Annotated in this window: 33 protein-coding genes, 4 tRNA genes and 1 pseudogene (1 of these 38 only partly in view); 17 read left to right on the top strand and 21 right to left on the bottom strand. The window is 24.8% G+C overall.

The features are described from left to right. Nucleotides 1–113: 113 nt before the first annotated feature. The 3 genes from atpB to ilvA all read right to left on the bottom strand — a co-directional run bounded on the left by atpB (nt 114) and on the right by ilvA (nt 3533). On the bottom strand, nt 114–932 hold the full coding sequence (gene atpB / locus H7S46_RS01275) for a F0F1 ATP synthase subunit A (RefSeq protein WP_183043021.1): 819 nt from the start codon (nt 930–932) through the stop codon (nt 114–116). A 169-nt stretch (nt 933–1101) separates the two neighbouring features. Next, on the bottom strand, nt 1102–1938 hold the full coding sequence (locus tag H7S46_RS01270) for a ferredoxin--NADP reductase (RefSeq protein ID WP_183043020.1): 837 nt from the start codon (nt 1936–1938) through the stop codon (nt 1102–1104). A 26-nt stretch (nt 1939–1964) separates the two neighbouring features. Next, nucleotides 1965–3533 (bottom strand): threonine ammonia-lyase, biosynthetic, encoded by a 1569-nt coding sequence (ilvA, locus tag H7S46_RS01265; RefSeq protein WP_259645844.1) that lies wholly within the window; start codon nt 3531–3533, stop codon nt 1965–1967. Between the two features lie 93 nt (nt 3534–3626). On the opposite strand from ilvA, the gene H7S46_RS01260 reads away from it, so the two are divergent. Then, nucleotides 3627–4487 (top strand): glycine--tRNA ligase subunit alpha, encoded by an 861-nt coding sequence (locus tag H7S46_RS01260; RefSeq protein ID WP_183043019.1) that lies wholly within the window; start codon nt 3627–3629, stop codon nt 4485–4487. Nucleotides 4488–4494: 7 nt separating this feature from the next. Beyond that, nucleotides 4495–6471 carry a glycine--tRNA ligase subunit beta gene (gene glyS / locus H7S46_RS01255; protein ID WP_183043031.1) on the top strand — a complete coding sequence of 659 codons (1977 nt, stop codon included), beginning with the start codon at nt 4495–4497 and terminating at the stop codon, nt 6469–6471. On the opposite strand, the gene H7S46_RS01250 is transcribed toward glyS, so the two are convergent. The 11 genes from H7S46_RS01250 to H7S46_RS01200 all read right to left on the bottom strand — a co-directional run bounded on the left by H7S46_RS01250 (nt 6431) and on the right by H7S46_RS01200 (nt 26823). Then, nucleotides 6431–6504, bottom strand: a tRNA-Ile gene (locus H7S46_RS01250). The genes glyS and H7S46_RS01250 overlap by 41 nt on opposite strands. A 2055-nt stretch (nt 6505–8559) precedes the next feature. Continuing rightward, nucleotides 8560–10686, bottom strand: a complete 2127-nt coding sequence (gene infB / locus H7S46_RS01245) for a translation initiation factor IF-2 (RefSeq protein ID WP_183043018.1) — start codon at nt 10684–10686, stop codon at nt 8560–8562. Continuing rightward, nucleotides 10667–11983: a transcription termination factor NusA gene (gene nusA, locus H7S46_RS01240; RefSeq protein ID WP_183043017.1), complete on the bottom strand. Its 1317-nt coding sequence runs from the start codon at nt 11981–11983 to the stop codon at nt 10667–10669. Before nusA ends, infB begins: the two co-directional genes overlap by 20 nt. A gap of 6358 nt (nt 11984–18341) precedes the next feature. Further along, a tRNA-Met gene (locus H7S46_RS01235) sits at nt 18342–18415 on the bottom strand. A 21-nt stretch (nt 18416–18436) separates the two neighbouring features. Further along, a tRNA-Leu gene (locus tag H7S46_RS01230) sits at nt 18437–18521 on the bottom strand. 199 nt (nt 18522–18720) lie between these two features. Next, on the bottom strand, nt 18721–20526 hold the full coding sequence (ftsH, locus tag H7S46_RS01225; protein WP_183043016.1) for an ATP-dependent zinc metalloprotease FtsH: 1806 nt from the start codon (nt 20524–20526) through the stop codon (nt 18721–18723). Nucleotides 20527–20578: 52 nt separating this feature from the next. Next, on the bottom strand, nt 20579–21067 hold the full coding sequence (gene greA / locus H7S46_RS01220) for a transcription elongation factor GreA (protein WP_183043015.1): 489 nt from the start codon (nt 21065–21067) through the stop codon (nt 20579–20581). Then, the gene (gene carB, locus H7S46_RS01215; RefSeq protein ID WP_183043014.1) at nt 21067–24288 is read right to left on the bottom strand and encodes a carbamoyl-phosphate synthase large subunit; all 3222 of its coding nucleotides are present in this window, start codon (nt 24286–24288) and stop codon (nt 21067–21069) included. The genes greA and carB overlap by 1 nt, the downstream gene beginning before the upstream one ends. 14 nt (nt 24289–24302) lie before the next feature. Next, nucleotides 24303–25418, bottom strand: coding sequence for a glutamine-hydrolyzing carbamoyl-phosphate synthase small subunit (carA, locus tag H7S46_RS01210; RefSeq protein WP_259645842.1), 1116 nt, complete (start codon nt 25416–25418; stop codon nt 24303–24305). Further along, the gene (dapB, locus tag H7S46_RS01205) at nt 25387–26199 is read right to left on the bottom strand and encodes a 4-hydroxy-tetrahydrodipicolinate reductase (protein ID WP_183043013.1); all 813 of its coding nucleotides are present in this window, start codon (nt 26197–26199) and stop codon (nt 25387–25389) included. Before dapB ends, carA begins: the two co-directional genes overlap by 32 nt. A gap of 42 nt (nt 26200–26241) precedes the next feature. Next, entirely contained in the window at nt 26242–26823 is a 582-nt protein-coding gene (locus tag H7S46_RS01200; protein WP_183043012.1) for a YggT family protein, read from the bottom strand. A 43-nt stretch (nt 26824–26866) separates the two neighbouring features. Here H7S46_RS01200 and tyrS point away from each other — a divergent pair, with 43 nt between their 5' ends. Both tyrS and H7S46_RS01190 read left to right on the top strand, forming a co-directional pair. Then, nucleotides 26867–28081 carry a tyrosine--tRNA ligase gene (tyrS, locus tag H7S46_RS01195; protein ID WP_183043011.1) on the top strand — a complete coding sequence of 405 codons (1215 nt, stop codon included), beginning with the start codon at nt 26867–26869 and terminating at the stop codon, nt 28079–28081. Continuing rightward, nucleotides 28072–28144: transfer RNA gene (locus tag H7S46_RS01190), tRNA-Ala, on the top strand. Before tyrS ends, H7S46_RS01190 begins: the two co-directional genes overlap by 10 nt. On the opposite strand, the gene dapE is transcribed toward H7S46_RS01190, so the two are convergent. Genes dapE through map form a run of 3 tightly spaced genes read right to left on the bottom strand, consistent with a single transcriptional unit; the run spans nt 28118 to nt 31138 of the window. Beyond that, nucleotides 28118–29299 (bottom strand): succinyl-diaminopimelate desuccinylase, encoded by a 1182-nt coding sequence (gene dapE, locus H7S46_RS01185; protein WP_183043010.1) that lies wholly within the window; start codon nt 29297–29299, stop codon nt 28118–28120. The two genes, H7S46_RS01190 and dapE, sit on opposite strands and share 27 nt — an antisense overlap. A 3-nt stretch (nt 29300–29302) precedes the next feature. Then, nucleotides 29303–30343, bottom strand: coding sequence for a tetrahydrodipicolinate N-succinyltransferase N-terminal domain-containing protein (locus H7S46_RS01180; RefSeq protein ID WP_183043009.1), 1041 nt, complete (start codon nt 30341–30343; stop codon nt 29303–29305). 33 nt (nt 30344–30376) lie between these two features. Beyond that, nucleotides 30377–31138, bottom strand: a complete 762-nt coding sequence (map, locus tag H7S46_RS01175) for a type I methionyl aminopeptidase (protein WP_183043008.1) — start codon at nt 31136–31138, stop codon at nt 30377–30379. 81 nt (nt 31139–31219) lie between these two features. Between map and rpsB the strand changes: the two genes are divergently transcribed. From rpsB to metE, 8 genes are all read left to right on the top strand, one after another. Then, a complete protein-coding gene (gene rpsB / locus H7S46_RS01170) occupies nt 31220–31885 on the top strand; it encodes a 30S ribosomal protein S2 (protein ID WP_183043007.1) in 666 nt (221 codons plus the stop codon). A 29-nt stretch (nt 31886–31914) separates the two neighbouring features. After that, on the top strand, nt 31915–32712 hold the full coding sequence (gene tsf, locus H7S46_RS01165; protein WP_183043006.1) for a translation elongation factor Ts: 798 nt from the start codon (nt 31915–31917) through the stop codon (nt 32710–32712). 2425 nt (nt 32713–35137) lie between these two features. Beyond that, nucleotides 35138–37912, top strand: a complete 2775-nt coding sequence (gene dnaE, locus H7S46_RS01160; RefSeq protein WP_259645841.1) for a DNA polymerase III subunit alpha — start codon at nt 35138–35140, stop codon at nt 37910–37912. A 64-nt stretch (nt 37913–37976) separates the two neighbouring features. After that, nucleotides 37977–38732 (top strand): tRNA lysidine(34) synthetase TilS, encoded by a 756-nt coding sequence (gene tilS, locus H7S46_RS01545; RefSeq protein ID WP_259645840.1) that lies wholly within the window; start codon nt 37977–37979, stop codon nt 38730–38732. A gap of 23 nt (nt 38733–38755) precedes the next feature. Beyond that, complete coding sequence (locus H7S46_RS01540) at nt 38756–39244, top strand: hypothetical protein (RefSeq protein WP_259645839.1); 489 nt, start codon at nt 38756–38758, stop codon at nt 39242–39244. Between the two features lie 9 nt (nt 39245–39253). Next, nucleotides 39254–40504 carry a transcription termination factor Rho gene (gene rho / locus H7S46_RS01150; protein ID WP_183043005.1) on the top strand — a complete coding sequence of 417 codons (1251 nt, stop codon included), beginning with the start codon at nt 39254–39256 and terminating at the stop codon, nt 40502–40504. Between the two features lie 20 nt (nt 40505–40524). Beyond that, nucleotides 40525–41610: a 3-deoxy-7-phosphoheptulonate synthase gene (locus H7S46_RS01145; RefSeq protein WP_183043004.1), complete on the top strand. Its 1086-nt coding sequence runs from the start codon at nt 40525–40527 to the stop codon at nt 41608–41610. A 17-nt stretch (nt 41611–41627) separates the two neighbouring features. Then, complete coding sequence (gene metE, locus H7S46_RS01140; protein ID WP_183043003.1) at nt 41628–43916, top strand: 5-methyltetrahydropteroyltriglutamate--homocysteine S-methyltransferase; 2289 nt, start codon at nt 41628–41630, stop codon at nt 43914–43916. 3488 nt (nt 43917–47404) lie between these two features. Here metE and hisE read toward each other — a convergent pair. From hisE to hslV, 3 genes are read right to left on the bottom strand one after another with little or no spacing between them, the layout of a single operon-like run. Continuing rightward, nucleotides 47405–47752, bottom strand: coding sequence for a phosphoribosyl-ATP diphosphatase (gene hisE, locus H7S46_RS01135; RefSeq protein ID WP_183043002.1), 348 nt, complete (start codon nt 47750–47752; stop codon nt 47405–47407). Nucleotides 47753–47781: 29 nt separating this feature from the next. Next, nucleotides 47782–49083 carry an ATP-dependent protease ATPase subunit HslU gene (hslU, locus tag H7S46_RS01130; RefSeq protein WP_183043001.1) on the bottom strand — a complete coding sequence of 434 codons (1302 nt, stop codon included), beginning with the start codon at nt 49081–49083 and terminating at the stop codon, nt 47782–47784. A gap of 24 nt (nt 49084–49107) precedes the next feature. Continuing rightward, nucleotides 49108–49632, bottom strand: a complete 525-nt coding sequence (gene hslV / locus H7S46_RS01125; protein WP_183043000.1) for an ATP-dependent protease subunit HslV — start codon at nt 49630–49632, stop codon at nt 49108–49110. A gap of 109 nt (nt 49633–49741) precedes the next feature. Between hslV and rpmE the strand changes: the two genes are divergently transcribed. Genes rpmE through H7S46_RS01105 form a run of 4 tightly spaced genes read left to right on the top strand, consistent with a single transcriptional unit; the run spans nt 49742 to nt 53191 of the window. Next, on the top strand, nt 49742–49945 hold the full coding sequence (rpmE, locus tag H7S46_RS01120) for a 50S ribosomal protein L31 (protein ID WP_183042999.1): 204 nt from the start codon (nt 49742–49744) through the stop codon (nt 49943–49945). After that, nucleotides 49945–50460: a shikimate kinase gene (locus H7S46_RS01115; protein ID WP_183042998.1), complete on the top strand. Its 516-nt coding sequence runs from the start codon at nt 49945–49947 to the stop codon at nt 50458–50460. The genes rpmE and H7S46_RS01115 overlap by 1 nt, the downstream gene beginning before the upstream one ends. Then, nucleotides 50457–51557 carry a 3-dehydroquinate synthase gene (aroB, locus tag H7S46_RS01110; protein WP_183042997.1) on the top strand — a complete coding sequence of 367 codons (1101 nt, stop codon included), beginning with the start codon at nt 50457–50459 and terminating at the stop codon, nt 51555–51557. The genes H7S46_RS01115 and aroB overlap by 4 nt, the downstream gene beginning before the upstream one ends. Before the next feature lie 8 nt (nt 51558–51565). Further along, a complete protein-coding gene (locus tag H7S46_RS01105; RefSeq protein WP_183042996.1) occupies nt 51566–53191 on the top strand; it encodes an MFS transporter in 1626 nt (541 codons plus the stop codon). Between the two features lie 172 nt (nt 53192–53363). On the opposite strand, the pseudogene H7S46_RS01100 reads toward H7S46_RS01105, so the two are convergent. After that, nucleotides 53364–54827 (bottom strand): annotated as a pseudogene (locus H7S46_RS01100) (Rne/Rng family ribonuclease); the annotation flags it as partial. Nucleotides 54828–54925: 98 nt separating this feature from the next. On the opposite strand from H7S46_RS01100, the gene H7S46_RS01095 reads away from it, so the two are divergent. After that, on the top strand, nt 54926–55639 hold the 5' portion of the coding sequence (locus H7S46_RS01095; protein ID WP_183042994.1) for an RluA family pseudouridine synthase. 237 nt of this gene lie beyond the right edge of the window; 714 of the gene's 951 nt are visible here — the first part of the coding sequence; the start codon lies at nt 54926–54928; its stop codon lies off the right edge, out of view.

Here is a 55639-nt window from a genome sequence, read left to right as displayed (position 1 = left end):
TGAGAGGAGTTAAATTGATATGATGTTGAATGTCATAACGGAAGCATAATGTGTAGTGAGGTGAGTGGTATATTAGTTGATTTTATTTAAAATTACTTGCCATACTTTATTTATTAAACATAGCTTTTATTGAAATAAATTATAGTCAACATCATAAAAATAAAAGATTGTAAAGGTATTATTAAAATATGAAACATTCCCCAAACTAAACTTAATAACCATTGGATCCAAAAAGGTAAAAGATTAATTAAAATAAATATAACTTCTGATGCAAACATATTTCCAAATAAACGCAAAGATAAAGATAAAGGTTCAATTAATAAACTAATAACTTCTAAGATTATATTAAACGGTATTAAAAATATATTATTAAAGGGTTTTGTACAAATTTCTTTCATCAAACCAGTTAAACCTTTATTTTTTATAGCATAAAATAATATTATAAAAAAAACACTTATAGCTATACCTGCTGTTATGTTTATATCTGAGGTTGCTAAAATTTTAATATTTTGATCAATATTAAACAAATACAAAATTATATTAACAAAATCAATAGGTAATAAATCAATAAAATTCATTAATAAAATACAAATAAAAATAACTAATGAAAGTGGTCCTATTAATTCATTCTTATATTTAAAATTATTACTTATTATTTTGTTTATTTTTTCAATGATATATTCTACTGCATTTATTAAACCTTTAGGTACAGTATTATAATTTAATAACAACGAACATTTGTAAAAAACAAATAAAAATAAAAAACCCATTATAAAAGAAACAAATATAGAATCTAAATTTATTGCAAAAACACCCATACTTTTTATCTGTTCTATATTTTGTGCAATAATCCACCCCTTTTTTGGATATAACCCAAAAGTTAAATTTTGTAAATGATGTTTAATATATTTCGTATATAATAAATTGTTCATATTATGTTTTATATTTGTGTTTGTGTTTGTTTATTTATTTCTTTCCAAGTTTAATTTACATTAAGTTAGTTTATATTGGGTTAGTTTGTATTGGCTCTTGTGTATTCCCTTCACTGTTTTATTTTTGATGCTTTTGATACGCCTTACTCCTCTCAATAACATAATGGACTCAGATGATTTGAGTCTGCTCTGATTTTTTTATGAGCTGTTTGGCTCTGCCTCTTTTATTTATTTTAAAAGAATATTCAAGCACAAAATCCTTTTGATTATTTATTCGGGCATTTTTAAAACCTAATTTTGTTAAGTATTCTGTAATTTCTTGTAACATATTTTTATTACCGCATAACATTAGCTTATCATATTTAAAATTAATAAAAGGGAACTTTAAATCGCTAAATACTTTTCCATTAATAAGAAGTTCTGTTATTCTACCTTTAGTTAAATATTTTTCACGAGTAGTTGTAGGGTAATAAATTAAATTGTTTTTTATTTTATTATTTAGATTTTTATTATATCTACTTTTTTTGTTAATAAAATGTTTATATGATAATTCATTTATATAACTTACTCCATGTATTAACACGATTTTGTTAAAACGTTTATATAAAATTGGATCTTGTATTAAACTTATAAATGGAGCTAAACCTGTGCCTGTCGCTAAAAGATATAAAACATTACCATTTTGAATATTATCAAGTATTAAAGTTCCAGTTGCTTTTTTACTTATTACTATATAATCACCAATTTTTATATTTTTTAATAATGATGTAAAGCTGCCTTTTTCTATTGTTATTGAAAAAAATTCAAGATAATTGGAATAATTAGGAGTGACGATAGAATAAGCTCTTATTATTAATTTATAGTATTTATTTTTAATTAAACCAATAATTAAAAATTGACCATTATTAAAACGTAACTTTTTATTTTTTGTAGTATAAAAGCTAAATAATTTATGATTCCAATGAATTACATTTAAAATCTTTTCAATACAAAAAAAGTTTTTCACATTTTCTCCATTAATTTAATTTAGTGTTAGTTTAAAAACATTTTATAAGCAATATTATTGCTTTCTTTCCAAAATCTATAACCTAATTTATCTAAATTGTTTTCTATTTGTTGTATCTTATTTTTATATAATTGAATAGCTATTAAAACCCGACTATAAGCATAACCATAATTTCTGTAATGAAATAAAGAAATATTAAAAACTTCAGGTAAACTATTTAAAAATTTTATTAAGGCTCCTGACTTTTCTGGGAATTCAAAACAATATAATTCTTCTTTGTAATTCTTTTTATTTGCAAATAGCTTAAATTTTCCTCCAATTAAGTGACGAATATGTAATTTGATTAATTCATTAGAACTCATATCTCTAACTAAAAAATTAGCCTTACGAATGTTATTAATTACGTTTTTTTTATCTTCAGTGCCTGGTATTATTTTTAAACCGATTAATATATTTGCTTTTTTTTTATTAAAAAACCGATAATTTAATTCTGTAAACCTTTTATTTTTACCTATTAAATTACATAAAACTTTTAAACTTCCAATAGATTCAGGTATTTTAATAGCTAATATTAATTCTTTGTTTTCACCTAAAGCTGTTCTATGTGCTATGTATTGTAATTTGTCAAAATTAATATTTGCTCCAGTATTTACACAAATTAAATTTTTGTTTGTAATATTTTGTTTTATTATATATTTTTTTAAACCAGCTAAAGATAAAGCGCCTGATACTTCTGCTAAAGCTCTTGTATTTTCAAATATATCTTTTACTGCGCAACACATTTCATCTATATTAACAGTTATAATATCATCTACATCTATAAAACTTTTTAATAAGGCAAAAGGTTTGTTTCCAACCCTCGAAACTGCGACTCCTTCAGCAAACATATCTATAGTATTTAAAGTAATTGGATAACCATATTTGATTGCTTCTTTTAAGCAAGCAGAATCTTCTGGCTCTACACCAATTATTTTTATTTTAGGCCTTAAATATTTAAGATATGCTGTTATTCCTGCAATTAACCCACCACCCCCAACAGGAACAAAAATTGCATATATTGTATTTTTATATTGTTTTAAAATTTCCATAGCTAAAGTCCCTTGACCCGCAATTACTTCTGCATTATCAAAAGGAGGTATGTAAGTATAACCATAATTATTAACTAAATTTAATGCATATTTTAAAGAAGAATTGAAATTATCACCTTTTATTAAAACTTCAGAACCTATAGATTGCACGGATAAAACCTTAATCTCAGGGGTAATTTTGGGCATAATTATAATTGATTTAATACCTAATTTTTTAGCAGCCAACGCAACTCCTTGAGCATGATTTCCAGCTGAAGCTGTAATTACACATTGAATTTGTTTATTTTGCAATAAATTTCTCATGCAATTGTAAGCACCTCTAATTTTAAAAGAAAAGATTTGTTGTAAATCTTCACGTTTTATAAATATATTATTTTTTAAAAAGTTAGAAAGTAAAGGTGTAAAAGATAAAGGTGTTACTTTAGCAACTTCATATACTGTTGCTTTAAGTATTTTTTTTACATAATTTTCTAATATCAAATGAGAATTATATTTTATGTGTTTCATATTTCTATATATTTTTATATGTTATGTTGATTTTATGATAAAAAAATGATTCAATTATTATTCTAAATCAAATAAACATCTTTAACAATTATAATGAAAATAAAGAATAATACTATTGAGTATTTAATAGTAATGTTACAAACATTTTGGTCAAAATTTGGTTGTTTAATGTTACAACCGTTGGATATAGAAATTGGTGCAGCTACATTTCATCCTTTTACTTTTTTTAATTCGCTTAATACAAAAAAAGAAATTGTAAAAACATGTTACACCCAATCTTGTAGAAGGCCTAAAGATGGTAGATACGGTAATAAAACTAATAGATTACAACATTATTATCAATTTCAAGTAATTTTTAAACCTTCACCAAAAAATTTTCAACAAATTTATTTAGATTCTTTAAAAATTTTAGGTATAAATTTAAAAATAAATGATATTAAATTTTTAGAAGATAAATGGGAATCACCTAGTTTAGGTGCTTGGGGTTTAGGTTGGGAAGTATGGTTAAATAATATAGAAATTACACAGATTACTTATTTTCAACAAATAGGAGGTATAGATTGTTATCCTGTGACTGGAGAAATTACTTATGGACTTGAAAGAATAGCGATGCATTTACAAAGTAATAATGATTTTTATAATATAAAATGGAATAAGGATATTACTTATGGTGAGATTTTTTTACAAAATGAAAAAGAACAATCAACTTATAATTTTAAGTTTTTAGATAAAAAAAATTTATTAAATAATTTTTTTAAATATGAAAATTCGTGTTTTCATTTATTACAAAAGAATTTAATAATACCTGCTTATGAAACATTATTAAAATCATCACACATTTTAAATTTATTAGATTCTTGTAAATTTATAGATTTTTTAGAGAAAAAAATTTATGTATATAGGGTAAGAACTATGGCGTGTGAAATTGCAAAAAAATATAAAATCAACTTATAACTATGAAATGAATAAATTATTTATTGAAATTGGGTTTGAAAATCTCCCTATAAAATCTAACGACATTATTCCCAACAATCTTCTAAAAATTTTAACCCAAAACTTCAGAACATATTCAAACAAAAACAAAAACAAAAACAATAAAGAAAATTTTTATTTAAAAAAGATTAATATTAAAATATTTACAACAGCCAGACGTATTGCCATACAAATAAAAAATATAAAAAATATTGAAAACAATATAAAAAATATACTTCAATTTGCTATTAAAATATTTTTAACAAAGATTTCAGGGTTAAAACAAATGAGATGGGGAAAAAATCCTTATAAATTTATACGTCCTATAAATTGGTTTATAGTATTATTTAATAATAAAATAATCAAAATCAAATTATTTAATGTATTTTCAAATAGAAAATCTTATGGTCATATAATACATTGTAAAACATATATAAAACTAAATAAAAGTAATGAGTATTTATTTAAATTAAAGTATCCTGGATATGTAATTGTTAATTTTAATTATCGACTTGAACTTATTAGACATATGATTTTATATCTTTCTAATCAACATAAGTTTTTAGTAAATATAGATGAAAATCTTTTAATAAATATCACTCATTTAGTAGAATGGCCCGTAGCAATTGTTATAAAATTCAATAAAATATTTAAAAAACTTCCTAAGGAATTAATTATATTTTTAATTAAATTTAAACAAAAAAGTTTTCATTCAGTTAATCAAGAAAAATTTTTAATAAATAAATACATTGTTATTGTTAATTTAAATAGTTTAAATAAACAAAAATTAATATTCTTGAATGAAATGAACATTAATATTTTTTTTAATGATATTTTACTTTTGGTACTATATGATTTAAAAAGAAAATTATTTGAACGTTTTAAAGATTTAGAAAGAGTAATTTTTCAATATAATTTAGGAACTTTAGCTGATAAAACTCGTCGTATTATTAACATTATTAAAAAATATATTGTTTATATTGGAGGAAATATAAACATTGCTATTAGGGCTGGATATTTATCAAAATGTGATTTTATTACATATTTTGTTAAAGAGTTTAATTTATTTAAAGGATTTATTGGATCTTATTATTCTTTTATAAACAAAGAAAAAAAGGAAATCTATAAAACAATCTACCAACAATATTTGCCAAATCATTATATTAAAAGTTTACCATTTACAAAAGAAGGAATATCCTTATCTTTATCAAATAAAATAGATGATTTAATAGGTTTTTTTTATTTAGGTATTAAATTAAATAATAGTAATGATCTTTTATTTACAAGAAGATTAGCTTATATAATAATAAAAATTATTATCTTTAATGAAAAGAATTTAGATCTAAAAAAATTAATTAAGTATTCTATTGATCTGTATAAAAAGATTTTAAAAAAAACTAAGTTTATAACTGACATATTCTTATTTATCTTAGACAAGATATTAAATTTAACATCAAAATATCAAATAAATAAAACAATATATTGTGCGTTAAAGCATACCAGTTTTTGTCCTTATGATTTATTTAGACGTAGTTATATAATGAATTATTTATTTAATAAGAAGAATATTATATTATCTATAATAGAAATAAATAAAAGAATAATTAATTTTTTAAAGAAATATAAGAAAATATATAACCATAATTTGTTTATGAATTATACAGTTAATGTTAGATATTTTAAAACAAATGCAGAATATAATTTCTTTAATTCAATATTTTTTTTTATACAAACTTATAATAAATTAATAGAAAAAGGTAATTGTAATTATAAAGATATTTTGTATTTATTTTCTACTTTAAATAATAAAATAAACAGGTATATAAAACTTATACAAATCTTTCAAACAAATATTAAGGTAACTAAAAATAATATTTTAATTTTCTTATTGTTAAGAAATATTTTTATCAAAGTAGCTGATTTTATAGGCCTAGTAGGAATTGAACCTACAACACAAGGATTATGAGTCCTCTGCTCTAACCTATTGAGCTATAGGCCTTCATAACATCCCTTTAAAAAAAACTATTACTAAAATAACATACCACAACAACTAAAAATAAAATAACATAACTTAAATTAAATTACACCTCAATCAAACCAACTTAAAATAACTTAAACCAATCAAAACCAACTTAACTTAACTTAAACCATTTAAAACATAACTAAACCATTACACAACCCCACAAACCAACTTAAATTAATACAACTTAATGTAAACCATTACAACACAAACTAAACTATTACAAACCAAAACAATTTAATGTAAAACCAAAAACAAAAACAACACTTCAATTCAAAACACATTAAACCATTACAACACAAACCCAACACATATCAACTTACATCTCATTACACCACATTAATATAAATTTGATTAAATTAAATTACATTACATTAACTTATATTATATTAACTTAACTTAACCTTACACAACATTAACCTAACCTAAACTAAACTAAAACACTTCAAAAACAAAACAAAACAAAACAAAACAATTTAAAACACTTCATATCAACTTAAAACAACATAACATAACATAAAACAAATTAAAACAACATAACATAAAACAATTTAAAACAACTTAAAACAATTTAATTTAAAACAACCTTACACAACCTTACAAAGCACTAATCCAATAACACAAACATACCACAACTTAATGTAAACAAACACAAACAAAAACAATCAAAACACTTCAAACCATTACAAACCAACTTAAATAATAAATAAACTAAACCACAACTTTAAAAAACCAACTTACTTAACCTAACCTAACCTAACCTAACTTAACTTAACTTAACTTACATTACATTACATTACATTAATAACCTTAATTTAATCCAACACTTAATACAAAACATAACACCACAAAACAATCAAAACCACACCACTAAACTATTACATACCACCCCACATCACATCACATCACATCACATTACATTACATTACATTAACTTACATTACACCTTACACTACACTACACTACAACACACTTCAAAGCATCTCAACACAACATTACACAACTTATATTAAACAACACAACAACTTATATTAAAGTAACCTTACAAAGCATTACACTAACAAAATAAAATACCCAAACTTAAAAACAAAAACAAACTTAAACTTAAACTTAAAAACAAACTACACTATTAAGTTAACACATAACATAACATAACATAACAACATTACATTAAAATACATTAATGTAAAACAAAACCATTACAAAATAAATTAAACCACATTACATTAAAGCAACATTACATTACCTTAACTCAATACAAAGTATTACAACTCAACAACATCTCATCTCAACACATAACAAAACATAACATTACATAACAACTTATATTATATTATATTAAAGCAACTCAAATACAACTTATATTACACTACACATAACTAATCCTAAACATATACAACTTGAATTGATTTACACCACATTAAGTTGTTTTACTTACACTACAACACATAACATAAAATAAAATAAAATAACATAACACTTCATCTCATCTCATCTCATCTCAAAGAAAAGCAACACACTTCAAAGCATCTCAACACAACATTACACAACTTATATTAAACAACACAACAACTTACAACACACTACACTACACTTACACTTACATTAACATTAACACATAACCATAACAACTTACATTAATGTAAACAATCAAACACAACTAAATCCAATCCATTACAAAACTTACATTAACTTACAACACACTTACACTAACTTAAAACAACACACTAACTTAAAGTCTAATACAAAGCAAAAAGCAACACATAAAAAAACATAACATAACATAACATAACATAACAACACATATCAACTACAACAACACAACACAACAACACAACTTACAACACATAACATAACATAACAACTTAATACAAGCATAACACCTCACACTTCACCACATAACAAAAACAGACCAAAAAGAAAACAACTTAAAAACAATCAAAAACAACCCATAACACAAATTCTGCTCTTACGGCTCACACCAACATACATAAATGTAATAACGTAAGTTTGTTTCTGAGGTGTAATGTTTTATTACTCAAAAATTTCTATTTTATCGCCTATTTTAACATCATTATAATTACGAATACATACCCCAAATTCCAGACCATTACTAACTTCATTAACATCTTCTTTAAAACGACGTAAGGAATCTACTACACCTTGATAAACAACGAACTTATTTCGAACAACTCGTAGCTTTTTGTTTCGTAATATACTACCTTTTTTAACTATACATCCAACAATTATTCCATTTTTTTTATTAGTTTTAAAGATATCACGAACTTCTGCAATACCAAGGAGTTGGTCAAGTTGTTTAGGTTTTAATTTATTATGTATTATTTCTTTAATACCATCAATTAATTTATATATAATGTTATAAGAAAATAATTTTATATTTTCACGGTCAATAATCTCTCTAGCCTTATTTACTACATGCACATTAAAACCTATTAAAATTGCTTTTGATGTAATGGCTAACTTTACATCATTTGAGTTTATATTGCCAACATTAGCTGATATTAAATTAAGAAAAATTTTATTGTTAGATAATTCATGTATAGAATTAAGCAATGCTTTTAATGTTCCTTGTACATCAGCCTTAAGTACAATATTAATCGTATTAATTTTGTGAAAGAAATTTTGATTAATATTATTTATTTGTTTTTTATTTAAATTGTTTACATAACGAAAGTTAACCACATCACGTGCTTTTTTTTCATCTGAAACTACATTAAATTTCTCACCTGACTCTGGTATACCATTAAATCCAATAATATCAACCGGAATAGATGGACCTACTTTTTCTACAATTTTTCCTAATTCATTTATTATTGCACGCACTCTGCCATAATTTAATCCACATAATAATATATCACCTTTATGTAAAGTACCATTTAACACTATAATTTTTGCCACAGGTCCTTTTCCTATATCAATTCTTGATTCTATTACAACACCTTGACTTGGAGAGTCTAATTCTGTAGTTAAATTTACAAGCCCTGAGATTAAGTTAACAGATTCTAATAACAAATCGATACCTATTCCTGTTTTTGCTGATACAGGAATAAAAGGAGTATCTCCGCCCCATTCTTCAGGAATAAGCCCGTGTTCAGAGATCTGATTTCGAATACGACTGATATCTGTTCCTATTTTATCAATTTTATTAATTGCAACAATAACAGGTAAATTTTCATATTTAGCATGTTCTATTGCTTCAATAGTTTGGGGTTTTAACCCATCAACAGCTGAAACTACTAAAATAACAATGTCTGTGAATTTTACACCATTTGCCCGCATATTTTCAAAAGCTTTATGACCTGGAGTATCTATTAGAGTGATATTCTTTCCTTTATCTAACTTTACATGATATGCTTCTATATATTGAGTAATACCTCCTAATTCTTTATTTACTAATTTAGGTACTAGTTCAGGGTTAGTGTTCGTTTTAGTAAAAGTTTTATTTTTGAGAATGCAATCAATTAAAGACGTTTTTCCATGATCAACATGTCCCATTACAGTAATTATGGGCCAACGTTTAACTTTTTTTCCAAAATGAGGTTTAGTTTTTAATAAATTTTTCTCAATTTCATTACGATTTATAGCTTTTGCTGTGTGCCCTAATTCTTCTACAACTAAACAAGCAGTATCTTTATCAATTTTTTGATTTTTAGTGACTAAAACGCCCATCCTTAAGAAAATTTTTATTAATGATGCTGCTTTTATTGCCATTTTCTTAGCTAAAAATAAAATACTATTTGAGTCATAAATATTTATTTCTCTAATAATATTTTTTGCCTTAGGCAGTTTAAAAGTATGTCTTTTATTAATTAATTTCTTATTAGATTTTATCTTATGATTATCTTTGTTATTTATTTCTATTTTTTCTGTATTAAGTGTATAAAAAGTCTTTTTTTTACATATTTGAACATCAATTAATTTCTTTTCCATAAATATCTTGCTATTTATTTTTCTAGTTAAAGTAATTTTTTTTATACCTTGTTGATAATTTAGATAATTTAATAATATTTGTTTATCTTTTTCTGTTAATAACTTATCTGCCTTTTTATGTTTTACTCCTGCACTTTGTAAATAATTAAGTAACCTCTTTATATCACATCCTATTTTGCTTGCAAAATCTTTAACAGTTATTTCTAACATTATATTTCTCCAAAATAGTTTTTTCTTCTTTCATTGCTAAAATTAGCAATTCATCTTGTGCTCTTGATTTTAATTTTTTTATTACATTTATCTTCAATTCTTTTATTTTTAAAAATTCTTTAATAGGAACATATACAATTTCTTCCAAAGAAGTGAATCCATAATCCACCAATAAAACTGCTATTTTTTTAGCAATATCAAGTTTTAAACTTAAAAAATTTACTTGAGATTTATTTTTTTTATTAGCTTCATTTTTAGTAACCACATTTAACATCCATCCTGTTAGTTCTGATGTTAATTTAATATTTTGTCCACCTTTTCCTATAGCTTTATAATAACTATGCTCCTTAACTACAATTTCCATCTTCTGATTAATTTCATCAATATTTAAAGAAATTATATCTAAAGGAGAAAAAGCGTTAATAACAAATTTTTTATAATTCTTATCCCAAAGTATGACATCTATACGTTCATTATGTAATTCATTAGAAATAGATTGTATTCTTGATCCTCTAATGTCAAGACCTACACAATAACCTGTACCTATTGTTATTGGATCAATATTATATTTAACCGCAATTTTAGCTTTATAGCCTGGGTCTCTTGCAACACTTTTTATTTCTATTAATTCATCTAATATTTCGGGGATTTCTCTTTTTAATAATTCAATTAAAAAAGTCGAACAACATCTTGAAAGTATTAATTTAAAATTACGACTATAGGGAATTACCTTATATAATAATGTGCGTATTCTTTCATTAATATTAAACCGTTCACCTGGAATCATTTGATTCCAAGGTAAAAACCCTTCAGTTTTATCATCTAATTCAATTATTATACCTTCTTTAATTATTTTTTTTATATTCCCACATATTATTTCACCTATTTTGTTACTATAATTACGTATTATCTCAGTATGTTCAGCTTCACGAACTTTTTGTACAATAATTTGTTTTGCAATTTTAACAGCTATTCTACAAAAATTAATATTCTCAATTTTATATTCAATATATTTATTAATTTCAAACTTTTTATTTATTTTTTTAGCAGCAGTATAAGGAATTTCAATAGATGATTTAGTATAAGTTTCATCTTTAACGACTTGCCATCTCCGAAAAGTATCATACTTACCATTTATTCTATTCATTTTAACTATAATATTTACATTTTGTCCTTCAAATCTTTTAATTGTTGCTCCAGATAAAGCTTCTTCAACTGCCTTAAATATACAATGCCGTGACACACCTTTTTCATTATAAATTGAATCAATATTTAATAAGATATCTTTACTCATCATACCTTTCCTGAACTGAAACTAATATATTTAGTAATAAAACAACACATAACAAAACATATCATTACATAACAACTTAATCAAAACAAAAACATTACAAAACAATTCAAAAGACTTCAATCCATTACAATTCAACACAAAAAACTAAACATACCACAACTTTAAACACTAACTCTAACTTTAGTTAATATGTTTTAGTTTGAAGTGTATTTTGTTTGTGTAATGCTTTGTAAGGTTAGGTTAAAGTTAATATAATATAATATAAGTTGTTATGATATGTGGTGTTATGTGTTGTGTTGTATTAAGTTAGGTTTAGTTATGTAATGAAGTGTATTGAGTTAGTGTAAGGTTGAATTAATGTAATGTGGTGTTGTGTTAGTTAATGTAATGTTGGTTTTAACTTAACTTAACTTGTTATGTTATGTGGTATGTAATAGTTTGGTGTAATGTAATGTTTTGTAATGTTGTGTTTTTTTTAATGTTGTTTAGTTGTGATGAGATGAAGTGTGTAAGGTGTTGTTATTTGTTGTGTTGAAGTGTGATGAGATGAAGTGTTATGTTATGTTATGTTATGGTTTGTTATTTTATGTTATTTTATGTGTTGTGTAAGGTTTGTGTTGTAATGGTTTAAGTTGTAATAGTTTGGGTTTGGGTTTGAATTGTTGTTGAATTGAATTGAAGTCTTTTGAATTGATTTGATTTGTTTTAAATTAAATTGTTTTAAGTTATGTTGTTTTGATTTGATTTGTTCTTTTATTTGAAGTCTTTTGAATTGATTTGATTGTTTTGGATTTGTGGTTTTGTTTTTTTACATTAAATTGCTTTGGTTTAAATTAAAAAAAATTAGTGTAAATTAATTTAAATTGGATTAAATTACATTACATTACATTACATTACATTACATTACATTACATTTGTGTAAGTTTGAGTTGAATTGTTTTTTACATTACATTAACTTAAGTTAGTTAAGTTTGAGTTTGTGTAGTTTGTTTTGAAGTGTTTGGGTGTATTAAGTTAATATAAGTTGTATTGAGTTAGTGTAGTTTAGTTTAGTGTTATTTTGTGTAGGTTGTTGTAAGGTAAGTTGTTGTGTTATGTTATGTTATGTGGTGTTGTGTAATGGTTTAGTTTTTTTAAGTTGGTTTAAAACAAGTTAATGTAATGTTGTAGTGTGTTGAGGTGTTGTGCTATGCTTTGTAAGGTTAAGGTTGTTTAAATTGTTTTGAGTTGTTTTGTTTTAAGTTGTTTTGAATTGTTTTTGAAGTGGTATGTTTTGAAGTGTTTTAGGTTAAGTTATTTTAAGTTAAGTTAAGTTAAGTTGTGTTGTGTTGTAAGGTGTTGTGTTGTTATTTGTTGTGTTGTGTTAATGTGGTGTGGTTTTTGATTGGTTTGTTTTTTTGTTTGTGGTATGTTTATTTTGTTTAGTTTAGTGGTGTAATGTTGTGTAATGTAGGTTTGTGTAGTGTAATGTTGTTTAAGTTGTTATTAGTGTAGTTTGAATGTGTTGTTATGATATGTGTTGTGCTATGCTTTGTAAGGTTAAGGTTGTTTTAAATTAAATTGTTTTAAGTTGTGATGTTTTGAAGTGTTTTAAGTTTGTTTTAGGTAAGGTTAGGTTAATGTAAGTAAGTTATTTCATTTCAAGTTGTTTTAGTTTAGTGTGTTGTGTTGAAGTGTGTTGCTTTGAGTTTGAGTGTGGTTTACAAAACATTAAATTATTTTAATGTGGTATGTAATGCTTTTGATTTGTGGTGTAATATTTTGTAATGTTGTGTGTTGTTGTGTTTTGTTTTGTTTTGTTTTGTTTGAGTTGGTGTGGTTTGTAATAGTTTAGTGTGGTTTAGTTTAGTTTAGTGGGGTGAGTTGAGTTTTCTTTGTATTGAGTTTGTTTTGAAGTGTTTTATGTTATGTTGTTTTAATTTGTTTTGTTTTTGAAGTGTTTTTTTTATTTTTTGTATTAAGTTGTTATGTTTTGTTATGTGTTGAGTTGGTTTGAGTTGTAATGGATTAAATTAAATTAATTTACAAAAAAAAACATTACATTAAGTTAACTTAAGTTTGTTTGGTTTAATTTGTGTAATGTAAGGTTATAAGTTTGTATTGAGTTACTTTGTTGTTGAGTTAAGGTGTTGTTGAATTGATATGAATTTGATTTGATTTGTTATGTTTTGAAATGATTTGATTTGATTTGTTTTGATTTGATTTGATTGTTTTGAGTTATGTTGTTATGTTTTGAAGTGTTTTTATTTTATTTTATTTGTTTTGTTTTGAAACGATACGATACGATACGATTCGATTCGATTTGAATTCTTTTGTTTTGTTTTGTTTTGTTTTAAATTGTTTTGAATTGTTTTTGTAATGTTTTTGTTTTGATTAAGTTGTTTTGTTTTTACATTAAGTTAATGTTGTGTTGAATTGAGTTAATGTACATTTAATGTGGTGTGGTGTGGTTTATGTTGTTTTTGATTGTTTTAATGTGGTTTTACATTAAATTGTTTTAACTTAAGTTAAGTTAAGTTGTGGTATGTTTTTGTGGTTTGTAATGTTTTGTAAGTTTAGACTAGACTAGTTTAGTTTAGTTTAGTTGTGTTATTTTAAGTTATTTTATTTTGTATTAAGTTTTGTTTAGTTAGTGTAAGGTAAGTTGTTATGTTGTAAGTTTTGAGTTGCTTTAATATAATGTTGTAAGTTTTGCTTGGTGGTGTGGTTTAAGTTGTTTAATGTGGTTTGTAATGTAATGTTGTGTGGTATGTTTATTTTGTTTAGTTTTGTTTTGTTTTGTTTTGAAGTGTTTTGTGGTGTTATGATTATTTTGTGTGGTTTACATTAAGTGTGAATTGATATGATATGATATGATTTGTTTTGTTTTGATTTGAAACGATACGATACGATTCGATTCGATTTAATTTAATGTAAGTTGATTTGATTTGTGTTTTAATATAAGTTGTTTTGATTTGATGTGAAGTCATTTGTTATGTTTTGAAATGTTTTTGATTGAAGTCTTTTAAGTTATGTTGTTTTAATGTTGTGTTGAGATGTGTTGTATTGTGTTGAGATGAAGTGTATTAGTGTTGTAAGTTGTTGTGTGTTTAAGTTGTTTTGGATTAAATTGTTTTGTTTTTATTTTATTTGAAGTGGTATGTTTTGGATTAAGTTGTAATGTTTTGAAGTGTTTTGGTATGGTTTGTTTTGTAATGGTTTGGTTTAAGTTTTTTAAAGTTAATTTAATTTATTTTATTTTAAGTTGGTTTGTAATGGTTTGGTTTGGTTTGGTTTGGTTTGTGGTGTTATGTAATGGTTTAGTTATGTTTTAAATGGTTTAAGTTAAGTTAAGTTATTTCAAGTTGTAATAGTTTGGTTTGGTTTGGTTTGGTTTGTTTTTATTTGATTGAGGTCTTTTGTTTGTGGTTTAGTGTATTGGTTTAAATTAAGTTAGTTATGTGTAGTTTGTGTAGTAAGTTTGTGTAAAACAATTCAAAACCACACAAGTTAAGTTAGTGTAAGTTAAGTTAGTGTATTTTGTGTAGTGTAGTGTGTTGTTATGTTAAGTTGTATTTTTTTAAGTTAAGTTGAGTTAATGTATTTTGTTTTAATGTGTTATGGTCTGGTCTGGTCTGTTTTGATTGTTTTTGTAATGGATTGATTGATTAAATTAGTGTAATGTTTTAACTTGTGGTGTAATGTAATGTTGTGTTGTTTGTATTTAAGTTGTTATATGTTGTATTGTATTGTGTTGCTTTGGCTTTGAGTTTTCTTTGAGTGTGAGATGAGATGAAGTGTTATGTTATGGTATGGTTTTGATTAAGTTGTTATGTTCTTTTATTTTATGTGTTATTTTAATTTGCTTTGCTTTGAGTGCTTTAATTTATTTTAATATAAGTTGTATTTTTTTAAGTTAAGTTAAGTTGAGTTGTATTAGTGTAGTTTGTTTTTGTTTTTAAGTTTGAATGTGTAAGGTTAAGGTAGGTTAAGTTAAATAATATAAGTTAATGTAATTTAATAAAAACACTTCAAATCAATCCAACTTAAAAAAAACTTACACTAACTTAGTTTGTTTGTGTAATGTGTTAAGTTGTTTAGGTTTAATTTAAAACAAATTACACTAAACTACAACACTAACTTAAAATAACACAACAACACCTTAACACAAGTCAAAACAACTCAACTCAACTCAAAGCAAAGCAAATAATAGCAACTTAAAACATCTCATCTCAACTCACACCAACCCAACGTAACTCAACAACAACACAAACCATTACAAAGTAACTCAATAACAAAGCATAACAACTCAAAACAAATTAATCCATTACAAAAAACAATTCCAAACTCAACCCAAACAAACTCCATTACACAAACCACAACCAAACATAACACCCTTAACACACTTATATTTTTTCATAACATACAATAAAACAATACAACTTGTTTTAATTTACACCACATTAATAACAACTAAACTATTACAAACCTACATTACACAAAATAACACCACTAAACTAAACAAAATAAACATACCACAAAACAGACCAATCAAAAACACTTCATTTCAAACCATTACAAACATACCACAAAACAATCAATTCAAAAACATTACAAAAGAAAAGACTTTAAACTAAACCACATAACAAAAACCACAAGTTAAGTTAAAACAAAGCATTAACTTGAAATAACTAAACTTTGTAAACTTACATTAACCTAACCTAAAAAACAAACTCAAACACAACATTACACACCATTACTTACAAAACATACCATTACATAACAAATGACATCAATTCAAATAAAAGAACAACTTAAACCACATAACTAAAACACAAAGCATTACATTAATACATAACACCTTACACAAACTAACTTAAGTTAATGTAATGTTTTATAAAAACAATTCAAAACAATCAAATAAAAGAACAAATCAATTCAAAAGACTTCAAATCATTTCAAACTAAACTCAACTCAACAACAACTCACCCCACACTAACTCAAGTTCAACCCAAAAACAAAAACAAAAACAATTCAAAACCCAACCCACTACCAACCACATAACATAACATACCACTAAACATACCACCCCACAACTCAACTTACACTTACATTACATTACACCACATTAATGTAAAAACACCTTACACAAACTACACTAATACAACTTAATGTAAAAAACTCAATAAAACCATTACACAAAACAACACAATTCAAACATACCATACCACATAACTAAACATACCACAACTTGAAATAACTTAAACAACACATAACACCACAACTTAAATTATATTAAACAAAACAACACATAACATAACATAACATAACATAACAAAGCAAAGCAAAGCAACACAACACACCACTAAACATACCACCCCACACTCAAACTCAAAGCAACACAAAATAACACAACTAAACTAAACTAGTCTAGTCTAGTCTAAACTTATATTACATTAAATTAATGTAATGTAAACCACATTAACTTAAAGAAAAACACACTAACTTAACCTTACATTACAACACTTACACTACAACACATAACACTTCAAATCATCTCAACACAACACAACACAACAACTAAACTAGTCTAGTCTAAACCTCAATACATTAACTTAACTCCCCACAACTTAAAAACAAACCCAAACTTCAAACCATTACACTACAACACACTTCAACACAACACACTAAACAACATTAAAACAAATAAAATACACTTACTCAAAACATATACAACTTAATAACAACTTATATGATATTAACTTAAAAAAAACCAAAACCAATACAACAAAACTTAAAACACTTCAATCCAACAACATTACAAACAAAAAAAAAACAAAACACTACACTACACAAAACAAATTAAAACAAAACAAAACAAAACAAACAAACAAACAAATAAACTTAACTAACTTAAAAAAACACATAACAACATTACAAAAACAAAACAAAACAACACAACACAACACAACACAACAACTTACAACACAACAACACACTCAAAGCAACACAACATAAAACAACAACACACAACACTAATACACTTCATCTCATCTCATAACAACACACTCAAACTCAAAGCCAAAGCAACACCTTACAACATTACACAACATCTCATCTCAACACTAATACACTTCACTCAAAGCATATCAACACATAACATAACAACACAACATTACACAACTTAACATTACACCACAAAAAAGCAACTTACAATACACCACATTAACTTAAAAGACCACAAAAACAAAACCATTACAACACAACATACACCACACTTCCTGAAATGCTCTACACTTCCTTCTCTCCATTTTGCACAAAACACTTCATAAAACTAACATCTCGTTTTTATGTTATGCTGTTGTCTTGAGGTGTAACTTTTTAGCGGGAATTGGATTTGAACCAATGACCTTCGGGTTATGAGCCCGATGAGCTACCAGACTGCTCCACCCCGCGTTAAATAAAAATTATATAGGATGCCAAGGACGGGACTTGAACCCGCACAACATTTATAGTTACTACCCCCTCAAAGTAGCGTGTATACCAATTTCACCACCTCGGCTTACTTATTAAGTCAAGATAAACAAAGTAAAGGAATTTAAAAAATACATTAATAAGGTTAAATAAATTAACCTATTTATTACTTTATAATATCCCTTATTAATTAAAATACTATTAAAATATAAGGTGTTTTGGAATAAAATAAAAGAAATTATGAAAATTTCAAGCATTATATTTACAAATAATAAATTATTCAAGGTTTATTGGGAAGGGAATTTGCCCTGCATTATTTTTTTTATTTGTTTAATATTTATGGTTTCATAAAAAAATAAAGCTTCTGCCATTAAATCAAGTTTATCAATATTTTTTTTAATTATTGAATAAGATTTTAAATAACAAGCGTCTATAATTTTTATTATTTCTTTATCTAATTTAGCAAAAGTTTTAACAGAATTTAAAAAGTTTTTATTATTAATTTGATTATTTAATTTATAATCATCATACATTATCGGTCCCATTTTCGAAGAAAAACCCCATTTATAAACCATATTATGAGCTATCTCTGTAGCACATTTTATATCATTTGATGCTCCTGTGGTAATACCGTTAAACCCTTGTGTTAATTCTTCAGCAATACGACCACCAAATAACGAACAAATTTTACTAAGTACTTGTTTGCGAGAATAACAATAACGATCTAATTTGGGTAAAAACATTGTAACACCTAATGCTTGTCCTCTTGGAATAATAGTTACTTTATATATGGGATCGTGTTCTGGCATTAATAAACCAATTAATGCATGTCCTGCCTCGTGATATGCAGTGTTTCGTTTTTCTTGTTCTGACATAACCATAGAGCGTCTTTCATTTCCCATTATTATTTTATCTTTTGCTTTTTCTAATTCATACATACTAACTAACTTTAATTTACATTTTGCAGCTAAAATCGCAGCTTCATTAACTATATTAGCTAATTCCGCGCCAGAACATCCGGGCGTTCCCATTGCAATTAGTTTAGGTTCTACATCATCAGACAAAGGGATTTTTCGTAAATGAATATTTAGTATATTTTCTCTACCTATAATATCAGGTAAATTTATATTAACTTTTCTATCAAACCTTCCAGGTCTTAATAATGCTTTATCTAATACATCAGGACGATTAGTTGCTGCTATAACAATAGTACCATTATTTGATTCAAAACCATCCATTTCAACTAATAATTGATTTAATGTTTGTTCTCTTTCATCATGACCGCCTCCACCTATATTTGACCCTCTAGTTCTTCCTACAGCATCTATCTCATCTATAAAGATAATACAGGGGGCTTTTGTTTTGGCTTTCATAAACATATCTCTAACTCGAGAAGCACCTACACCTACAAACATTTCTACAAATTCCGAACCAGAAATAGTAAAAAACGGTACCTTTGCTTCACCTGCTATAGCTTTAGCAAGCAAAGTTTTTCCAGTACCTGGTGGCCCTATCATTAACACTCCTTTGGGAATTTTTACTCCTAATTTTTTAAATTTTTTAATATCTTTTAAAAAAGATACTAATTCCTCCACTTCAGATTTAGCTTCATCACAACCTGCAACATCTCTAAAAGTAATTTTTATTTGATCCTTTGAAATTAATTTAGCTTTAGATTTACCAAAAATAATTGGTCCACCCTTTTTACCTCCAACATTAATTTGCATTTGTCGCATAAAAAATAATAAAACAGCTATTATAATTAATATTGGAAAACTAGATATTAATAATCTTGACCATATACTTGTTTTATTTGGTTCTCTTCCTTCTATAGAAACATTATGATTCAATAAATCATCTATTAAACTAGGATCTTCAATAGTTGGTCTAATTGTTTTAAACTTAGATCCATCTTTATGTTCCCCATTTATAAAATATCCATCAATAATAACATTTCGTATTTTATTTTTATGTATTTGTTGTACAAATTTAGAATAACTTAATATTTGAGTATTAGAATCAATACTAATATTATTAAATATTGTCAATAAAATTGCTATTATAATTAACCAATTACTTAGGTTTTTAGCCATATCTTAAAATTAATACTTAATTTATTATTTACCTTATTATGTTTATTACATTTTATAAATGTTCAATTAAATTAATTTCATATTTTACATTACCGCCTGGTGTATTTACATTAACAATATCACCTTTTTTTTTCCCAATTAAAGCACGCGCTATTGGAGATGTAATAGAAATTTTCTTTTTTTTTATATTTGCTTCGTCTTCTCCTACAATTTTATATTTTATTTTTTTATTATAAATTAAATTTATTAGAGTAACTGTTACTCCAAATATTATTTTACCATTTGGATATATTTTAGTTATGTCTATAACTTGAGAATTAGCAATTTTATTTTCAAGTTCTTTAATACGTCTTTCTAAAAAACCTTGTTGTTCAATAGCTGCATGATATTCAGCATTTTCTTTTAAATCACCATGTTTTCTTGCTTCAGCAATATCATTAATAATTTTATTTCTATTAACAGTTTTTAATTTATTTAGTTCTTTTTTTAAAATTTTTTCACCTTTTTTTGTCATAGGTATTTTCTTTGCTGAGACCATCATTAACTAACTCCCAACAAATGCATGTCTTGAATTTTTCTTACTTTATTTATTTTTTTACAGTACTTTAAAGCCATACATATTGCGTATGCACCTGCAATAGTAGATGTGTATGGAACTTTTTTTATAATGGCAGTATTACGAATTATGTAATTTTTTTTTATTAAATTATTTTTTTTATTTATTGTGTTTATTACATAATTTATTTTATATTTTTTAAATAATAAACTAATATTGTTTTTACTAATGCTTTTAACTAAAATCCCATGTTGTAATATAAAGTTAGCCGTGCCCATTGTAGCTATTAAATTAAAACCTAAGGTTCTTAAAATCTTTGCTATTTTTGCTATTTTATTTTTGTCTATATTAGAAACTGAAATAAAAGCAATAAGTTGTTTATTTTCTTTTAAATTTATAATAGGCATTCCTATACTTAATTGTGCTTTATAAAAGGCTTCACTAAAATTACTTCCTATGCCCATTACTTCTCCTGTGGATTTCATTTCGGGTGATAAGATAGGATCTACACCTATAAATTTATTAAAAGGTAATACAGCTTCCTTTACTCCATAAAATTTAGGTTTTATATTTTTAAATATTTTTTTATTATTTAAAGGTTTACCTATTATACAATTTGCAGCTATTTTAGCTAAAGAAAAACCTGTACATTTTGAAACAAATGGTATGGTTCTAGAAGCTCTAGGATTTACTTCTAAAATATAAATTTTTTTATTTTTACAAGCTATTTGACAATTCATTAATCCTACAATTTTTAATTGTATAGCGATTTTTTTTATTTGTTTTTTTATTTCATTTTGAAGTTTTATGTCTAAATAAAAAGGAGGTAATGAACAAGCAGAATCTCCTGAATGTATACCTGCTTGTTCTATATGCTGCATTATTCCACAAATTATAACTTCGTTACCATCTGATAAAGCATCAATATCAATTTCTATTGCTTTGTTTATATATTTATCTAATAAAATAGAATTGTTTTTTGATAAGTTCAAAGCTTTTTTAATATATTTTTCTAATTCTTTTACATTATAAGCAATTTCCATTGCTCTACCTCCTATAACATAAGAAGGACGAACAATTAAAGGGTAACCTATTTTTTTTGCTTTAATTAAAGCATCTTCTAAGTTAAAAGCAATTTCATTCTCAGGCTGTAATAACTTAATTTTTTTAATTAATTTTTTAAATTTTTCTCTGTCTTCAGCTGTGTCTATAGTTGATTTATTAGTTCCTATTATAGGAATTTCTTGATTCTTTATATTTTTTATTATTTTCAAAGGGGTTTGACCACCAAACTGAATAATAACTCCTTTCGGATTTTCTTTTCTTATAATTTCTAATATATCTTCTAATGTTATAGGTTCAAAATATAGTCTATCACTAATATCATAATCGGTAGAAATTGTTTCTGGATTGCAATTAATCATTATTGTTTCATAACCTTCTTCTCTTAAAGTAAGAGCTGCTTGAACACAACAATAATCAAATTCAATACCTTGTCCTATTTTATTAGGACCTGACCCTATAATAATAATTTTATCCGAAGATTTTTTAATTTTAGCTTCACATTCATTTTCATAAGTAGAATACATATAATCCGTTGAAGTAGTAAATTCTCCGGAACATGTATCAACTCTTTTAAATACTGGATGGATTTTTAATTTTTCCCGTAAAGCTCTAATATTTTTTTCTTTAACATTTAATAATTTAGCAATTCTCTTATCACTAAAACCTTGTTTTTTTAAATAATATAAATTTTCATAATTAATATTCTTTATATTTTTATTTAAAAATATATTTTCTATGTTTATTAATTCTTTTATTTGACTTAAAAACCACATATCTATTTTTGTATAATGAAAAATTTCTTTTATTGTGAGTCCAACTCTAAAAGCATCAGCTATATAAAAAATACGTTCATACCCCGGATATATTAATTCTTTTTTTATTGTATTTATTGAATTTTTATTAAGCGTTAATATTTTATTATCTAAACCATTAATTCCTATGTCTAAACTACGTAATGCTTTTTGTAATGATTCTTTAAAACTTCTTCCTATGCCCATTACTTCCCCAACAGATTTCATTTCTGTTGTTAATCTGTCATTAACTTTAGGAAATTTTTCAAAGTTAAAACTAGGTATTTTTGTTACTACATAATCTATAGTTGGTTCAAACGAAGCAGGTATTTTACCTATGTCATTTTTTAATTCATCTAAAGTATAACCTATAGCTAATTTTGCCGCTATTTTAGCTATGGGAAACCCTGTAGCTTTAGAGGCTAAAGCAGATGATCTAGAAACTCTAGGATTCATTTCAATGACAACCATTTTTCCAGTTTTTGGATTAATCCCAAATTGTACGTTGGATCCTCCACTATCTATTCCAATTTCTTTCAAAATAGTAATAGAAGCATTACGCATTATTTGATATTCTTTATCCGTTAAAGTTTGTGCAGGGCATATTGTAATTGAATCACCTGTATGTATGCCCAGTGCATCAAAATTTTCTATGGAACATACAATAATACAATTACCTTTTTTATCTCGTAATAACTCCATTTCATACTCTTTCCACCCAATTAAATATTCATCTACTAACAATTCCTTAGTTGGTGCTATATTCAGCCCTCTAATACAAATTTTTTTTAACTCTTCAAAATTCTTTGCTATGCCTCCACCAAATCCTCCCATAGTATAAGAAGGACGTATAATACAGGGAAAACCGATTTTATTTTTTATTTCATATATTTCTTTTATATATCTAATTATTACAGATTTAGGACTTTCAAGGCCAATATTATTCATTAACGTAATAAATTTATTGCGATTTTCAGCTTTTTTTATGGTAGATATATTAACTCCAATAAGTCTTACATTAAATTTTTTTAAAATACCATATTTATCTAAATCTAAGGCACAATTCAAAGCTGTTTGTCCTCCCATTGTTGCTAGTAATGCATCTGGCCTTTCTTTTTCAATGATTTTAGATAAAATTTCCCACTTTATTGGTTCAATATAGGTTGAATTAGCTATCAGCGGATCAGTCATAATAGTTGCTGGATTTGAATTAACTAATATAACATAAATACCTTCTTCTCTTAAAGCTTTGCATGCTTGAACTCCAGAATAATCAAATTCACATGCTTGTCCTATAATTATAGGACCAGAACCTATAATTACTACTTTTTTTATATTATATTTGGGCATATAACTTCCATTAACTAATTTAGTTTTTTAATAAACCGATAAAATAATAAATATGCATCCTGAGGTCCAGGATTTGCTTCAGGATGTCCTTGAAAGCTTAAAGCAGGACAATCTATTCTTTCAAGTCCTTGTAAAGTACCATCAAATAGAGATCTGTGAGTAATTTTAATACTTTTTGGTAACGTAGTTTTATCTACAACAAAACAATGATTTTGAGTGGTGATAAAGATTTTACCAGTTTTTAAATCTAAGATTGGATGATTTGAACCATGATGTCCAAAATTCATTTTAATTGTTTTTGCACCACTCGCCAATGCCAATAATTGATGTCCTAAACAAATACCAAATAAAGGAACTTGATTAGTACACAATCTTTTTATAGTTTTTATAGAATCCTGATAATCTTTAGGGTTACCAGGACCATTAGAAACTAAAACTCCATTTGGTTTCATTGAGATAATTTCTTTAAATGAAGTTTTATATGAAACGATTGTTAAACGACATCCTAATTGTTTTAATATTCTTATTATATTATATTTTGCCCCAAAGTCATAAACTATAATATGATATTTATGTTTTTTAAAATTAAACTTTTTTTTATTATTATTTAACTTTATATTAGACTTTTTTAACTTTATATTTTTCCGTGCTAATTTTATTGCTTCTTTAATGTTCTTCTTATTTATATTATTAACAGTTATAATAGCGCCATTTTGTATACCTTTATCCCTTAATTGTATAGTTAATTTGCGAGTATCAATGTTTGTTATACAAACAACATTTTGATTTTTTAAATATTCTATGAATGAGCAGTTACTACGATGATGACCAATACCTACACTAGGACTAGGTATACAATTTAATATTAAACCAGACACACAAATTTTTTTATATTCTAAATCTTCGTTATTAATGCCTGTATTCCCTATATGTGGATTAGTAAAATTTACTATTTGTTTAATATAAGAAGGATCAGTTATAATTTCTTGATACCCTGTAAGGGAGGTATTAAAAATTACGTCACCTTCAGTATTACCACAATATCCTATAGAAATACCTTTAAAAATACTCCCATCTTCTAACGCTAACAATGCTAATTTATACAAAATTATTATCCTCTTTAAGTACATCTTGCATATTATAAAAACCATTTTTTTTATTTTTTATCCATTTTGCTGCAAGTATTGCGCCATAAGCAAACACTAACCTATTACTTACTTTATGATTAATTTCTATTATTTCACCTGATTTTGAAGCAAAAATTATTTTATGTTCTCCTATTATATCTCCTGCTCTAATCATTGAATATCCTATTGTATTTTTAATGCGAGGACCTGTTTTATTTAAGACTTTAATAGTATTTAATTTATATCCTATAATCTTAGCTATTTTTTTTCCTATATTTAATGCTGTACCAGAAGGATAATCAATTTTATTACTATGATGATATTCAATAATTTCTATATCAAAATCTTTTATTATTAATTTGTTTGTAATACTTATCATTATATCTAAAATAACATTAGCGCCTATACTCATGTTCGCTGATAGTACAAATGGTACTTTATTTTTAAATAATTTTATTTTTTTTAATTGTTTTTTTTTAAATCCTGTTGTCCCTATAATTATTGATTTTTTATTTTTACAACAATATTCTAAATTTTTTAAACTTATTTTTGGTTTAGTAAAATCTATTATTGTATCAAACTTATTTTTTATATCTTTTATATTTCCAACTGTTTTTATATTTAATTTACCTAATCCTATTATTTCGCCAATATCTTTTCCAATTAAGTTATTACTTGGGTTTATTACAGCACCTACTAATTTTATGTTTTTATCTTTTTTTATCGTTTTAATTAATAATTTACCAATACGTCCATTAGACCCTAAAATAATTATTTTTATCATAAATTTTATTTTGCCTTATTGTTTTTTAATTATATAATATATTTAATAACCTACTAAAATAGAAGATGGTAATGAAGCAAAATTTATTAATGGACAAATAATTATATTATCTATTAAATTTATAATTATAAACGCTGCTATAGGTGTAATATCTATTATCCCTATAGGTGGAATGATTTTCCTTAATAATAACATTATAGGTTCTGTTATTTGTATTATGAAAATTGAGCCTGGATGATCTGAATGATTTAATATCCAATTAATAATAGTCATTATGATCAATGAAAAAAAATATAATCTGCTCAAAATATTTAAGACACTTGCTAATGAACCAATGAATAAATTTATTATTGGTGGGATACTGTTTATATATAAAAAATATATAATAGAAATAGAAAATGTTTTAATTAAAAAAGCTGACATAAATGTTGCTAAATCAAAACAACCAATAGATTTAATAAATTTTTTTAATGGATTTACAATGAAAGATGTAATTCTTCTTATGTTTTGTGTTATAGGATTCGTTTTATCAACATAAGAAATATGCAAAGCAAAACGTAACATTAACATAAAGGTATATAAATTAAATAATGTATTAATTAAAGATAAACCAATATTTTCCATATATTTTATACTCCAATTTATTTTATATAATAATGTAATTAATATGAATAATATAAAAAATATTTTAAAACAAATAAAATTAAATACAAAAAAATTTTTAAATGAAAAACAATTTAAAAAAATAATAAAATCTAAAAAAATATTAAACATAAAAATAGGCTTAGATCCTACTACTTCTAATTTGCATTTAGGTCATTTTGTCTTATTTAAAAAGTTAAAACATTTACAAGAATTGGGACATAATATAATATTTATTTTAGGTGATTTTACTGGGATTATAGGTGATCCAACAGGAAAAAATATAACGAGAAAAATTTTAACAAAAAAACAAATAAAAATAAACGCTATAAAATGTCACAAACAAATTATTCAATTATTAAGTCCTAACAAACTAAAAATTTTATTTAATTCAGAATGGGTAAAGAAAATATCTTTATTTAGACTTATTAAAATTTTTTCAAAGTTTACAATATATAAAATTTTAGAAAGAAAAGATTTTAAGAAAAGATATAAACATGGTTTTAGTATTTCTATGCACGAATTTATATATCCTTTAATACAAGCTTATGATTCAGTAGTACTTAAAGCAGATATAGAATTAGGAGGTAATGATCAATTATTTAATCTTTTAATAGGAAGAGAATTACAAAAGATTTTTAAGCAAGAACCTCAAAATATAATTACTATGCCTCTTCTTGAAGGAACCGATGGTAAAAAAAAAATGTCTAAATCTCTTAATAATTTTATAAATTTAAAAGATAAACCAGGAGATATGCACAGAAAGCTTATTTCTATCCATGATAATTTAATTGATAAATATTTTAATTTATTATCAAGTAAACGTAAACATAAACATAAAACTATAGAAATAATAAAACAAAAACAAACACAAACAATCAAAACAAATCAACTTAAACTAAACTTAGCTTTTGAATTAATAACATATTTTTATAATCAAAATATAGCAAAAAAAGCATCAATTTTAATAGGAAATAAAGTTAATAACAATTTCTTTCCAAACAATATTCCTAAAATTCAATTTATTATAAAAAAATATATAAATGTTCCTATTATATATATCTTAAATAAGTCAGGTTTAGTAAAAAATAATTCACAAGCAAAAGACTTATTAAAAAATAAAAAACTTAAAATAAATAATAGAATCATTCATTTAAATTATAGCTTAATAATTAATAAAAATTATTTTTTACAATTAGGAAATAAAACTTTTGCTATAATACATTTAAAGGGGCCATAGTTTAATTGGAAGAACGCCTGCTTTGCATGTAGGAAATTAGGAGTTCAAATCTCCTTGGCTCCATTTAGTCTTTTGATAAATAAACAAATATTCAATAATGATTTGATATACTTTTGTTAGTAGTATGATATCTGAAAAGAAAACACATTCATTTATTTTATGGATCGTATCATTTTTTAAGCCTAACTCAATTATTTGATTACAAGTTTTTTTTATAAATCTACCATCTGATATACCACCATTTGTATTTATTTGTGGTAGTAACTTACAAATATACTTGATTCCAAACGTTACAGCATTTAATAATTTGCCTTTATTTGTTATATATGGTTCTCCTGAAATATACCATTCAATTTTATAATCTTTATTATTTTCCAAATTAAATAATAAAAAAATGTTACTTACTTTGTTTTTTATTTCATTTGCTGTAAGCTCATTTGAAAATCTAAAATTACATAATAATTTTGCATAATTAGGTAACATATTGGTAACACCTAATCCTGCATTAAAATTTGAAATTTGAAAGCTGGTTTTAGAAAAATATTTATTACCTTTATCCCATTTTATTTTTAACAAATAATGTGTTAAATTTATTAAAATATGTATTGGATTTAACAATGTTTTGGTATATGCTATATGAGATTGTATGCCATATACTATTATCTTTGCATTTAATGAACCTCGTCTACCTATCTTAAGAGTATCCCCGACAAAAATTTTACTAGTGGGCTCACCTATAATACAAGAGTTTATTATTTCTTTTCTTTTAATTATTTTATTTATTACATAGTTAGTTCCATATTTTCCTTCACCTTCTTCATCACTTGTTATTAAAAAAGATATTTTACCTTTGTATTTTGGATATATTTTTATAAGATTACAGGTTGCTTTTATCATTGCACATAAACTACCTTTCATATCAACGATTCCGCGAGAGATAATATATCCTTTGTTATTTAAAAAAGGTATAAAAGGTGGATGTTTCCATTCCTTAATTGTACCTGATGGTACTACATCAGTATGTCCCACAAATAATAATGTTGTTTTTCCAAATCCTTTTGAAGCCCATAAATTATAAACTCCTTTTTTATTTAAAACATCTATTTCAAACCCAAATTTACTTAAAATACAACCAATTAAAAATTGACATTCGTTATCTTTAGGTGTTATTGATTTTTTTGAAAGTAAATTAAATACTAAATTTAAAAGATAATACATTGGTTAATTTTTTTTATGTAAATTTTGATTAAGTTTTATTAGTTTTTTATTTCTACGACACTCTATTGTGCCCGTTATAGAATTTCTTAAAAATAATAAATTATTTTTATAAGATAAAACCTTTGCTTTAACTATTTTAAGTAATTTATTATTTAAATCCAAAATAGCTATTTTGGAACTTGAAGTTATATACAAGCCAGCTTCAATAATACAACCATTACCTAAGGGTATACCACACCCCGCATTAGCTCCTATTAAACAATTTTTACCTACTGAGATTAAAATTTTTCCACCCCCAGATAAAGTCCCTAGTATTGAAGAGCCCCCTCCTAGATCCGAATTTTCTTTTATAAAAACTCCAGATGAAATACGTCCTTCTATCATACAAGGTCCTTTAGTCCCTGCATTAAAATTACAAAAGCCTTCATGCATAATTGTGGTACCTTTCCCTAAATAAGCCCCTAAACGGATTCTTGATGTGTCAGCTATTCTTACACATTCTGGTATAATATAATCTGTCAGTTTAGGAAATTTGTCAATACTAAAAATTGTAATAGTTATATTATTTAATTTAGAATTATTTTTAGTTACTAGAAGTTCTTCACTGTCAATAGGGCCGATATTAGTCCAACATATAGTTTTCATAAGGTTAAATATACCAAATAAATTTATTGAATTTGGTTTGCATAATTTATAAGACATGATATGTAATTTTAAAAAATTTTCTGTAATACTTAAAGGATTTTTATCATCCAAAAGAAAAGTAATAATTAACAAAGTTTTAGAATGTATAAAGCTCTTTATTTTTTTTGCTGTTTTTAATTCACCTATATTTTTAAATTCTAAATATAAGATTAATAAATCATTATTAGATAAATATAAATTAAAACAATTTGAATGAATATTGCAATTAAATTTTAAATTCGTTAATAACTGTTTTATTAACATTGGAAAAGGATATATAACTGTAAGAGGAAAATAAACTTCTAAAATTTCATTTTTATAATTTTTACTTGCTACACCTAAACCAAAACTAAAAATCATAATAAATTTATCCTCCTAACTTTTCATTTTATATTAACGTATCGTTGTTAAAACCACCCCTGTTTGTTTTATAATTAATGTATGTTCCCATTGTGCCGAATTACTTTTATTTTGTGTAGTTGTTGTCCATCCATCTTTTAAAATTTTAATTGCAGTCCCCCTATTGATTAATATGGGCTCAACGGTTAAACACATTCCTTGTTTTAAAAGAACATCATTATTATTATATCCATTGTAATTAAGAACTTGAGGTTTTAAATGAAAATCAGTTCCCACACCATGTCCACAAAATTCTTTTACAACACTATATCCATTTTTTTTTGCATGTGTTTGAATAGTATCTCCTACTTTTGAAAGATTTGCACCATCACAAAGAACAGATATAGCTTTATTTAGACATTCTTGTGCTCTTTTACAAACTTTATAAGTCTTTTTTTTTCTTTTGTTTCCAACAATATACATTGAACTAGTATCTGCATAATATCCATTTTTTATAATTGTAACATCGATATTTAAAATATCATTTGTTTTTATTTGTTTTTTATAATTAGGAATGCCATGACAAACTATATTATTTGTAGATATGCAAGTTGCATGTTGATAACCTTTATATCCTATTGTTGCTGAAATACATCTTATCTTAGTTTCTATATATTTATGACAAATATTATTTATTTCTTCTGTATTAATCTCAGATTTAATATATTCATTAATCAATGCTAATATCTTGGCTGCTAAGTTTCCTACAAATATTAATTGTTTTATATCTTTTAACGAATAAATTTTAATGGTCATAAATTTTTATATTTGAAGTTAATTTTTTGTTATATAATATTATTTTAATTTTAACTTTAACATATAAGGAATTAGATTTTTATGATAATTACATTGCAGGATTTATTAAAAGCTGGTGCCCATTTTGGACACCAAACGAAAGATTGGAATCCAAAAATGAAAAAATATATTTATGGCATAAATAATAAAATACACATTTTAAATTTAGAATATACATTTATTGCTCTGAAAAAAGTTCGTTCCCTTATAAAAAAAATTAGAAGAAAGAATAAAAAAATCCTGTTTGTTGGTACTAAAAAAGCCGCTAATTTAATTATTTCTGAAGAAGCAACCAAAGTGGATCAACCTTATATTAACACAAGATGGTTAGGTGGGATGTTAACTAATTATAAAACTATTAGACAATCAATAAAAAAATTAAGTGAATTAGAAATTATTCGTATTAATGGACAGTTAAATAAATTAACAAAAAAAGAAATTATATTAACTAATAGAAAATTACAAAAATTAGAAAAATGTTTAGGTGGAATAAAAAATATGAGTGGTTTACCTGAAGCTTTATTCGTAATTGATGTTACTAAAGAAAGAATCGCTATAAATGAAGCTAATAAATTAGGTATATTAGTTATTGGAATTGTTGATACCAATTCAAATCCAGATGGTATTGATTATATAATACCCGGAAATGACGATTCTATAAATGCTATAAAAATATATACTAAAATCATAGCCAATTATTGTAAATAAATCTTTTTAGAAGATGGAAAGAACATTTTATGAAAAACATCAAATTAATAAAAAAATTAAGAAAAAGTACTGGTTTGGGTATTATGACTTGCAAAAAAGTACTTAATAAATATAAAGGTAATATAAAAGAAGCTATAAATTATTTACTTAATATATACAAAATAAAATCAAAAGAAAATATTCCAAATGAAGGAATAATAAAAATAAAAGTGTCAAAAACTTTGGTTTTGTTAATGGTAGAACTTAATTGTGAAACAGATTTTGTTTCACACGATGTTAATTTTATACGTTTTGTAAATAAAATCGCTAATAAAGGTTTATATACTAATCAAAAAACTATAATAAAACTAATTCATGATAAATTAGAAACAGATAGAATAAACTTAGTAACAAAATTAAATGAAAATATTATAGTCCGTAACTTAATATTACTTAATTTTAAAAACTTCAAGACAAATGCAAATACTATTGGTTATTATAATCATAAAAATCGTATCGGTTCTTTTGTAATTATAACAAATTGTCAGGTACAAATTGCAAAGGATATTGCCATGCAAATTATAGCTACAAATCCAACTGTCATTTATATTAAAGCTTTTGCAAATGAACAAATAAAAAAAGAAAAAACTTTTATCTTATCTAAGATAAAACATAAACCCTTAAAAATCATTAATAAAATAATAAAAAATAAATTACTAAAATATTTAAAAGAAAAAAGTTTAGTTAATCAACTTTTTATAAAAGATCCTAAAAATAAAATTTCAAATTATTTATCACAAAACAGTAAAATACTTAAATTTTTTAGATTTGAAATAGGCAAGTCATAATGGAGACAGAACAGAGCCAACAAATATTTCAATGAAAAGTTACTAAAAAAAGTATTAAATTTAATACACTTTGTACAAACCAACCAAAAAAAACTAAAATACATACAACAAACTAAATCCAGAAATACTATATAACATTTATATGGTTTTATTTTATAAAAAGATTTAAACATATATATTGCAAACAAAAAAAACTTTAATAAGTAAAACTTAGATAATAAACTTAACTTATTAATGAACAAATAACAAATAAAAAAAAGCTAGTTTAAATTAAAATAGAAATAAATCAAACCCATTTTAATAAAAAACACATAACATTAAATTAATATTTTATTTTGCTTGCACATTTACCAAAATAAAAAAACTAAAATCCATAACACCACAACTCCAAAACACACCATTACACCTCAAAACAAATAAACAAAAACATTACAACACATAACAAACCATAAACAACTTATATTAATCCAAAACAACTTAAAACAAAACAAAATACAACACACCTTAACTAAACCTCAAATCATTACATCCAAAACATAACAAAAACAGACCAAAATAAAACATTACAACTAAACACTTAAACAACTTAAAAACATAACAACTTAACTCAAAAACAAACCAAAAACAAAACACAAAATAACACATTACAAATCAACTTAAAATATATTAAAACACTTCAAAACAACTCAAAACAAATAAAATAAAATAAAATTAAAACAAAACAAATCAATTCATTTCAAAACAGACCAATCTAAAACATTACAAAACTTAAAACAACACACCTCAACACTTAAAAACTTAAAACCAAACCATAACACCACTAAACATACCACACCAACCCCTTACAACACAACTTAAAAACAAACACAAAATACACTAACTTAAACAACATTACATCTCATCTCATTACACCACAACTCATTAACTCAATTTAATTTAAATTACCTAACTTAATACAAAATAATAACACAAACCAAAAACAACACACCTCACCTCAATTAAAACACATTACATAACAACTTAAACATTCAAGTTAAGTTAATAAAACCATTACAACTTTAAACAAAACCAAAACCAAAAACAATCAATCCAAACAATTTAAAACAAAACCAAAACATAACACATTAACACAACTTACACAACACCTTACACTACAACAACTACACTAACTTAAAAAAACAAAACTTAAATTAATACAACTTAATGTAAAACACACTAACTCAAAACAAACCAAAAACAACACAACTTAAAACAATTCAAAACCAAAACAACAACACTAAACTTATATTAAAACCTAAAACCAAACAACTTAAACCAATACACTAAACCACACCATTACAACTTACACAAACCAATCAAAAAAACAACACATAACAACTTAAATTAACACAACACCAAACCATTACAACACAACACAAAGCATATCAACACAACACATAACAACTAAACTTATATTAACTTAATGTAAAACAATACAAAATATAACACATATCATAACAACATCACTCAACTCATCTCACACTAACTCAACCACAACAACTTTTAATCCATTACAACTAAACTTTAAACAACACTTAAACAACTTACAAAGCATTAACTTATATTAACACAAGTCAACACATAACAAAACATATCATTACACACTAACTTAATCAAAACAAAAACATTACAACACAACTTAAAACACTTCAATCCATTACAATTCAACACAAGTCAAAACATACCACACCTCAATTTAAAACAAAACAATCAAAAAACTTACAAACCAACATAACAACACAACTTAAATTAATTTAATTTAACACAACTCAAAAACTTACAATTCAAAACCCAAACTAAAAGAAACTCAATCCAATCCAATCCAAAAAATAAAACAAAAACAATAACACACTTCATCTCATCTCACACTCAAACTCAAAGCAACACAACATTACACAACTAAACCTCATAACATTACAAAGCAACACATTACATTACAAATCAACTTTAATTAACTTAAAGCAACACAACTTAAAATATATTAATCCAAATTAGTGTAGTTTGAGTTTAGTTTGTTTGTGTAGTGTAATGTAAGTTGTTATTAGTGTAGTGTCATGTTAAGTTAAAACATAACACATCAATCTAAAACATTACAACTTAAAGAAAAACAATCCAAAACTTAAACTTAATATAACACCTCAACAACAACATAACACATATGTAAAAGTTATGTTCTTAAAGCGAGATCATTTGCAGAAAAGAGTAAAGTATTTTTTACGACGTAATAAAAAAAGGTAAAAAAGTTAAAACTAAATATATTGATAAAGATAAGACATTACTTTAGAAGGAAATTTACAACAAGTAACTGATAATATATAAACACATAAAAATTTATTAAACAAAAAGATAAAAGAAAAAGATTTAATAAATCTTAAACAATAATATTATGAATACCTTTATTCATTTACGCCTTCATAGTGAATTTTCTTTAATAGATAGTATTATCAAAGTAAAATCTTTAATTGAAAATATAAAAAAACTTAAGATACCTGCTATTTGTATAACTGATAAAAATAATATATTTAGTTTAATAAAATATTACAAAATGTCTTTAAAATGTGGAATTAAACCAATAATTGGTTGTGATTTACAACTAAATTCTAAAAACAAGTTATATAGAATAACTTTTTTAGCTATGAATTATATAGGCTATTTTAATTTAATTAAATTAATTACTTTGTCGTCAAAAGGAATCTTAACAAAAAAATATATATTTAAATTTTCAAAAGGCTTAATTGTTCTTTCCGGAGCTAGTAAAGGTGAAATAGGTTATTTATTACATTCAAGAAATATAAAAAAAGCTACTTTAACTTTAAATAAATGGAAAAAAGTATTTAATAATAGGTTTTATTTAGAAATACAAAGAATAGGTTTACAAAATGAAGAAGAACTATTAGCTAAATCAATTGATTTAGCTATTAACACAAACATTCCTGTTGTTGCAACTAATGATGTAATGTTTATAAAAAAAGAAGACTTTGATACACATCAAACAAGAGTTTCTATAAATGAAGGTAAAGTAATTAACAATGCAAATAAAAAAGATTATAGTAAAGAACAATATTTTAAAACGCCAAAAGAAATGATTACTTTATTTAAAGATGTTCCAGAAGCAGTTGAAAATAGTATAATGATTGCAATTCGTTGTAATGTAACATTACATCAAAAAAATGTATTTTTTCCAAACTTTAGTTTGTCTCAAAATATAAATAGAAAAAAATTTTTTATATATTTATCAAATAAAGGATTAAATAATCTGTTAATAACAAATAATTTATTAAAAATAAACAACATTATCAAATATAAAAATAGATTATATGACGAAATTAATTCTATTGTTACTATGGGATTTATTGAATATTTTTTAATAGTTATGAACTTTATTAAATGGGCAAAAAAAACAAATATCCCTGTAGGTCCTGGAAGAGGTTCAGGAGCTGGATCTTTAGTTGCTTATTCGTTAACAATAACAGATATTGATCCTATAAAATATGATCTTTTATTTGAAAGATTTCTGAACCCTGAAAGAATTAATATGCCTGATTTTGATGTCGATTTTTGTATGGAACAACGTGATAAAGTAATAAACTATGTAACTAATTTATATGGCAACAAGTTAGTAGCACATATTGCTACTTTTAGCACAATGACAGCAAAATCTGTAATTAGAGATGTGACTAGAGTAAAAGGGAAACCTTATTGGTTTGGTTATAAATTATCAAAGTTAATACCTTCTGATTTAGGCATGAATTTAAAGAAAGCGTTTAATAAATCATTAGAATTACAAAATTTAATTAAAAATAATGAAGAAGCTAATGAAATTTGGATAATGTCTTTAAAATTAGAAGGTATAATTAAAGGAATAGGAAAACATGCGGGCGGAATAATAATTGCTCCTACAAAATTAATTAATTTTTCTCCAATATTATGTGATAATCAAGGAAAAAATATAATACAATTTGATAAAAATGATATAAAATATTTAGGTTTAATTAAATTTGATTTTTTAGGCTTAAGAACTTTAACAGTTATTTATTATACTTTCAAATTAATAAATAAATCAATAAAAAAAACAATAGAGTTTAATAATATTCCTTTAAATGATTTAAAATCTTTTGAATTGTTAAAAAAAGCTGAAACTTATTCTATTTTTCAATTAGAATCACAAGGTATGAAAGAATTAATAAAAAAATTAAAACCAAATAATATAAATGATATAATATCTTTGATCGCTTTATTTAGACCGGGTCCTTTAAATTCAGGAATGGTAGATGAATTTATAAGAAGAAAAAATGGTAAAAAAATAAATTATGAAAATTTGAATACCTTAATCAAACCAATCTTAAAGTCAACTTATGGAATAATTTTATATCAAGAACAGGTAATGAAAATTACTAAGTTATTAACGGGTTTTAGCCTTGGAAAATCAGATTTAATTCGTCGTGTCATAGAAAAAGATCAAAATAAAAATATTAAAAAATATCGTATAAAATTTTTAAAAAATTGCATTAATAATAACATAAAACATTATATTGCAATGAAAAGTTTTGAATTTATAAAGAAATTTGCAGGTTATGGTTTTAATAAATCGCATTCAACTGCTTATGGTTTAATTTCTTACATAACAATATGGTTGAAAAGTAATTATCCTAGCCAGTATATGGCCTCTGTTTTATCCACAGAATTATTTAATTTAGATAAATTAATACAAAGTCTAGCCGAATGTAAAAGAATGAACTTAAAAATTTTTTCTCCTGATATAAACATAAGTAAGTATAAATTTAGTGTAAATGCACTAAATAATATTATTTATGGATTAGGCGCTATAAAAGGAATAGGTGAAGAATTTATAAAAAAAATAATTAGTTTTAGAAAAAAATATGGTAAATTTTATGATTTATTTGATTTTTGTAAATGTATAGAATTAAAATTTTTAAATAAACGTAATTTATCTGCTTTAATATTTTCTGGTAGCTTTGATAAGATTGGTCCATCTCAGATAAAAAATTGGTATACGATTAATAGTGCAATAAAAATTGGTTATCAGAATAAAAATAATATAATAATGGGAATTAAGGATTTATTTAAGAATATAGACTATAAAAACTGTGAATATGTTAAACAATTTAAAAATATAGAAATATTACAAGGCGAAAAATAATTTAGGATTAAATATAACTTTTCTAAATTCTTAATTAAAGAAAATCTTAAAATATAAAAAACTTATGCAGCAATTATCACAACATTATTTGTATTCACTAATCAAATCTTTAAATATAAAAAACTTATGGATTGCTTTATCTGGAGGTAGAGACAGTATATGTTTATTAGAGATAACATATAAATCATTAAAAAAATTAAAACAAAATAATTCAATACCTAAAGTATATGCTATTCATGTTAATCATTACATGAATAAATACTCTGAAAATTGTGAAAAGTTTTGTATTGAAATTTGTAATAGGTTTAATATTCCTTTAATAATTAAAAGACAAAACAAAAACAAATATATAACAAATAAAGAATTATCAGCTCGTAATTTTAGATATTTTTGGTTTACTTATTATTTAAATAAAAATGATGTTATTTTTATAGCACATAACAATGATGATCAAATAGAAAATTTGATGTTAAAAATAGTTAAAGGATGTGGAACCTCTGGATTATCAAGTATTCCTTATAAACGTAAATTGGGTTATGGATTTTTACTTAGACCTTTATTAAATACAAAACGTAATACAATAAATAATTATATAAAAAAAAATAGGCTTAATTGGTTTGAAGATAAAACAAATTTCAATCTAAAGTTTGATCGTAATTATTTAAGACATAATATAATACCTAAAATAAAACTTAGGTGGCCATGTTTTTATATTACATTAAATAAATGCATTGAAAAATTTAAAGAATCAAAATATTTATTAAATGAATTTTCACAAGAGATATTTAAACTTCTTTTTTTTTTAAAAAAATCTATATAAAACATTTAATAAAACTTTCTTATATGAGAATAAGAAAATTCATTATTTTTTGTTTTAAACATATAGGTTATATCAATCCATCAAACAACAAAATAAATGAATTAATTAACCAAATATTTAATGCAAACTTTTCTTCTTCAATATTAGTTAACTTTAAGAATATTGAAGCTAGAATTTGGAAAGGAATTTTATATATTACAAATTATTATAAAAATAAACCTGAAAATATATTTTATAGTTGGGATTTATATTGTGTTAATAAATTTAATCTTAATTTTTTAAATCTAAAAGGAGGAGAAAAAATAATAAAATATGGTAAAATAAAAAGGATAAAAAGTTTATTACAAAAATTATCAATTACACCGTGGGAATACAAAAAGTTTATAATTATTTCTTATAAAAATAAAATAGTAGCTGCTTTAAACAATACTTTTGCTTTAGTGTCTGATAATTGGAGTGCTAAAATTAAAATCAAATATCCTTTTATTAAAAATAGAAATTATTTTTTATAAATATTATATATGAATTTAAATGAACTAAAAAAAAAAAATGTACAGGAATTATTAAACTTAGCTATGTCTATGAAAATAGACAATATCTTACGCTCTAAAAAACAAGATATTATATTTTCTATTCTAAAAAAACAAGCTAAAGGTGGAGAAGATATTTATGGAGAAGGCGTTTTAGAAATTTTACAAGAAGGTTTTGGTTTTTTAAGAAGTTCGGATAGTTCTTATCAACCTGGCCCTGACGATATATATGTTTCTCCGTCACAAATTAGACGGTTTAATTTACGTAAAGGTGATAGTATTTATGGTAAAATACGGCCTCCAAAAAATGGTGAAAGATATTTTGCTTTATTAAAAATAAATAAAATAAATTTTGATAGAATAGAAACTGCTAAACAAAAAATTTTATTTGAAAATTTAACTCCATTATTTCCAAATTATAGATTAATTATGGATTGTTCTAATGAAGATTTAACTTCTAGAATTTTAGATTTGGTAGCACCAATTGGTAAAGGTCAGCGTGGTTTAATTGTTTCACCACCAAAAGCGGGCAAAACTATGCTAATGCAAAATATAGCTAATTCAATAGTACGCAATAGCCCTGAATGTTATTTAATTTTTTTATTAATTGATGAACGACCTGAAGAAGTCACTGAAATGTCTCGAACGGTAATTGGTGAAGTTATTGCATCGACATTTGATGAACCGCCTACCAGACATGTTCAAGTAGCTGAAATGGTTATAGAAAAAGCTAAAAGATTAGTTGAACATAAAAAAGATGTCGTTATAATGTTAGATTCTCTGACTAGATTAGCCAGAGCTTACAATACAATAGTTCCTTCTTCTGGAAAAATATTAACAGGGGGAGTAGATTCAAATGCTCTTGAAAAACCCAAAAGATTCTTTGGCGTAGCCCGTAATATAGAAGAAGGTGGAAGCTTAACTATTTTAGCATCCGCTTTAATAGATACTGGCTCAAAAATGGATGATATAATTTTTGAAGAATTTAAAGGCACAGGTAATATGGAAGCACATTTAGATCGTAAATTAGCTGAAAAAAGAGTGTTTCCTGCAATAAATATTAGGAGGTCAGGTACTCGGAGAGAGGATTTATTATGTAGTGAAAAAGAAATACAACGGATGTGGATTTTAAGGAAATTATTACATACTATGGAAGATGTAACAGCCACAGAATTATTAATTGAAAGATTAAAAAATACGAAAAATAATATAGAATTTTTTGAATCAATGAAAAGAAGATAAATAAGGAAAGGAATTTAGTTATGAAATATGCTTCATATTATGAAAGTTATTATAAAATGGTCAAAAAAATTGATAAGATTAAGTGCTATCAACAATTACCCAGTATAATAGAAATACGTAAAGCTATTCCTATAAATTCTGTAATTAGGAATATTATTAAGTTACAAAGAAAAGCAATTAAAAATATATTAAATGGTAATGATAAAAGATTATTAGTTATAGTAGGTCCTTGTTCAATTCACGACACAACTTCAGCATTAGAATATGCTAATAAATTAAAAAAATTATCTAAGGAATTAGAGGATCAAATGTTAGTTGTAATGCGTGCTTATATAGAAAAACCTAGAACTAATATTGGATGGAAAGGCTTCTTATATGACCCATTTTTAGATGAAAGCAATGATCTGAAGTATGGAATTTATATCTCTAGAAAACTTATGTATGATATAAGTATCATAGGTTTACCTATTTCGAATGAGATATTAAATCCAATAACATCAGGATTTTTTGAAGATCTTATTAGTTGGGGGGCTATTGGAGCAAGAACAACAGAATCTCAAATTCATAGAGAAGTTGTGAGTGGGGTATCCTTTCCAATAGGTTTTAAAAATGGAACTGATGGAAATATAGAAATAGCTATCGATGCAATTAAAACAGCAGAAAATAAACATTTTCACATAGGTATAGATCAAACAGGAAGAATTTCTATTATAAAAACAAAAGGTAATTTAAATACACACTTAATACTTAGAGGTGGAAATAATGGACCTAATTATTATAAAAATAATATAAATTTATACTGTCAATTAATGACACGGAAAGGTATTAAAAATAAAATTATGGTAGATTGTAGTCATTCAAATAGTGGCAAAAATCCTGACAATCAAGAAAGGGTTTTAGAAAATATAATAGAACAACGAATATCTGGTAATAAATCGTTAATAGGAATAATGTTAGAAAGTAATATAAACAGTGGTTCACAACATTTAAGCAACAATCTTAAATATGGAGTGTCCATAACTGATGGCTGTTTAAGTTGGCTAGAAACAGAAAACTTACTTCGTAAAACAGCCATCAAAATGCGAAAAAATATAACAAAATTATAAACAAAAGGTTATTTTAAATGATTAAAACACATATTTTAGGATTTCCGAGGATAGGTAGTAATAGAGAATTAAAAAAAGCATTAGAATCATATTGGAAAAAAGATATTAAGTTAAAAACATTAGAAGAAATTGGAAAAAAAATTAGAGAAAAAAATTGGATTACACAATATAAAGCAGGATTATCTTATGTAAGTGTAGGAGATTTCTCTTTTTATGATCATATTTTAAATATGTCCACAATGATAGGTTTAATTCCTAAAAGATTTAAGCATAGTAAAAATAGTATGGTGGATATAACTACATATTTTAATATGGCTCGAGGATGTACAATAAAAGGAAACACTATTTCGGCCTGTGAAATGACAAAATTTTTTGATACAAATTATCATTATATTGTGCCTGAGCTAGAAATAACTAATAAGTTTTATTTATCAAATAACAATGTTTTTAATGAGGTGAAAGAATGTCAAACCTTAGGTTTAAAACCTAAAGTAGTTTTATTTGGTCCTATAACATTTTTATGGTTAGCAAAATCATCCGTTAATAAACTTAATTTTTTACCATCACTAATTAATGTATTTTCTAAAATCTTAAAAAAATTAGAAAAACAAAATGTTGAATGGGTACAAATTGATGAACCTGTTTTAGTCGTTGAACTTCCGCAAATATGGAAGGATTCATTTGAACTCGCTTATAAAAAAATATCCAAAACAATAAAAAAATTAAAACTTATGATAGCTACTTATTTTGGAGGAATAGGTAAGAATATAGATCTGGTTTTATCGTTACCTATTAAAAATATACATCTTGATTTAGTTAGAGCACCTAAAGAAATAGATTTTATTATAAAAAATTTTCCTAATAATAAGATATTGTCTATTGGGATAATAAATGGTAGAAATATTTGGAAAGCAAATTTAAAAAATAATTTAAAAAAATTAAAAAGCATTAATAAATTTCTTAAAAATAGAATGTGGATCTCATCCAGTTGTTCTTTTATTCATATTCCTATTACTTTAAGTAAAGAAAAAAAAATAACTAAGAAAATTTTAAATTGGTTATCATTTGCAAGACAAAAATTAGATGAAATTGTTGTATTATCTAAATGCATAAATAGTATTTGTGAAACTGATAATAATTATATAAAGGATAATACGAAAGCAATAGAATCAAGAAAAGTTTGTCATATTGTGAATTCTAATTTTGTAAAAGACCGTATAAAACAAATAAAAACTAATTATTTACAGCGTAATCATTCCTACTTAATTCGTAAACAATTACAACATAAAAAACTTCAACTACCTTTATTTCCAACAACTACAATCGGCTCATTTCCTCAAACTAATATAATAAGACTTGCTAGAAAAAATCTTAAAATAGGTAAATTAAATATTGAAGCCTATGAACAGATAATGCGTTATCAAATATTGTTTATAACAGCTAAACAAACAATTTATGATCTTGATCTTTTTGTACATGGTGAACCAGAAAGAAATGATATGGTAGAATACTTTGGTGAGAATCTAAAAGGTTTTGTTTTTACTATTAATGGTTGGGTTCAAAGTTATGGATCGCGGTGTGTTAAACCTCCAATAATATATGGCGATATTAAACGTAAAAAACCTATTACTGTAAAATGGATTAAGTACGCACAAAACAATAGTTTAAAGCCAGTTAAAGGTATGTTAACAGGTCCAGTTACAATATTACAGTGGTCTTTTGAACGTGATGATCAATCCAAAGAAACAACTTGCAAACAAATAGCCCTAGCTTTACGCGATGAAGTAAAAGATTTAGAAAAAGCAGGAATTAAAGCGATTCAAATAGATGAACCTGCTTTGCGCGAAGGTTTACCGTTAAATAAAAAAGATTTTAAATATTATTTAAATTGGGCTATATCATGCTTTAAAATTTCATCATCTATAGTAAAAGATGAAACACAAGTTCACACACATATGTGTTATTCTCAGTTTAATGATATTATAGCATATATTTCTGAAATGGATGCAGATGTAATAACTATCGAAACCGCTAGATCAAATATGACGTTATTAAATGCTTTTAAACTTTTTGAATATCCAAATGAAATTGGACCTGGAATATATGACATACATACAACAAACATACCAAACATAAAATATATGATTAATTTAATACAAAAAGCTGCTAAAAGCATATCAAAAGATAGGATCTGGATAAATCCTGATTGTGGATTAAAAACTAGAAAATGGGAAGAGGTAGATTCTTCATTAAAAAATATGGTAAAAGCAGCTTATAAATTAAGAAATTACTTTAACAAAAAATAAAAAGCATTAACTTAAAATTTAAAATAAAACTAAACTAGTCTAAACATCCACGAAACGAACACTGACACTCCACTAAACCAAACACCTCAATAACAAATCAAAACATTACAACTTAAAAAAAACCAAAACAGACCAATCCAACTTAACTAACACAACTTGAAATGAAATAACTTAACTTAATGTAATTTTTTTTAATACAATACAAACCATTACAAAGCAATTTAATTTAAACCAATACAATACAATGTAATTTAATTTAATTTAAACCACAAAGCATTAACTAAACCTAACTTACATTACAACACAACAACTACATTAAATTAACCTACAACACACTAATTTACACAACACTTAATGTAAAAACAAAACAAACAATTCAAATTCAACTCAATACAAACTTACAAAGCACTAATAACAACTTACAAAACATTACACACCATTACATTAACTTATATTAACTTAAAAAAAACCCAAACTAAACTAAACTAAACTAACCCAACACAACACAACACAACACAACTTAACTTAACCCAACTTAACTTAATACAAATTACACAAACACACTACACTAAAACAATTCAAAACACAATATTACATTAACTTATATTTAACTTACAAAAACAAACAAACAAACAAACTAATCCTAAACATATACAACTTAATGTAATTTAATTTAAACCATTACAAAACATTAACTCAATACAACCACACCACATTACATTACATTACACATTCAAACTACACAAACTAACTTAACTTAATACAAAGCAAAGCAACACAACTAATAACAACTTACAAAACAAAACAACTTATTACACCAAACTATTACAAACCACATAACATAACAAGTTAAGTTAAGTTAAGTTAAAACCACACCACAACAACTTAAACAATTAATGTAAACTAACACAACATTACATTACATTACATTAACTTAACAAATACTTACACTACAACAACTAACTTACACTACACAAACAAACTAATACAAACCACAAAAACATACCACAACTTGAAATAACTTAAATTAAATTAAACTAAACTTAACTTAATAATGTAAACCATTACATTACACTAATATATTATATTAACACATAAAAGAACATAACATAACATAACATAACAACAACACTTCAAATCAAATCAAAACAAATAACATAAAAGAACATAACATAACATAACATAACAGCACTGAACGTTTCAAATAAAATAAAATAAAAACAAATAAAATAAAATCATCTCAATTCGTTTCAAAAACAAATCAAATCAAAACACTTCAAAACAATCAAAACATTACAACTTAATCCAAAACATACCACTTCAAAACATAACAACATAACATAACATAACATAACTTAAAACAAAACAAAACAAAACAAAACAAATAAAATAAAAACACTTCAAAAAATATCAAGTCAAAACAAAAGACTTCATAACATAACAACATAACATAACATAACTTAAAACAAAACAATTCAAAACAATTTAAATCATTTCAAAACACTTCAAAACAATCAAAACATACCATAACAACTTAAATCAAATCAAATCATCTCAATTCGTTTCAAATAAAATAAAAACACTTCATATCAAAACAATTTAATTTAAAACACTTCAAAACAAATCAAATCAAATCAAGTCAAAAAAAGTCAAGTCAAGTCAACACAAATCAAGTCAAAAACAAAACAACTTAAAAAAATTTAAAAAAAAAACAATTTAAATGACTTCAAAACATTACAACTTAATCAAAAACACTTCAAAACATACCACTTCAAAAACAATTCAAAACAACTTAAAACAAAACAAAACAATTTAAATCAACTTAAAACAAATAAAATAAAAGAACAGAACAAAGAACATAACATAAAAGAACATAACAGAACACAACACAACACAACACTTCACTTCAAAACACTTCAGAACATAACAGAACAGAACAGAACAACATAACTTAACTTAACACAACTTATATTAAAGCATAACTTAAAACACTTCAAATCGTATCGTATCGTTTCAAAACAAATAAAATAAAATAAAATCAAATCAAAAACAAATAAAATAAAAGAACACAAAATAACACAACAACTTACAACACTTCAGAACACAACACAACAGAACAAATAAAATCAAATGATATCAATTCAATTCAACATCAACAAATCAAACAACATCTCAACACATACCATAACATAAAATAACAAACCATAACATAACATAACATAACACTTCATCTCATCTCACACTCAAACTCACACTCAAAGCAACTTAAACAACATATAACAACATTACACAACTTAAATTATATTAAACAACACTTCAAAAACAAACCATTACAAAAACAATTCAAAACAACTTAAAACAAAACAACTCAAAACACTTCAAAACAACATAACATAAATCAAATCAAAACAAAACAAAACAAAACAACACAACAGCAAAGCAAATCAAATCATTACAAATAAAAACAATTCGTTTCAAAACATATCAACACAATTTAATTTAAAACAAATAAAATAAAACATCAACTACACAACACTACACTACACAACAACATCAATTCATATCAAAGAAAATTCAAAGCTCAATTCATTTCATTTCAAAACATATCAACTTAAAAAAAACAACTCAACAACAACTCACCCCACTAAACTAAACTAAACCACACTAAACTATTACAAACCACACCAACTCAAATACAACGTAACGTAACTCCCCAACAAAGAAAATCAAACCAACTCAAAAGAAAAGAAAAGAAATTCAATTCACACTAAACCATTTAAAACTAAACCATTACATTACACAACACAACAACTTAAAATAAAATAAATTAGTGTAAATTAAATTAACTTATATTATATTAACTTAAAAAAAAATAACTTAATCAAAACCATTCCATTCCATTCCATTCCATTACAAAGCATAAAGCATAAACCATTACATTACACAAACATACCACATAACATAACACAACAACTTAATCAAAACCAATTCATATCAACTCCCACTAAACTATTACAAACCACATAACATAACACCACAAAACAAACAAAACAATCAATCCAAAACACTTCCACACTAAACTATTACAACTTATATTAAACCATTACACACCACATTAACACAACACAACAAATAACAACACAAAGCATATCAAAGCAAAGCAAATCAAATCAAATCAAATCAACAACAAATCAAATCATATCATATCAATTCAAACCAATACAAAAAACAATTCAAAAACACTAAACTAAACTAACTTAACTTAAATTAAATTAATGTAATGTAATGTAAACCATTACAAAAAACAATTCAAACCACAACTTTAAACAATCAAAAACATTACAAAAACAAAACAATCAAATAAAAGAACAAATCATATCAAAACAAAACAAAACAAAAGACTTCAATCCACTAAACATACCACACCACACCACAAAACAACTTAAACCACATTAATCCATTACAAAAACAATTCAAACTTAACAAACCTAAATATTTAATCGATTATTTTTTTCTTCAAAACCTGAAATATTTAACCGTTTAGATAATTCTTCTACAATTTCTGGTTTTCCAATTTCTAAAAAAGAAATACAAATTAAAATATGAAAACATAAATCTGCTGTTTCTTTTATTATTTCATAACGTAATAACTTATCAAAACATTTGTTTTCTTTATATTTTTGAATAGCTATAATTAATTCATTAGTTTCTTCATTTAGTTTTTTTAAAAGTTTTTTTATACCGTTGTTATATAATGAAGAAACATAAGAGCTTTTATGATCTGAATGTTTACGGTTTTGTAAAATAAAAAATAATTTTTCTAAAAGTTTGTCCATTTTTTGTTGTTATTCCTTTTATATTATTATTAAAGTATATATTTTGTGTAATCTTCTTTATGAACTAAATTATCCAAATTTTTTTCTACATATTCTTTATTTACTATTATTTTATGTTCTATTTCATTACCTTTATACATTGGGACTTCTAATAACATTTCCATAACGGTATGTAATCTACGTGCTCCAATATTCTCTGTACATTCGTTAATTGAATACGCTATTTCTGCAATACGTTTAATGCCTTCTTTAGTAAATTCTATTTTAATCCCTTCAGTTTTAAGTAATGCTTGATATTGTCGTGTTAAAGCCGAAGATGGTTCTGTAAGAATTCTTTCAAAATCTTTTGGTGTTAATGCAGATAATTCCACATGTATTGGCAACCTACCTTGTAACTCCGGAATTAAATCAGATGGTTTTGACAAATGAAAAGCACCAGATGCTATAAAAAGTATATGATCTGTTTTTATCATACCATATCTTGTTGATACTGATGAACCTTCAATTAAAGGCAATAAATCTCTTTGTACGCCTTCTCTTGAAATTTCCGTACCATTATTGTCCCCACTTCGTCTAACAATTTTATCAATTTCATCAATAAAAACTATACCATTTTGTTCAACCGCTTCAATAGCACTTTTTTTTATAGTTTCATCACTTATTAATTTAGCTGACTCTTCCTCCATTAATAATTTTCTTGCTTCTCCAATTGTAATTATACGATTTTCACGATTTTGTTTATTTATATTATAAAATATACTTTGTAATTGATTAGCCATTTCTTCCATACCAGGTGGTGTCATAATATCAATACCTGATACTTTTTGAGTAATTTTAATATCTATTTCTTTATTTTCTAATTCACCGTTACGTAATTTGTTTATAATAATTTTTCTGTTGTCAATATTATCATTTTCTTTATTTTTTGATGATAAAATCGCATCTATTATTCTTTCTTCAACTGCATATTTAGCTTTATTTCTTATTTGTTTATTAGCTTTTTCTTTTACTAATTTAATAGCAATTTCTATTAGGTCACGAATTATAGATTCAACATCCCGACCAACATAACCTACTTCTGTAAATTTCGTTGCTTCAACTTTTAAAAACGGTGCTTTAGCTAATAAAGCTAATCTTCTAGCAATTTCTGTTTTTCCGACACCTGTTGGTCCAATCATTAAAATATTTTTTGGTGTTATTTCTGAACGTAAATTATAATCTAATTGCATTCTTCTCCATCTATTTCTTAATGCAATAGCAACAGCTTTTTTAGCTTTTTCTTGTCCAATAATATATTTATTTAATTCTTCTACTATTTTTTTTGGAGTCATATTTTAACCTACCATTTATTTTTTTTAATAATCCAATAATTCTATAGTTATGTTTTTATTTGTAAAAACACATATTTCCGCAGCTATAGAAATACTTTTTTTTACTATATCAAAAGCTGATATGTTAGTGTTTTCTAACAGGGCCATAGCAACAGCCTTAGCATAATTTCCGCCTGATCCAATAGTAATTATGCCATTTTCCGGTTCTAAAATATCTCCAATTCCTGTAATAATTAAAGATATATTTTTATCAGCTACTGCTAACATAGCTTCTAATCTACGTAAAACTCTATCATTTCTCCATTCTTTTGCTAATTCAACTGAAGCTTTAATTAAATTACCTTGAAATTTTTCAAGTTGTGCTTCAAATAATTCAAATAATGTAAATGCATCTGCTGTGCCTCCAGCAAATCCAGATAATACTTGACCTTTATACACTTTACGTACTTTAGAAGCATTACCTTTTACTACTGTATTTCCCAGAGTAACTTGGCCATCTCCTGCTATAGCAACTTTATTATTTTTTCTTACGGAAACTATTGTTGTCATTTATATAACTCTATTAATTTATTTTATATTATTAATTGCTTATTCTTAATTTTTATTTTACTATAAAAATAAAAAAAATATATATTTACTGTATTATCAATTAAAAATTATGAAAAAAAATATTCATCCTAAATATAAGAATGTTATAATAAAATGTTCGTGTGGTAAATTGTTTAATATAAAATCTACTTTAAAAAAAAATTTATTTATTGAGATTTGTTCACATTGTCATCCAATATATTGCGGCAAACAAAAAAAAATAAATATAGGAAATAGAATTGATAGATTTAATAAACAGTTTGGTAAAAAATAATGTTATACAATAATCTTGTTTTGATCGGACCTATGGGATCAGGAAAAAGTACAATTGGAAAGATATTATCTAATAAATTTAAATGTAATTTTTATGATTTAGATAATGAACTTGAAAAAATTTGTGGCTGTAAAATTAGTGACATTTTTTTATTAGAAGGAGAAAATAGTTTTCGCAAAAGAGAAAATAAAATAATAAAAGATTTGTCTCTAAAAAATGGAGTAGTAATTTCCACAGGTGGTGGTAGTATAATTAATGTAAACAATCTACAATTATTAAGAACTAAATGTATATTTATTTATTTATTTACTTCAGTTTATAATCAAATAAAACGTCTAGAAAATAATACAAATGATCGTCCTTTATTAAAATGCAAAGATTACAAAAAAAAAATATATAAAATCTTTAAAACCCGTGAACCTTTTTATCATTATATGGCAGATATTATCATCAACACTGAAAAAAAAATAGAATTAATTATTAAAGAAATAAAAAAAAGGATATATTTTCTTTGAAAATCATTAAAATAAATATTTTAAAAAGTACTTACCCAATTTTTATAGGAACAGGTTTATTAAAAAAGGGTGTATATACCCCTTATATATTTGGGAAACAAATAATGATTGTAACGAACAAGATTTTATCATCTTTATATTTAAATTGTTTAAAAAAAACATTACATTTATATAATGTAAAAGTAATGATTTTACCAGACGGAGAAAAATACAAAAATATTACATCGGTTAATAATATATGGGATTTGCTTATAAAATATGGGTTTAATCGTAAAAGCACAGTTATTTCTCTAGGTGGTGGAGTGATAGGGGATATTTCAGGTTTTACTGCATCTTGTTATCAAAGAGGTATTTCAATAATACATATTCCTACTACTTTATTATCTCAAGTAGACTCTTCAATTGGAGGAAAGACAGGTGTAAATCATGAACAAGTAAAAAATATGATTGGATCTTTTTTTCAACCAAAAGCAGTAATTATAGATGCAGATCTAATTAATACATTAAATAATAGAGAAATATCTGCTGGCGTAGCAGAAATTATAAAATATAGTTTAATATGTGATTATAAATTTTTTAAAAAATTAGAAAAAAATATAACAAAATTATTAAATTTAAATAAACAGTTTTTGTTATTTTCTATTTTAAAAAGTTGTCTTATAAAATCTAAGTTTGTTATAAAAGATGAAAAAGAAAATAATATAAGAGCTTTGCTTAATTTAGGACACACATTTGGTCATTCTATTGAACAATATAAAGGATATGGTAATTGGTTGCATGGTGAAGCTATATCTGTGGGTATAATGATCGCAACAAAACTTTCCATATATTTAGGCAAGCTTAAAGAAAAAAATTTATATAGAATATCTAATTTATTATCAAATTCTAATCTTCCTGTATATATTCCTTTAGATATGAAATCAAAAAATTTTATTAAGTTAATAAAATTAGATAAAAAAAATTTATATGAAAAAATAAGATTAATATTATTAAATAATATAGGTAATGCTCATATAAAAAATAATATCAATGAAAACTTATTATGTAATTTAATAGATTTTTTACCTAAAAAAAATAAAGTTATTTTGAATAGGTAGTAATAATTATGCTCATCTCAACACAACAATCTTTTAAATCAAAAAATAAAATACCAAATAAAAAAAATAGTTTATTTACCCCATTAACATTTAAACCTTTTAGAATTATATGGTTTGCCGATTTAATTGCAAATTTAGGAACTTGGGCACAATCTGTAGCATCTGTTTGGATTTTAACGGAATTTCACGCCAGTTCTATAACTTTAGCCATGATACAAGTCGTTACCGCCTTACCTTTAGTTTTATTATCGATTATTTCTGGTGTATGGGCTGATAATTATGATAGACGTAAACTTATGTTAATGGGAATGTTTTTAGAATTTACTGGTGGGGCTTTAATAACGTCTTTCGCTTTTATTGGATATTTAACCTCTACAAAATTAATATTATCTATTTTAGGAATGTCTATAGGTGCTTCTTTAGCAGTACCTGCTTGGCAGGCCGCAATAAATGAACAAGTTTCTAAAAATCAAGTTACTAATGCTGTAATTTTAAACAGTGTTAATTATAATTTTGCAAGAGCGGTAGGGCCAATAATTGGAGGCATTCTTATAAACACAGTTGGCACTGCTTGGGTATTTTTATTAAATTGTTTATGTTATTTAGGATTAATTTGGGCTGTATGGCAATGGAAACAGATTTATCCAAAAAGAATTTTACCACCAGAACATATATTTGAAGGGGTAATTTCAGCATTAAAATTTGCTAAATATTCTAAAGTTATGAGATCTGTTATGTTAAGATCTTTTGTTTTTGGTCTTTCAGCTAGTGCTTTGTGGGCGTTGCTTCCAGTTTTAGCTAATACTAAAGATTCAATATATGGTTATATGTTGGGAGCGTTAGGTACAGGCGCTATAATTGGTAGTGCAATAGTAAATAAATTATGTAACTATGTCGATGTAAATAAAATGATTAGTTCTGCTTCACTGCTATTAAGCATAGTAATGCTTTTAATTGGAAGTTTAAATATCAAATTATTAATTTTTGGAGTTCTAATGATAGGAGGGAGTTGTTGGATTACAGTATTAGCAAGTTATAATTCATCAGTTCAAATGCTAGTGCCTGATTGGGTTAAAGCTAGAGCTTTAGCACTTTATCAAACTATGTTATATGCAGGTTTAGCAATTGGTTCTTTTTGTTGGGGGCATATAGCTAGTATTATAAATGTCAATTTTGGATTAAAAATAGCAGGTTTATTACTGTTAACAACTACTATAGCTTTAATAAATTTTAAATTACCCAAATTAGATGAGAAATATAATAGTGTTATGCATCAAAATCATTTACAACCTAAATACAAATTAGAATTTTCTAAATATAAAGAATCAATAATAGTATCAATTGAATATTGTATACCTTGTGATAAAACAAATGAATTTATTAATCTTATTATTAAATTAAGAAATGTTAGATTACGTAATGGTGCAAAATCGTGGGCTTTATATCGTAATGTTGCAGCTAAAGAAATTTGGCAAGAAATATTTTTAATACGTAATTGGTTGTGTTATTTAAGAATGTTAAGTAGAATAACAATTGCAGATAAAATTATAATAGATAAAGTTAATAAAATGCATTTAGGCTTAAAACCACCTAGAACATATCAAGGAATACAACAAATAAAACCAAAAAAATAAATTATTATAATTTATCTATTATTTTTTTCCATAATCGCAAGAACCAATTATTATACATTGTAATGTGATTTACAATGCTAACAGCTGCTTTTTCTTTTTTACGTGTTTTATTTTCTATATAATTAGTTTTTTTACGTAAAATATTATTATTCTTACTATATTTTTCTCCAAATATTTGATCAGAACGTAATCTTTCTACTGCGTAATGAGGGCTTTCCATGTCAGGCTCTGGAATAATATTAATTTTTACATTTTGTCTTAATTCTATCTTCACTATAATATTTCTTTTTTCATTTAATAAATAAGTGGCAATTGACACAGGTAAAATAGCTCTTATTTTTGAGCTATTATTTTTCATAGCCTCTTCTTCTATCAAACGTAATATAGAAAGAGATAAAGAACTAACATCACGTATTGTACCTTGACCATTACATCTTGGACATACTATGCCACTAGTTTCCCGCAAAGAAGGGCGTAATCTTTGCCTTGACATTTCCATTAAACCAAACCTTGAAATACGACATAATTGAATGCGCGCACGATCTAGTTTTATGGATGTACGAATTCTATTTTCTACTTCTCTTTGGTTTAGTGTCAAAGACATATCAATGAAATCAATAACTACTAATCCACCAATATCACGCAATCTTAATTGTCTACCAATTTCCTCAGCTGCTTCTAAATTTGTTTGCAAAGCTGTTTCTTCTATGTCATCCCCTCTAGTAGCACGCGCTGAATTAATATCAATTGATACTAAAGCTTCTGTAGTGTCTATAAAAATTGACCCACCTGATGGTAATTTAACTTCCCGTTGAAAAGCAGTTGCAATCTGAGATTCAATATGATATTTAGTAAAAAGAGGAAGTTCTTCTTTATAGAGTTTAATTTTGTTTTTATAATTAGGAACAACCTGTTGAATAAAATTAAGAGCATCATTATAAACATATACACTATCTATTAAAACCTCGCATATATCTTGTCTTAAATAATCACGCATTGCACGAATAATAACGTTAGATTCTCTATATACTAAAAATGGAGCTGATCTTTTATTTGCTTCTTCGATAATTGCTTCCCAAACTTGAATTAAATAATTTAAATCACATTGTAAATCTTTACTTGAACGTCCTATGCCTGCTGTTCTAACTATTATTCCCATATTCTTAGGTATAAATAGATTATTTATAGCTTCTTTTATTTGACATCTATCTGAACCAGTTATTCGCCTCGAAATACCACAAGATCTGGGATTATTAGGCATTAACACTAAAAATCTACCTGCTAAACTTATAAAAGTTGTTAAAGCAGCGCCTTTATTACTACGTTCTTCTTTATTAACTTGCACTATTAGCTCTTGGCCTTCTTTAAGTAAGACTCTAACATTAGAATAACAATCGTTTAATAAATATTCCTTAGAAATTTCTTTAATAGGTAAAAAACCATGTCTCTCTGCTCCAAAATCAACAAAAGCTGCCTCTAAGCTAGGTTCTATTCTCACAATTTTGGCGCGGTATATATTAGATTTTCTTTGTTCTTTATTGCAAAATTCAATATCTAAATCATATAATACTTGACCATCAACCAGCGCAACTCTTAATTCTTCTGGTTGGGTCGCATTAATAAGAATTCGTTTCATTTATAAGTTTACTTTTTATCCTAGTTTTTGTTAATATGTTTTTTAGATTAAAAGATAACGTAACGCTAAAGAAATATTTGAGCAATTAAAGATAAATAATGAATAATTTAAAACAATACAAACTAATAATTTATAACCACATAAATAAAAGATTAGATAATTATTTAATAAAAACTTTTAAAGGCATACCAACTAATTTAATTTATCGTCTTATAAGAAAAGGAATTATAAAAATAAATAATAAAACAGTTAAAGCTAAAAATAAATTAAAAAAAGGTGATAAAATTAGAATTCCTTTATTATATAATAATAAAGTAAAAAAACAAATAAATATAAATGAAACATTAAAAAACTTTTTAAGTAATAAAATTATTTATGAATCTAATGATTGGTTTATAATTAACAAACCTTCTGGTTTTTCTGTTCATAGCGGTTGTCAGGTTAATTTTGGTTTAATTGAAGCTTTAAAATTAATTAGAAAAGATATTAATGTTATTTCATTAGTTCATCGCATTGATAAAATTACTTCGGGATGTTTATTAATCGCTAAATCTATAAAATTTTTGCTTTATATTAATTTAGCATTTAAAAAAAAATATATAGAAAAATGTTATTTAGCTTTAGTTGAAGGTACGTGGCCAATAAATTTTACATATGTTTCCGCTCCAATTAAGAAATATAAAATTAATATAAATGGAGAACATTATAATACAGTTAAGAAAAAAGGTAAACCATCATATAGTTTTTTTGAGATTTGTAAAAAATTTACTGGATTTACATTAATAAAAATTTTTCCAATTACAGGCAGAATG

Origin of the sequence: Candidatus Portiera aleyrodidarum (genome assembly GCF_902713745.1) — a bacterium.
GTDB classification, from domain to species: domain Bacteria; phylum Pseudomonadota; class Gammaproteobacteria; order Johnevansiales; family Johnevansiaceae; genus Portiera; species Portiera aleyrodidarum_D.
The sequence above is the reverse complement of the archived record's forward strand: the minus strand, read 5'-3'. Positions and strand labels throughout refer to the sequence as shown.

Excerpts from the sequence above, each read along its gene's own strand:
- atpB (WP_183043021.1), bottom strand. The coding sequence starts at position 932 with ATGAACAATTTATTATATACGAAATATATTAAACATCATTTACAAAAT.
- ilvA (WP_259645844.1), bottom strand. The coding sequence starts at position 3,533 with ATGAAACACATAAAATATAATTCTCATTTGATATTAGAAAATTATGTA.
- H7S46_RS01260 (WP_183043019.1), top strand. The coding sequence starts at position 3,627 with ATGAAAATAAAGAATAATACTATTGAGTATTTAATAGTAATGTTACAA.
- glyS (WP_183043031.1), top strand. The coding sequence starts at position 4,495 with ATGAATAAATTATTTATTGAAATTGGGTTTGAAAATCTCCCTATAAAA.
- infB (WP_183043018.1), bottom strand. The coding sequence starts at position 10,686 with ATGTTAGAAATAACTGTTAAAGATTTTGCAAGCAAAATAGGATGTGAT.
- nusA (WP_183043017.1), bottom strand. The coding sequence starts at position 11,983 with ATGATGAGTAAAGATATCTTATTAAATATTGATTCAATTTATAATGAA.
- ftsH (WP_183043016.1), bottom strand. The coding sequence starts at position 20,526 with ATGGCTAAAAACCTAAGTAATTGGTTAATTATAATAGCAATTTTATTG.
- greA (WP_183043015.1), bottom strand. The coding sequence starts at position 21,067 with ATGATGGTCTCAGCAAAGAAAATACCTATGACAAAAAAAGGTGAAAAA.
- carB (WP_183043014.1), bottom strand. The coding sequence starts at position 24,288 with ATGCCCAAATATAATATAAAAAAAGTAGTAATTATAGGTTCTGGTCCT.
- carA (WP_259645842.1), bottom strand. The coding sequence starts at position 25,418 with ATGTACTTAAAGAGGATAATAATTTTGTATAAATTAGCATTGTTAGCG.
- dapB (WP_183043013.1), bottom strand. The coding sequence starts at position 26,199 with ATGATAAAAATAATTATTTTAGGGTCTAATGGACGTATTGGTAAATTA.
- H7S46_RS01200 (WP_183043012.1), bottom strand. The coding sequence starts at position 26,823 with ATGGAAAATATTGGTTTATCTTTAATTAATACATTATTTAATTTATAT.
- tyrS (WP_183043011.1), top strand. The coding sequence starts at position 26,867 with ATGAATAATATAAAAAATATTTTAAAACAAATAAAATTAAATACAAAA.
- dapE (WP_183043010.1), bottom strand. The coding sequence starts at position 29,299 with ATGTATTATCTTTTAAATTTAGTATTTAATTTACTTTCAAAAAAATCA.
- H7S46_RS01180 (WP_183043009.1), bottom strand. The coding sequence starts at position 30,343 with ATGATTTTTAGTTTTGGTTTAGGTGTAGCAAGTAAAAATTATAAAAAT.
- map (WP_183043008.1), bottom strand. The coding sequence starts at position 31,138 with ATGACCATTAAAATTTATTCGTTAAAAGATATAAAACAATTAATATTT.
- rpsB (WP_183043007.1), top strand. The coding sequence starts at position 31,220 with ATGATAATTACATTGCAGGATTTATTAAAAGCTGGTGCCCATTTTGGA.
- tsf (WP_183043006.1), top strand. The coding sequence starts at position 31,915 with ATGAAAAACATCAAATTAATAAAAAAATTAAGAAAAAGTACTGGTTTG.
- dnaE (WP_259645841.1), top strand. The coding sequence starts at position 35,138 with ATGAATACCTTTATTCATTTACGCCTTCATAGTGAATTTTCTTTAATA.
- tilS (WP_259645840.1), top strand. The coding sequence starts at position 37,977 with ATGCAGCAATTATCACAACATTATTTGTATTCACTAATCAAATCTTTA.
- H7S46_RS01540 (WP_259645839.1), top strand. The coding sequence starts at position 38,756 with ATGAGAATAAGAAAATTCATTATTTTTTGTTTTAAACATATAGGTTAT.
- rho (WP_183043005.1), top strand. The coding sequence starts at position 39,254 with ATGAATTTAAATGAACTAAAAAAAAAAAATGTACAGGAATTATTAAAC.
- H7S46_RS01145 (WP_183043004.1), top strand. The coding sequence starts at position 40,525 with ATGAAATATGCTTCATATTATGAAAGTTATTATAAAATGGTCAAAAAA.
- metE (WP_183043003.1), top strand. The coding sequence starts at position 41,628 with ATGATTAAAACACATATTTTAGGATTTCCGAGGATAGGTAGTAATAGA.
- hisE (WP_183043002.1), bottom strand. The coding sequence starts at position 47,752 with ATGGACAAACTTTTAGAAAAATTATTTTTTATTTTACAAAACCGTAAA.
- hslU (WP_183043001.1), bottom strand. The coding sequence starts at position 49,083 with ATGACTCCAAAAAAAATAGTAGAAGAATTAAATAAATATATTATTGGA.
- hslV (WP_183043000.1), bottom strand. The coding sequence starts at position 49,632 with ATGACAACAATAGTTTCCGTAAGAAAAAATAATAAAGTTGCTATAGCA.
- rpmE (WP_183042999.1), top strand. The coding sequence starts at position 49,742 with ATGAAAAAAAATATTCATCCTAAATATAAGAATGTTATAATAAAATGT.
- H7S46_RS01115 (WP_183042998.1), top strand. The coding sequence starts at position 49,945 with ATGTTATACAATAATCTTGTTTTGATCGGACCTATGGGATCAGGAAAA.
- H7S46_RS01105 (WP_183042996.1), top strand. The coding sequence starts at position 51,566 with ATGCTCATCTCAACACAACAATCTTTTAAATCAAAAAATAAAATACCA.